The organism is Streptomyces sp. NPDC052301 (genome assembly GCF_044593395.1).
In the GTDB taxonomy this organism is placed as follows: Bacteria; Actinomycetota; Actinomycetes; order Streptomycetales; family Streptomycetaceae; genus Streptomyces.
This window is the reverse complement of sequence record NZ_JBIUBE010000003.1, coordinates 718,977-776,647: the sequence shown is the minus strand read 5'-3', so window position 1 is coordinate 776,647 and position 57,671 is coordinate 718,977. Positions and strand designations below refer to the sequence as shown.

Sequence of the window (57,671 nt, the reverse complement as noted above, 5' to 3'; positions counted from 1 at the left end):
GGTCATCGGCGTCACCGAGGACGCGCTGCCGTTCCCGAAGGCGGTCACACCGCCCGAGGTGGACTCCAAGCAGCACGAGACGGACATGCTGTCGGAGCGCTGCCTGCTGTTCGTCGCCTGCACAAGGGCCCGCGACAGCCTGTACGTCTCCTGGTCGGGCAAGCCCAGTCCGTTTTTGGTGGAGGCAGGAGTGTAGAGCGAGTTCCTCACTGTCTGGTTCTGCCGGCATGGGTCAGGCAGACTCTTCGTCAGAGCTTCGTGTCCCGCACAGGACACGGACACGGAACAAGGCGATCGCCACCCGTGGCGCCTCCGCCGCCGGCGCTGACGTGGCGCACCGTCGCGACCGGAGGGGCAGGGCGGGGCACGCCGGAGGGGCAGGGCGGGGCACGGCGGAGTTCGCGCGGCAAGGGGGCCGATCGTGAGTACTCAGGAAACGCACTTCCAGGGTGCAGAGATCTTGCAGAGCACACGTACTCATGTCCGCTGGACCTTGCAGAAGCTTTCCGCACCGATTTCGTTCTCGTGCCATCAATGCGGCAGGGCAACCAAGGACACCGTGGTCGCCATCAAGACCACGAGTGCGGGCAGGAAACTCGCCCACTGCGCGGACTGCCACCTTCATAGACTCACCAACGTGGCCAGTACGCATGAGCCTCATGCCCCGGTCGTCGGCACTGCCTCGGCTCCTGACGGTGCAGAAGGTGCAGCGACCTCCAGGCTCGACCAGACGGTACTGATCCGGCAACCGGACCCGGGTCAACCCCATGACGTAGTCGAGACGGCCTCCGAACTGCAGTGGACGTTCGTGATCCGCCGACATCACGTGGAGCACGGGCAGTGTCCGCTCCCCTCGCAGGCCGCACGTCGGATCCGGACGGCCAAAGTCGTGCACCTTGACCACGGCCGCGGCTTCCCGACAGTGTTACTGGATTCGCTCCGCAAGAAGGTCACCAAAGAGCACCTCCGAGGGATCCGGTGGCCGCGCGCGGAACTCATGCCCGGCACGCGGATCACGGCCAAACTGGACCGCAGCCGGCTGCGTCTGTCTCTCACCCCACTGGAACGTCCCGTCTTCATCGGGGAGAAGCGGTTCTCTTACGCGTACGACCCCCGGATCATCGCCCGTGAACTCCCGATGAGCCTGGCCCACAGCCCAGCGGGCATCGGTGTCTCGCTCGATGTGCTGGTGCAGGAGACAATCCGCAAACTCGGCTATCTCGACGAGGCGGGCAGCGCGCTTCTGCCGGTGGAGAACCTGATCCGCGGCGTTCGAAGCCGTGGCATGTCCCACCAGTACTCGAGCGACGCGATCCGCGCTTCGGTGAACGGGCTCATCAACCGAAGCCGCCTCACCTGGGAAACAGGAAGCTGTGCGGCCGACGGCGTTCTTCACTTTCCGGCCCGTCCGGGCGAGAGAACGGTCCGCCTCGTCTGCTACACGCCCTTCGTACTGCCCAAGCCGAAGAAGCAGCGGGTCGTACACCCGCCGAGCGCCTCTTCACAGCACGGCGTCGCGGGGCACCTGATGAAGATCGGGCACCTGGGCAAGCAGGCCAGCGTTACGGCCCAGGCCGCGTACGCCGAAGCTCACCGCAGCGCCGGCCTTACCGGGACTCATCAGCTGCCGAAGGGGCACACCTACGTCAAACCTCACAAACGCGGAGGCCTGACGTAGGTAGGCGAATGGAGGGGCCGTTCACTACCGAATGCTCTGCAACAACCGTCCCGTTGCAGTGACGGTCCAGAAGTTCCATCCGTTCCGATTCGGATTGACGTGCGGGTTCAGGGCGTGGACCACGGCGACCGCCGCCCCGCTGGGAGTCTCGTACTCGCCTCGTCCCGGACCGGAGGGGACCCTCACGACGCGCGACAGGGGATCGTAGTAGGCGTCGACGCGCTGGCCTTCGTAGACCGCGTGGATCTCGACACCGCGCTTCGTGCGAAGTTCTTGGACCTCCGCCCCGACGAGCGTGGGTGCGGTCGGGCCCTCCACGATCAGCTGCTCGTCAGCAGGCAGCTCGTCGGTGTCCCGGGGGATGACCTGTGCGTCGTAGCGGGGAAGACCGAGCAACCCGTTGAGGACGTTGGCCAGCAGACTCCGGCGTGCGGCCAGGAAGTCGGGGAAGCGGTCCAGGGACCGCAGCTCCGGATCGCCAGGGATCCACTGTTCGGCCAGGCGCTCCGGCGCGATCCCCGCCATGTAGTCGACGGGCAGCCCGGAGGAGATCATCTTGTTCGTCTGACCGGTGACGAAGGCAAGGTTGGCGAGGCTGTTCCACTCCTCCTTCGCGTATGTCCCCTGGACTCGGGCGCGCGGGAACACGTGATGGAATTCGATCTTGGCGCCGCTGTTCATCGGCTGGTCGCTGATGGCGATGTTGGTCGCCCAGTCCCGCGCCGTGCCCCGCAACGCGGCGATGTAGAGCAGTTTGAAGAAGGGATGCGTGGAGTACTTCTGCTCCAGATCCCTCGGGTGGAGGGCGCTGTCCCGGGACCGGGTGCCGGAGGCCCGGCGAATGAGTTCGGCGAACAGGCCCTCTCCCTCACGCGATTTGATCAGCCTTGCCTCCGCGTCGAGTTTGCCCTCGACCTGCAGCGAGTAGTGACTAAACGCCATCGCCGTGTACACCCAGCGACGCAGTAGCTGAGCCTCCCCCGGACGCAGCTTGCCGTCCCGGTGGTGCAGCAGCAGGGCGGGCACGATGGTGACGTTCGGTGACGAGAGGACCTCGGACCGGGGGATCGCGCACTCGCCCTTCAGGAAGTCGATGGCGAAGCGCAGCGCCCTCTCGGTGGCGTGCCAGGCCTCCTTCAGCGCAGCTTCGTCCATGTCCGCCCCGATGAGCTTGATGTGATGGGCGCCGGTTCCCGCGAGGAGGCTCGTGAGACGCAGGACGGCTTCCCTGTTCAGGGCGAAGTTGCTGTCCTGCAGCTCCTGGTGGAAGGCGTCCATAGTGTCCAGGCCGTCGGACCACCGCGCCGCGATGGCGCTGTAGACGAGGTCACCCTTGGACAGCCTTCGACCGCCCTTGTTCAACCGGGCGAAAAGTTCGGCGACTTCCTCGTAGTCGTCGGACTCGTAGGTGATGACGGCGATCTCCTGCTTGCGGATGTCGTGCACCTTCTGCAAGCGCTGCATCCATGCGCCGAACTGCGGTGCGGAGTAATCGATCCCGGCCGCTTTGAGCACCTCGTGGTACTGCACGTTCTCCTGCAGCAAGGTGGAAACACGGAACAGGAGCGGGTCCTTGCTTTGGATCGCGCTCGGGTTGACGAACTCCTCGGTGCGCACATCGAAGCGCAGGTCGATAAGCCGGCCGTCCGCCTTTGACTCCGGCCGGTACACCCAGGCCAGGGAGGTCAACCGCTGTTGCCCGTCTAGGAGGTAGAGAGGCTGGTGCGCCGACTTGTCGGCCTGGACGACGGCAGCCGTCTTGAAGGGGACGGTCAGATTGGTCTTCCACAACAGCAGGGCACCGACGGGGTAGCCCCGGTAGAGGGAATCGAAGAGATCGCGTACGTCGGGCCTCATCCAGACGAAGTCGCGCTGGATGGAGGGGATGACGACCTTGCCCTGCAGCAGGTCCTCGATTTGAGAAGCGATCTTTTGGTTTGCCAGCCCCATGCTGCCCCCAGCCTGTGTGTGCTCCGCCACACACACGCTATCAACTGCCGAGGAGGGCCAACTGCGGCCGAGCGAAACCACCTTCGCTTGCCAGGGTCGTCGCGTACCCCGCTCGGCCCTGCACGGTTTCCGGCCACGCGTCCGCGCGGCGGAGATGGAGGAGGCTGAACTCGAAGACCGGGTCGAGCAGGTGCGTGAGTTGGCGGACGGCGGTGCCGCGTACGAGGAGATCGGTACCTGTGCGCGGTCATAGTGACTTGCGAGAAAGCCAAGGACCGCTCGATCGCGGCCGGGGTCCCCCCAAGCCGGGTGGTCCACGCGGGAGTCACCCGGCACCGACGACGCAGTCAACGCGGGTACATGCACACACTTTTTAGGGCTCGAGTACCGCTACACCGCCGTCGTCGGCGTCAACGACCGTGCCCTGCCGAATCCTTCGGCCGCCACCCCCGCAGAAGCTCGACCGGCCCCAGCACGAGGCCGCCCTCGCCGCGGAAGCTGCATGCTGTTCGCCGCCTGATGAACCCCTGAGCCCCGGCTGCGGCCACGGACTCCTCACCAGGTGCCCGGTAATCGACACCCTGCCGACGCGAAAGACGGTCCTCGGCCCAGGTTGCCGACCCCGTCATCGGCCCCACGCCGTTCGAAATACCGGTGAGTCACATGACTCGACCGGTAATTCGTGAACGTTTCGGGACGATCTACCGACTCGCTCACGCCCGCGCCGTCTTGGCCGGCGCTCATCCGGACGACGACCCCACGCCCCAACCCGCCGCGCACCCCCTGGCCAACCGCTGGCTGTCCCTGTCTGCCCTGACCACCTTGATAGCGTCGACGACCGAGACCCTGGGCCTGGATACACCGGGGGAAGTGTCTGACGATTCGTTTGCACTGATCGATGAAGCACTGTCGGCTCCCGCCGATCAGGCCGTACAGAACGCCCTGAACAACTTCGTCCGGGGCCTCAACGACCACGGCGAGGCGGAGCTGCTGATCGGTTTTCCTACAGCACCATTCATACTTCCCCTGCACACCACCAACAGAACGGGATTCCTCGACTACGCCTCCCGGAACCCAGCGCACCCAATCCGCATCAGACGCACAGGCGGTTATGGTGGCTCAGAGTGGCTCATCACCCCCAGGGATGGTGACGCGGATTCCTATCGCCTCACGTTCACGCTGCCACAGCACATCGAGGACTGGATCGTCAGCGCTGGTGAGGACGAGTAGCGACGGCGGAGTGCCGCAGTAAAAACAGACTTTCTATCAAACATCACGATATACCGGATGAAACACCCGGCCCTCAACGTATATCAGCTCATGTATGAGCCAACCGAGCTTCGACGCCGCTAACGAGTCAGCACATGCGTGGGACACCGGGGACGAATACGGCTACCAGGACTTCGCCGAGGGTGAAGGAGGCGCTGCGGGAGTTCCTGGCGGCGCGGGTGTGGTATTCACTGGAAAAGCCTCGCGCGTTGTTCGACCGGGCGGCGGTGTGACTAGTGAGCAACCGCACGACGTTGGTCCGCATGGCATCTGCGGTCCGCTGGAGGAGAACGACCGGCTGCACGCCACACTCGACGATGAAGTGCCGCGCGACCTGCGCACCGAGATGGTCCGGCTACTCGAAGGCCCCGAGAACAAGCACGTGTCGGGGCTGGAGCGACTGCGGCTGGACCCGATGCGGGTGTCGGCAGGGTCATGGAACTGGCCCTGGACCGTGCCCTCTAGATTCGAGACCTGCGCGCCGACGCGGTCCGACGGCGGCCGTATCCCGACCGCGTGCATATCCGATAAGGCGAGCGCCGAGGTAGTAACACCGACCGAGTCGGGCTCGTCGAATTACATCGGCGCTGGGATGACCACCACTTCGGCCTCTATGACATCGGGCACTGATGACCGAGGGAGGTAGATCAGAACTCCACGCGGGGTCGTTCGCTGATATCCCGACTGAGCAAGGTTCGAACGTCGACTTCCGGAAGACCGGAACGACTGACGAAATCAACGAATGAGATACCCGTTGTCTCCATGAGTTCTAGTGCGCGCTGCAGGAGCACGGGAGCCTCTGGGTTTCCCAGAGGGCCAGGCTCTACTTTTCTCCACCCTCGCACAGACAAGGCTTTCCACCCCTGCGCGTAAGTGTGTTCACTCATAACACCGAGCGTTTTTGCCCTGACCAAAAGGGCGGCTAGCGAAACATGCCATTTTGCCTTCAAGCGGAGAAATGCGGGCCAGTCGAGCCGATCCGGAAGTTCGGACCTGATGTCGTCGGCTGGCATGAGGAAGGCGGCGGCAAACTCGTGGGCTTGGCTCTCAGTAACCTTGTCGCCAATTTTACCAGCGACGCCATGCAAGACTAGGTGGCCAAGTTCGTGGGCTGCATCGAAGCGGGAACGGTCACGCAGACCCTTATCGGCCCCGAGGGCAACAACAGGCCTGTCGGGGAAGTCCACGCAGAATGCATCAACCTTTTCGATGCTGACACGGAAACGGACAACAACAATTCCGTTCATTTCCAACAGTCGCACAACATCTCGCACTGGACCCCGTGGAACTTCCCAGTGATCACGGACCTGGGCAGCCGCTTGTTCGATATCGACGGACTGAAGAGGCTCCCCTTCGTCGATTGGGACGCGCGGGAGATTGAGGTCGGGCAACGCGACGTGTTTTTCGAGCTCAAGTGCGAGTTCCCGCGCGAGGTGCACGTAGGCGAGCGCTTGTTGGCGATCTCGGGGGGAGGTGGATCGAAGGCTGCGGAAGAACCCGTTGACCTGATCCTGGGCAGGGGGGCGGGCTGGCGCGGCGAAGAACGACGGCGGTACCCGCAGGGCGACCGCAAGCCGGCGAAGCGTCGATGTGGCGGGCTTGGTGTGTCCGTTCTCGAACTGGCTGATCGAAGCTGCGGTGACGGAGCCGACTTCCCGGGCCAGCTGCACCTGGGTGAGTCCACGGAGTTCGCGCGCCATTCGCAGCCTGGCGCGATCGAACAGGGCCGCGATGTCGCCGGGGTCCAGTTGCGGGTCGTTCACGTCGCTCGTCTCCGCGCCAGTCGACGTCCACCGATCAGCGGACGAATCTCGATCTTGAATGCTCCGCTCGCATCTTAGGCACACCTTGGTTACCGGGCGGTCAAATCACCCGGCTCTAGCCGAACACGCCTGAGTGAAGTGTGTCGAGTTACATCTCTGCCGTGTCGTGTACTCTACCTAAAACTCGGAAGATGATGTTCAGATCTGAGGTTACCCACCGTGTGTGGGGGGATGGGGTTGAGGCGATGCGGGTTCAGGAGTGCGTGCTGTCGGAAGAGGTGATCACCGCCGACTCGGCGGAGGCGGCGTTGTGGGACGCCATCGTGGTGCCGGAGGAGATCAAGGAGCGGCTGCGCAACCAGACGGTGTTGTCGCTGCTTGTGCGGCCTGACCTGCCGTTTGCGGTGACGGCGTTGCACGGTTTGTGCACGCTGTACGGACCTCCCGGCACCGGCAAGACGACCCTGGCACGGGGTCTGCCGGCGCAGGTCGCCCGCTACGTCGGCGGAGGCGCGGTCCGGCGGATCGAGATCAACCCGCACGGGTTGATGAGCGCCGAGCACGGGCAGTCGCAGCAGCGGGTCAGCGAGCTGCTCGGCGAGTACGTGCCGGGTCTCGCGTCGGATGGCGTGCCGACCGTGGTGATCCTCGATGAGGTCGAGTCGATGGCGGTCGCCCGCTCCGCGGCGTCGCTGGCCGCCAACCCCGCCGATGTCCACCGTGCCACCGACGCGGTGCTCACCGCCTTGGATCTCAACGCCGCCGAGCACCCGCACCTCTTCTTCGTCGCGACCAGCAACTTCACCACCGCCCTCGACGAGGCGTTCCTCTCCCGCTCCGACGCCGCCATCCTCGTCCCGCTTCCCGGGCCGGAGGCACTGCGGAAGATCCTGGCCTCCACGCTGCTGATGCTGGCCGACAAGTACCCCGCCTTGGGTGAGCTGGCGCGCTCCTCGACGATGGAGCGCATCGCCGAGGCGGCTCACGGGCTGGACGGCCGCCGTACGCGCAAGGTGGTCTTCGAAGCCCTGGCTCAGCGGCTGGACACGGTGCTGGACCCCGGCAGCCTCACCGAAGACGACCTGGCCTCCGCGGTGCGCAACGCCGTCGCGGAGACGGGTGAGCCGGAGGTGTCCCGTGCGGCGCACTAGGCAGGTGGCGGCCTCTCCCATGCGCAGTGCCAGCGGAACCTGGGCGGTGGTCTCGGACCTCGTGGCGGACACCGTGGCGCAGTCCTCCGCACTGTCCCGCGACGAGGCGGTGCAGGCGATGTCGGCCGCCGAGGCAGTCGGGCGGATGCTGATCGCGGCAGGGCACCTGCAGCAGCACCCGATCACCCTGGTCGCCGGCAAGGTGCACTGCGAGATCACGACGGTGTCCGGCACGGCGGCGCTGACGTTGGAGGAGAACCTCAACCCCGTCCCCGGCGCGGCGGGCGCCGACGATTTCACGATCCACCTGCCGTCCCCAGCCCCGCTCCAGGAGCAGGTGAAGGCAGCCGCCGACGGTCACGCCCGGTTGTCCGACGCTGTCCCGCCCGCTCCGGAGACGAAGGCTGCCAACTCCGGTCCGCTGATCGACCGTGAGGCTCTGCGGCGGGCGGTGACTCAGCGATGACCTCCACCTATACCTACAGCTACACCCGGACCCACACCGCCACGCACCTGACCGAAGTCATCCTCGGCACCATCACCGACATCCTCGCCGACCTGGGTATCACCTTGGACCGGCTGCATCGCGACTGGGTGCAGAACGAGAACGCGATCAAGGCGTGGATCGAGGAGGGCTCCCTCGACACGGTCGTCCTCGAGTGCCACCAGCCCTCGGGCGCCGTGGCACCGGTGATCGAGTTCCCGGTGTCCTACACCACTTCCGGCGACGGCAACGCCGAGTTCACCGCCTCTCGTGCCCGAGCCGCCCGCTTCCGGGCCAAGTTCGACCGGGTGCCCGCGGGCACCACTTACCGGCTGTTCTGCACCTTCAACGGGACCCGCACCCCGCAACCGGGTTGGGGCCCCGGCCAGCGGGCGAGCACCGACGGCCTGCGCGGCATCACCTTCGGCACCCTCGGCTCCGCCCCGCACGCCTCGACCGGCATGCGGTATTACCACACCTGAGACCACGAGCAGGAACACACCGCTATGGGATACATCGACGACGCCTTCACCAAGCTCAAGCACAACCTGGAGATCTCCCAGACCGAGCAGAACCTGGCGAAGGCACGGCACGAGGCCATCCGCGATATCGTCCGGTCGGACTGGGACCTCGCCGACGACTTCCTCACCGGCAGCTACCGGCGCGACACCAAGACGAAGAAGCTCAAGGACATCGATATCTTCGTGGTCCTCGACGCCGACGGCTCCCAGGCCGGCTTCCGCGGTCAGGCGCCCATCCAAGTGATCAACGCCCTGGAGACCCTGCTCCGTCAGAAGTGGAGCGCTGCCGCCCGCGACGGCATGGCCGTCGTCATCCCCTACGGCCCCGACGACGAGGTCATGTCGATCGACGTGGTCCCCGCCTTCAAGCGAGACGAGGGCGGCTACTACATCCCCAATCCCTCGGCAGGCGACTGGATCGCGACCAACCCCAAGCGCCACCACGAGCTGAGCATCGCCAAGAACGCCGACTGCGACGGCAAGTACGTGCCCTTCGTCAAGATGGTCAAGGGCATCAACCGCGAACTCCATGAGCCCGTGTCGCCCTCCTTCCTTCTGGAGGTCATGGCCCAGTCGCTGGTGAAACCGCCGATCGGGCGCTACCAGGACGAGATCGTGCTGTTCCTGGCCACCGCCGCCGAACGCATCGGCGACGTGTGGCCTGACCCCGCCGGCCTGGGCGGTGACGTCAACACCGTCATGAACGCGACTCAGAAGCTCGCCGCGGCCAACGCACTCACCCAGGCCCGCGCCATCGCAGAGCAGGCCGTCGATCTGGAGGACGAGGGCCAGGAGCGCGCCGCCTACGACGAGTGGAAGAAGCTGTTCGGGAACAGGATGACCAGGCCATGAACCTCTCCACAGACCCCGCCGGAGTCCACGGGATACCGCCTCGGGCTATCCACGAGCGGCAGCTCGACGACGACATGTTGCTCCTCCAGCGCGCCGCGTCGGCAAGCCACCAACGCGGCCAGTTCCTCGAAGCCGTGCGCGTGACCGCCGCCGTTCTGCTCGCCGCCGCCGGTGTCCTGATCACGCTGATCGGCCACGGCCGGACAATAGTCTCGATCGTCGGGTTCTTCTGGTTCGTCGTCTCCGCGTTCCTGCTCAAGGGCCTCGCCGGGAACACCGCCCGCCAGGGCGCCCTGCTCCAGGAGATGTTCGACGTCGCCCTTTTCCACTTGCCGTGGCGCGCCACCGTTGCAGGCGATCCCATCCCCGAACCCGACGTCCGCCGTCTCGCGCGCAAGCTCCCCCGAGGTGGCCCGAAGGACAAGCGCATCACTGACGGCTGGTACGACCCCACCAGCGACGTCCACCATCCCTACGACGTGTTCATTGCCCAGGAACAGAACCTTGCCTGGGACGCCCGCCTCCGCCGCCGCTACAGCCACCTCATCGCCGCTACCGCGATGCTGTGGGCCGCCATCGGCTTCGTCGCCGGTCTGGTGGTCGCGGACACCACTCTGGGCGACACCCTCCTCAGCTTCTTCGTCCCATCCCTGGCGGCCTATCAGATCGCTTACGAGATCTGGTCCGGCCAACGCAAGGTGGCCGACGAACGCGACCGCCTCACCAAGGTCGTCAACACCGAGCTACACAACGGACGCCCCGGTCCCGTCCCCGACGACGAATGGCACCGCCTTCGAAACGTTGCACGGGACGTGCAGGACGGCGTACTCCGCACCCGCCTGGACACCACCCGAGTACCCGAGTGGTTCTACAACCGCTTCCGCGACGACGACGAACGCGACTTCGGCGGTACCGCAGAAGGCCACCGCGTCCGCCTCGCCCAAAACACACCCCCGCCCACATAGTTCGCTGGGCGGGATGCTCGGGGCCCGCCCTCCCGTAGCGGCTTATAGTCGCCCCGGGCCTACAAGGGTAGAAACGGGCTAGGTTTGCCCTGCCAGGAGATGCGCAGTGCGTCGCGGGCTCGGGTAGTGGCGACGAACAGCTGGTTACGGCTCTTCTTGAGTTCGCGTTCGTACCGCTTGGGGTCGGTCGTCTCGTACTTCTCGACGAGGGCGGTGCGCGGGAGGATGCCGTCGCTCGCGCCGATGACCGCGAGCTTCTGGTACTCAAGTCCTTTGAAGCGGTGCATCGTTCCGATGTGAACGTCGCCGCCACCTTGCGGGCCCTCCTTGGTGAGGGTCGCTGTGGTGATGCCGTGCTTCGTCTCCAGGTCGGCCGCGACGCGGCCGGCCATGTCGCCGTCGGCGACGCAAACGGCCATGGTGCCGCTGGGGTCGCGTACGGTGCCGTCTTCGGTGGGCTGCGTGATGTCCGCGCGCCACTGTTTGAGGGCTTCGGCGAGCTGAGTGATCTCGTCGGTCCAGTCGGCGCAGGCGACGTACTCGGGGGCAGGGCCGTGTAGCAGGGAGTGGTAGCCGTCGAGGGTGTCGGTGCCGTCGTCGAGGTCGTCGTAGGTGCCCCCACGGACGACCTTGGCGGCCTGGTCGAGGATCTCCTGGGTGGTGCGGTAGCTCAGCGTCAGTTTCGAGGAGCGGCCACCGCGGATGTTGATGCCGACGGTGGAAAGGGTGACTTGCCGGTCGTAGATCCGCTGGTGGGTGTCGCTGGCGATGAACAGGTCGTCGGGGCCGGAGGCGACCATGGCGCGCAGCATCTTCCAGTGGGCGGGGCTGAGGTCCTGGGCCTCGTCGACGACGATGTGACGGTAGCGGTGACGCAGGTAACGCACCGCGGAGCTGTTGTCGTCGAGGTGGGCCAGGTCGCCGCCGCCGATGTCGGCCTTGCGCTCGGCCCGCGTCTGGATCTTGCGGGCGCGTTCCATCTCGTACCGCGCCGCGCGCTCGGCGGCCTGGGCCCAGGTCTCCCGGCCCATGCCGTTGAGGCGCAGGGCGAACTGGTCGAGCAGTTTCCAGACGACGGCGCGTTCGGGGCGGTTGAGGGCGCGGCCCATACCGGCGCGACGGGCCTTGAAGTAGTCCTGACGGGTACCGAGGGACTGGCCCAGGACGATCTGCTCCCATTCGTCGAAGAGGAACTCGGCGTCCCAACGCTGCTCGTCGTGTTCGAAGAGGACCTCGCGCAGCACGTCTAGCGCCCGGTCATCGGTGATCAAGCTGCGCTGTGCCCCGGGCGCGGTGTTCTCGTTGAGGACGCTCTGGGCGAGCTGGTCGATGTGCTTGATGTCCACGCGACCGAGCAGCGCCGGGTCCATGAGCGAGGTGAGCCGGGAACGCAGGTCGGCGGTGAGGTTCTTGGTGTACGTGGTCAGCAGGATCGGCTTGCCGTGGCCGGGCGGCAGGGCCGCGGCGAGGCGGGCGACCCGGTGCAGGGCGACGATGGTCTTGCCGGTGCCGGGGCCGCCGCTGACCCGGCCGGGGCCGCTGTAGTTCCGTTCGACGATCTTACGCTGGGTGGGGTGGAGGTAGACCTTCCAGGCTCGGAAGTCGCCCTCGGCCAGGACGTTGCGGATGTCGTCGTCGACCGTGGTGACCGCGGTACGGGTGAGGGCCGCTGCCATGTCGTTCTCGAAGCCCGGTTGGAGCTCGGTGGAGGCAGGCTGGGTGATCTCACGCTCGACCTCGTCGACGGACATGCCGGAGCCAAGGCCGGTGAGGACCTCGGCGGTCAGGCGCGGGGCGCCGGCGATGAGCTGGTCGAATTCCTCGTCGGTCGTGACGGCGAGGGCCGGGCCGATGAGGGCGTCGGCGACACCAAGCCGGCGCAGGTCCTCGGGGGTGCAGCCCACGAGGAGCGGTTCGGCGGGGGCAGCCGGTTGTGGCGTCACGACTGGCGCAGGCGTGGGCTCGGCCGGTGCGGTGTGCTCGTCCTGGGCCGGCGTGAGTTGGAGTCCCGCGCGCTGGAGGACGCTCTGACCGACGACGCCGAGATCGACAAACTCGATCTCGCCGGTGATCCGGTTGATGGCGACGGTGAGTTCTTCGTAGACGTCCTTGCGGTGGCGGACGGCGACGATCAGCCACTGCTGAACGCCATCAGCGCCGACCCCCGCCCGGGCCAGCAGCGCCCGGTACGAACGGTCAATCTTGGCGCGGAAGATCCGGCCGTCGCCCTTAAGAGGCTTGAAGTCGAGGCTGGGGTGATCGGGGTCGAGACGGAACTGGTGGCAGAAGTCGTAGAACTTCGTCTTGACCGACGAGTCCATCTTGTAGAGCTCGTTCTCGGCCTTCTGATAGAGGCTCAGGCGTGCGGTCATCGTGCGGCACTCTGTTCTTCGGAGTCGGGACGGGCGGTGGCGTCGGGGAGCACGCTCAGCAGAGCGTCGAGGTCGGCAAGCCAGTCGTCAGCCGAGCGGATGGTGAACCCGGCGTCACGGTAGGCGCTCCAGGTCTTGTCGCTCTCCTCGTCCTCCTGGTCGTAGGGCTCTGCCATGACGGCGATCCGCGGGGTGCCGTGGTCCCAGACGAAGTCGGCGAGCCAACCGCGTTCGCCGAGCTCGTAGCCGTAAGCGGGGGCCTTCTTGCCGCCGTCGGCCAAGATGTGGGCGAGGCGGGTGAGGGAGGCTTCGGGTTCGTCCTCGTCGAGGTATTCGAGGATCTCCCGGTCCCACAGCAAATCCCGCACCGCTGCTTCGAGAGCAGTCTCGTTAGAGGCCTCCGCGGGCACGGGCTGCGGTACGGGTGCGCCGGTGCCGTACCGCACGACGAGGGATTCGAGTTCACCGAGGCCGCCGAAGGCCTTGAGGACCGAGATGTCAAAGCCTGCTGCGGTGGCTGTGGTGAGTTGAATGCCGTCGCCGCCGTCGTGGGCGAGGAACTGCAGGATGTTGGACCACTGGAGCCAGGCGCGCCAGCGCGCCTTGTGTTCGGGCGTGCCGAGCTGGTCGGGTGCGGTGTCGTCGAGGCAGGCCAGGGCGGACCAGCGGCTGGTGGCCGCATCGACGAGGAAAGCGATGGGAAGACCGGACTGGTCGCAGGTCTGGAACAGGTTGAGCGTGCCGGTGCCCTGGACGGGCGCCGGGTCGATGCCGTCGGTGCGGCCCCAGGCGTCGAGGAGGCCGCTGAGCGTCTGGCGCGTCTGGTCCGGGGTGCCGCTGCCGACAAGGATCTCCTGGCCTGTCCCGAGGAGCCCGCCGACCATAGCTGATGCCCTCTTACCCCAGGCCGCGTCGTCCGGACTGCGCAGATAGGCGAGGAGCATGGTCATCGGGTCGGTGAAGGCGGCGGCTGCGAGGTCGTCGCCGCCACGGTCGGCATAGAGCTGCTTGGCGAGGTCCTGGGCACTGCGCGGGTACGGCGGCCACACCGGCTCGGCCGCCTCCCGCCCCTCGGCGGACTCCGCCGTGTTCGTCTGCCGCTCGAAGGCGTCGAGGTCGTCCCAGGTGAGCTGGAAGACGGCACGCCCTTCGGCCCGGAGCCGGTTGCGCTTGTCGGCGTCGCCGGCAAGCCGATTGTGCCGACGGGTGGCGTGGAAACGGTGTCCGTCGAGGTAGACGGTGATCTTCTGCTTGGAGCCGTCAACGCGTTCGAAGGTGAAGTCGGTACGGGTGTAACCCTCGTTGCGCTGGGCGGTCAGACGCCAGCCGTGAACGGTGCCGACCTCGTCAAGACGCAGATAGGCGCTGTTGTCACCGCTCTCCTCCAGCACGGCGTCGCCGCGCTGTCCGGCCCACCCGCGCAGGGCCCTGAGGAAGCGTGCCTCCAGATCGGACTCGACCTGCCCGTCCAGACCGATCTGATCCGTGTTGCCGACTTTCTTGGTGTGCCAGGCGTCGGTGTCAGTGCCCAGGAGTTCGTCGAGGATCTCCAGGGCGGCCTGGCGGGAGACGCGCTCGATGTACTGCTCGTCGGCGTAGAGGTACAGACAGCGGTGGCAGGCCGGCCCGCCCTCCTCGTTGCAGGGGCACTCCACGAGCAGCCGGCGCGCGCCCTCCAGCACCTGCCGGAAGGCGGCGGGGTCGGTGAGCCGGTCCAGGTAGCCGGTGCCGTGCGGGAGGCGGTCGTACAGGACCAGGAAGTGCCGTTTCTCCGCGGTGTCACGGTCCGGCATGGTCGCGAGGGTGGTGGCGAGGTGCTGCGGGTCGCCGCCGAAAGCGCCGTCCACTCCCAAGCGCAGGGCCGCCTGGAAGGAGTGGACCTTCTCCTCGACGAGGACGGTCGCAGCCGGCAGCAGGATGCGCAGCGCTTCGGTTTCCAGCTCGTGGGCGAGCAGGACCGGTTCCTGGGGTACGCCCTTCTTGCCGCGCCGCAGCGCGCACCAGGGAGTGTGATGCTTGAGTTCGCGCTGGCGGTTGGCGGAGCTGTCGACGGCGTCCCGGTCGTCGTCGAAGACCGGCCGTCCGTCGGCACTAGCGGCTCCGCAGGCCGTGCACACGTGGAAGGGGGCAATCCGCACCGGCTTCCCGGCTAGCTGGTCGTTCTCCTGGGCGCCGATGCTGAGCGGTCCGGTGTTGATACGGCGGATGACGGCACGGCGGGTGTAGTCGACGCCGAAGATCTCTTTGGTGTGCCGCCAGGACTTGCCCTTGGCGAAGTGGTCGGGGTGGATGTCGACCATGTCGACGACGGTGTAGAAGCGGCGGTCGCGGTCGTCGCTCTCGTCGCCGATCCTGGCGTCCTCCCGCTTGTCGCGGGCTGTCACGACGCTGGGCTGGACGATCTGCCACAGGCTGCCGGAGTCGGCGATGCCCGTCTCCCCGCAGCGCGGGCAGGGCGTGATGTCGTTCTCGGCGTTCTCGGTGCGGACGTAGCCGCACGAGGGGCAGAAGCGCCAGTGACGCCAGTCCTGGTCCCGGCCTGTGACGATGTCGATACCGGTGATCCGGTGCTTGTAGCCCTCGGCGTAGAAGGTGTTGCCGGGGGCGAGTTCGGACAGGGCGAAGCCGCGCGGTCGCCCGTATGAGAACGACTTCGACTTGTAGCGGGGCCGGCCTTCCGGTGTGGTGCCCTCGGGCCAGAAGACGGTGGCGTCGAGGGTGGTCGTGGCGTCGATGAGGGCATAGTTGGGCAGCAGGCCGAGGTCGCACAGCACGGTCTGGGCGGGCTGACGCTGGCGCGTGGCGCCCTGCTTGGAGATGGCGCCGAGCTCGGCCTCCAGCTCCGCCTTCGTATCCGCCTGTTCGTCGTCGCCGTCCTTGAGCTCGTCGATCGCGGAACGGATCGTACGGATACGGGTGCGCAGCTTCTGGTTCTCGCGCTCCCACTCCCGCTCGGCCTTCTCGATCGCGCTCCGGATGCCGCGGACCGCGTACTTCTCCAGCTCCGCCTTGGCGGTGTCGCTCACGCCGGTCGGAAACAGATCGAGGAAGCCGGCGACGAGTTCCTCGCCGTGGGCGAGGGCGGCGTCGGTGAAGTCGGCGAGGTAGCCGGAGGGGCCGAAGAGCTCGTCGACCCGGCGCGACAGCGCGGCCAGCGGCCTGCCGTCCTCGCGCAGCAGCCGTCCCCGCGCCGCGAGATCGAGGAGGTGGGCGGTGTACTGACGACGCAGGATTTCGATGGCCGACAGATACGAGCCCGGCGGCACGATCCGTCCGTCGATCATGTCTCGTGGCCGGTCGAGGAAGTACAGGTCGCGGCGCTTGCGGTCGGGAATGGTCAGCAGGAAGGCATTTCCCGTACGGCGTCCGGCCCGACCAGCCTGCTGGGCATAGTTGGCCGTACGGCGCGGCAGGGCGCCCAGGACGACGGCGGACAGGTCACCGATGTCGATGCCCATCTCCAGGGTGGGCGTGCAGGACAGCACGTTGGGGTCGTTGAATCCTTGGCCGTTGCGGAAGGCGTCCTCGACGCGTTCTCGCTTGCCGCGGGAAAGCAGACCGGTGTGCTCGGCGGTGATGACCTGGTAGGTACCCGCTCGCCGGTACAGGCGGCGGTAGTAGTCGTCGCGGTAGTCGCGGTCCCGGTCGTGCCGGTCCACGGTCTCCAGCCACCGATCACCCGCTACCAGCCGCCCCTTCGCGCAGCGATACGCCTGACAGGGCTGCCCGTGATACTGCGCCAACAGCGAGGGATGGACGGTCTGCTCCCAGAAGCACTTCGGGCAGCGCACATACGCCTCGTTAACCTGGGAGTCGGTCAGCAACTGCAGCCGGATGGCACCCGGCTGAAGGCCGTACAGACGGGCGGCCGTGTCGCTCGGGGTGCGCGCAGCGAGCAGCCCGGCGTCGGTTAGCCGGGGCAAAAGCCGCACCCAGAACTCGTCGGCCTGCTCGCGGGTCATGTCGAGGCAGCGCTGGGCCCAGGTCTGGTACCAGGACAGACGTCCGGCGGCGAAGTCGAACTCGCTGCTCGGCTTGGGCCGCGCGAGCAGGAAGCTCGGTGCGGAGACCCCCTTGGGGAAGGCCTTCATGCCGCGCGGGCGCCCTCCCCAGATGAAGTAGCGGCTGGTGCCCGCCTCGTCGAGGAACTTCTCCAGCCACCGGTGCCCAACCGCCCCACGCGTACGCAGCCGCTCCAACAGGCCGCGCAGAAGGGCCAGATAGCGGGCGTCGTCGTGTTCGGTGAGCGTCAACCCGCGGTGGGCGGCCTCCTCATGAGCGACGCGTACGAGCGCCACGGCCGCCTGCTCGTCGGGGATGTCCACCCAGGCGGCTGAGGTACGGGTCAGTTCGAGGGTACGGCCGTTGCGGGAGCGGTGGCCGAACTCCATGACGGCCTCGAACGCGAACCGTTCACCGATCAGGTCCCAGGTCTTCTTGTCCCCGCCCCGTCCTTGGCCGGACAGCAGGCGTGCTACGCCCGTGTCGTCGTGGAGGTCCGGCGGGACGACGGCGGCGAGTGTCTCACGGTCAGTGGTGGCCGCGACGACGTCGGCGACGAGGTCGTTGAGGGCGCTGGGCTGCTGTTCGCTCAGGTGCTTGGTGAACAGGGCCCGCAAGGAGAAGGTGTACGAGCGGGAGGCGACGAAACCGGCCCGGTGCGCGGCGTCCTGCACCGAGTCATTGAACATCAGCGTCTTCGTCTCACGCTGCTTCTTGTCCATCTCCCCGCCGGTGAACAGCTGGGTGACGGAGGCGGCGGCGAGCGCGGCGGCACCCGTACCGACGAAGCGGATCACGTTGTGGGTGCCGCAGGCAGGGCACCAGTCGTCCTTGGCGGCGCGTTCCGCCGTGTCGCCGAGCTGGACGAGGACAAAGGCGGAGTCGGGGCCGGCGGGCGCCGGGGTGCCCTCGTCGTCGTAGTCGCCCTGGGGGTCGGGCAGCCGCAGGCGCTGGGACAGGCCGTCGAGCACCATGAGCACTCCCGCGCCGCCGGTGGTCAGCGACCTCTGCGCCGCCGGGTCCATGGCGGTACGGCCATTGCCCTCACGGGCCTCGTTGTCGGTGGCCGCCACCAGGGTGCGCACCTTGGCCTTCTCAGCGGTGACGGTAGCCCGGCGGATCTTGTGGGCCTCGAAGTTCAGCTCCTCGAAGTCCGACTCGGGGGCAAGGACCGACCATCCCGAACGCCCGCACTCGCGGCAGTACACCGCAGGCAGGAAGACCTTGGTGTCGCGGGAGGTGGTGGTGTCCGGTGTCGTACGCGACCGGCTCTGCACCCCGGCCGTGTCCCACGCGAACTCGGCCTTCGGCCACGGCAGCACGCCACGCAGCATGCGGGTGACGGACCGCGCCCACTGATGCACCTCGACCTGGACAAAGGGGCGGCTGATCGCGGCCGGCGCGTCAGGGTCACGCGCCACGGACAGCAGCGCGACGAAGCGGGCGAGTGCCAGCCCGGCGATTTGGGGCCGTGTCGTGATCGCCTCGTCCCAGCTCTTCGCCCCACTGCGGCGCATCACGTCAAGCACCTCGTAGTAGGTGCGCACCGTGCCGTCGAAGGCGTTCAGAACGGCGTACGTGAGCCGATTGCGCTTGAGCGTGGCGCCGAGGGCGACCGGATCAGTGATCCGGCTTCCGGTGACGGCCTCGGCGAGGTCCGCGAGTTCTTCGGGGCCGGATGCCGGATCCGGCAGGGCAGTGAGGGTCTCGGGGGGCGTCGCCTGACCAGGGAGGAATCTCGCGTCCGGGATCGACTCGTCCTCGCCCAGGATAAACTCGTCGACCGTCAGCCGGTCCTCGCCGACGATCGCGTCCTCGGTGAACTCCGTGCCGAAGACGTTGGTGGCCACGGAGAGGAGTTGCTGTACCCCGTCCTCATCGGTACCGGAGGCAAGGGTCGCGGAGGTGGCGACGGGGGTGATCGAGCCGAGCGGCTTACCGGGCTGGTTGGCATCGACGGCGATGGCGAGGCGACGCAGCAGCATGGCGACGTCCGTGCCCTGCGCGCCGTCGTAGGTGTGGAACTCGTCGACGACCACGTAGCGGATGTCGCTGCCATCCCACAGTGGGGCATCGGCGGCACGCTGCAGGAGCAAGTCGAGCATCTTGTAGTTGGTGATCAGGATGTCCGGCGGGGACAACTGCATGTCCTGGCGGCGGGTGTAGACACGGTCGTAGTGCGTCGCCGCCTTCTCCCCGATGTACAGACCAGCGCGGACACCGCTCAACTCGTCGTAATCGGTGAGCAGATCGTTGATGCGGGCCGCCTGGTCGGTGGCCAGGGCGTTCATTGGGTACAGGAAGACCGCCTTGACCCCGTTGTTCCCAGCCGCGCGCTCGCGGGCACAGTGATCGAGAACGGGGTACAGGAACGACTCGGTCTTGCCGGAGCCGGTGCCTGTCGTGACGAGCGTGGGCTGAGGTGTGTGGCCGTCCTTGGAGGTGAGCCGGGCAAAGGCGCGGGCCTGGTGCGCGTACGGCGTCCAGTCGTCGGTACGGACCCAGTCCAGGTGCTGCTGCCAGCCGTCGTCGGCCGGGGTGAAGGGGGTACGCAGGCGGAGGTACGGGCCGCGGAACATGCCCGTCGTCTCGTCCCCGAGGAAGGCGTTCAGCGCCTTACGGGCGCCCTCGTCCGCGAGGCCGTACGTCGTGGACAGGTACTGGAGCAGGCTCTCCTTGAGTCCCTGTGCTTCGAGAGTCGGCCTCACGGGGTCGGGACCTCCATCTTCTCCGGGTCCCACAGGCCCTGGGCGACGGCCTCGTCAAGGCGTCGCTTGAAGTAGGCATGGGCTTCACGCATTTCGCGTTCTCGGTCGGCCTTGTAGAAGGGGGCGGTGTAGCCGTCGGGGACAGGACTGGCGTCGGGTGCGGCCAGATGCTCCACCAGGGCCTTCCAGTGCTCGGCGGTCTGCCCGGTGCCAAAAACCCACCTGTCCGACGCGAGTTGCCGCCCGTGCGCGTCGAAGTACATCTGCTCCTCGCGGGCGGACAGCACGTCCAGGCGTGCTTGGTACGCCGCGACAAGTGCGTCTGCGGGAAGCCCCATCCACACAGCGACCAGCGCGTCTAGCTCAACGAGCGCGGCGCGGCGTTCGAACTCCGTGCGCAGTGGCGTGCTCCATGACCAGCGGGGTTCCACCGCGTTCAGCGGGGGCAGGCCTGTCCACGGATTTGCCCACTCCTCGCGAAGCCAGGAGAAACGGAACTCCGACTCCCACAGGTCTGCGTAGGCACTCGAGAGACAGTTCAGGCGGGCCGACCTGACGGCCAGGGCTCCCGACAACGGGTGGTTCGGGGAAGGAGCGGGGAGCCGCTGGATGCCGGGTTCGAGGAGGTCCTTGATTCCGAAGGCCCGCAGCATATAGTCCAGTGGAATCGCCGACCAGAAGCCAGCGACTAGCAGCAAATGCCGCCAATTCCGGAAGGCAAGACTGAGGACGCCATATACATGGGTGGGCCCTGGAGGAATGATCCCGGCTTGCAGAACCCTCTCCGTCTTTCCATCGTTCCGGCGCCGGAAGGCCAAGCGGTAGTGGCGGGCGTGTGGCTGCCCCTGCCAGTCCCTCCACACCATAGCCATGGACTCGAACCTGTCCCGATCGCATGACCTGGCCATCTTAGTGGCGGGAATGAAGTCGGCTGGGATTGTGGTCAGGTCGATCCGCGCCCCCTCTGATCTAAGCTCGGGGTCTTCCTTGCAGAAGGGCGTTCCAGGACCGATGTGCGGGCCGTGCAGGATCGCTTCATCCCAGGCATCTGGACGCTGGCTTCGGTAGTTGATGTATCCCGCAGTACGGTCGCGCTCTTCGTCGTAGCCACGGCTCATGCTGATCTCGTCGCGGGAGAGCCGGACGGGATATTTCGCCATCAGAGCGACCGCATTCTGCTCACTCTGCGTCAGCGGATACATCATCTCCGCCTCCGCCGCCGGGAACTCGCCGCCTTGCTGCTCACTCCACAGGGCGAGAGTCTCTGCGTTCACGTTGATGATCCGCGCCCGGTGCGGCCGGGTGTCGTACTGCCCGTCGAACCTTAGACCCGGTTCCGGACCAGATCCGTCGTGCCGCAGGGAATCTGTGAGCACATCGGCCCTGTAGAGGAAGCTTAGGTGCTTGAAGTTGACCTCTTGACGAGGGCCGTAGATGTTGGCTGCAAAGTCCTTCTTGTCTCCAACAGGTCGTGGGAAGGCCCAATTCGCGACATTCACAAAGGCTCCGTGCACCCGCAGCCGGCGATACGCTTCCGCACGGATGCGCCGGTTCTGCTTCCCTTTCAGGTGACCATCGGGGTGTACGAGCCCGATGGCCCCCGTCGCGGCCGCATGGTCCCAGCATTGGCTCATGAAGCGCGGGTGCAGGTGCGCCGGTGTCCCCGCGAGGATCGGGTACACGACCGCACTGGAGTAGAAGCTCGCCAGTGCCGTGTCCGTGGCCGCGTCTCGGAGTACCCGGATGCGCCACTCGGGCACCTGCAGGACACGCTCGCGCAACTCTGCCTCGCGCTCCTTGGTAAGGATTTCCTGCAGCGTCAGGTGGGGTTCGAACTCGGAGAAACTGGCCGTACGGTTGAACTTGATCTCCACCCAGGGCGGGTTCCCGACCTGGAGGTCGAAACCTCCCGCTTCGCTCGCGAATACACCCGTAAAGTCCAGTTCCCAATGCAGGAACCCCTGTTCCTTCGCGATATCCCGCACTACCCGCATCCACGGATATCGCGTCTCCACGGCCTTTCGAGCATCGTCCATGCCCATTTCGCCCTGGATGGCCCCTTCGAGGACCTTCAGCTCCTCCAGGGAGTCAACGGAGGTGGCGAACGTTTCCTCCGGGACCGAACCAGTACCAACCATGGATTCCAGGAAGGCAAGCCAGTCGTCCAGGTCCTTCAGAGCGATGACGGGGCGGCGCTGTGCCGTCCCGCCGCCCTTCTTCGGCGCCGCCGGCTCACGACGCCTTTTGACCCGCTTCTTCTCGACCAGTTCACTCTCGTCCGCGCTCTCTCCGAAGGCCAACTGGTCCCCGTTCAGCGCGAACAGCAGCCCACTCTCGACGTACTGAGGTGCAGGCTCAGGTTCCATCTCGCCCACCTGCGGCACCCCCGACGACAACAGCGCATCGACCGCCACCACCGGTGGCGTCTCGTACTCCGCGTCCGTCCCATCGAGCAGCCCCACCTGATCCAGCGGCCAGAAACACAGCGCACACCACGCGTCCATGACCTGCTTGAGCCGCCAGTACGGAGAACCTTCTGCCTCGAACAAGTCCTGGAAGACCTGCTCCTTGGTCAGCGGCAAGGATTCCCCGTCCGTGTTCCTCTTGTCACGGCGTAGGAACGCGTACTCCTCCGCATCCTCCTCCCGCCCAGTCCCCCACACGTCGATGGTGCGGGCAATCTCGCGCTCACTCAGCTCCATCCGCTTGGCGACGAGTTGCCACAGGAATTCCACCCGCTTGGCTGCCTCCTGCAGCCGGGCGAGCTGGCTCCCCTTGCCGCCCGTCGTCTTCGGTTTGGCGCCTACCGCTTTTCGCCATTCGGTAAGTCGGTCGAGTTCCGGCTTGGCCGACTGCCCGATGAGCTTGCCCGCAGGATTTGCTGGTTTGACCAAGGCGACCGCGCCCCACCCCGGCGTGGGCAGCAGGAACTGGTGCACCGCCCCCTCGGGCAGCGCCTGCTCCGCGCCATCGCCCTCCGTGTCGCGGAACGGCAACTTGACCGGCGTCGTACCGCCGACGGTCCGCTCGTTCTTGATGCGGTCCGCTTCGTACACCCAACGCCGCGCCCCGATCAGCGAGTTGCCGCGCCGCAGGTGCAGTCCAAACCATGGTGCGCGCATACCTGGGTGCATGGTGTTCAGCCATAGCGACACCTCGGCGAGCTCGACACCCGTCGCGTTCAAGTCGATGCCGTACGCGTTGTGCAGCGCGATGTACGCCTTGACCTTCTGCTTCGCGTCCAGCGCCTTCGACGTATCCAGGCTGACGCCGAGCTCCTCCTGCCGCCGCTTGAGGTACTCGTCGGCGACCTGGTTGATCGCCTCGTTGAGGAACGCGCCGGAGCCGAGCGCGGGCTCGCAGATCGTGTACTTCAGGAGGTCGCTCGCCCGCGTCTCGTCCGTGAGCCGGTGCTTGAGAGCCAGTTCGACGGTGACCTTTGTCAACGACTCCGGCGTGTAGTACGAGGCGGACGTCTCACGGTCGCGTCCAGCCAGCCGGTAGACGTACTCGCCCACCGCGTACTTCTTCGGACCGCGAAGGCCGTGCTGTTCGGCGTCCTGGGCGGAGTAGACGACCCAGGTGTGCTGCGGATAGTCGCCCAGCCGGTCCGCGGGAATCAGCCACGAGCCCTTCTCCGGATCGCCGTACTGCTTGCCTCCCCGCTTCTCGCCCGGCCTTGCGACCTCGGCTAGCTCCTTGTCGGCGATGATGCCGGTGTAGGACATCAGGCCCTCGTAGACGGCGCCAAGCTGGTTGATGCCGAGGTTGCGGTAAGAGATGAAGCCGCCCTGTCTGCCCTTCTGGCCGGCCTCCTTCATGGTGAGCAGGCGTAGAACCTGGTGCAACGCCTCGTTGCGCAGCCGCAAGTCCAGCCATCGTGGCTGCTCGTCCTCGTCCTCATCCCAGCGGGGGTCCAGCACACGGCTACCGATGAGTGTGATCGACTTCGGGTCGAACAGCTCGCCGCGCAGCGGCTCGAAGCGTAGGCCGCGCAGTTCGCTGCGTTCCTCGGGGAGCTTGTCGTCATCAGCTTCGGTGCCGTGCGGACGGTGGCCGTAGTTGACCTTGTTGAAGAGGACATCGAGGGATGCGTATAGGTGGAAGCCGCCTCGGCTGTCCTCATCGACCAACTTTCGCTCTCGCGCCACCAGTTCACGCAGCCGGGCGATCGAGTACCCGGTCTGGTACGTCGAGTCGTCGGCGGGCAGGATGCCCAACTCGGGGCGGGCCTCGGCATAGAGGAGGAAGAGGATGCGGTAGAGGTAGCGCAGGGATTCGCGGGTGAGCTGCTTGGCGAACGGGCCCTTCTTGAGGTCCTCGATCTCCCGCGGCTCGACCTCCGCCTCGCGCAGGCGGGCGAGTACCTCGTTCGCGATGATCTCGACCGAGCGCTGGAGTCCCTTGCGCAGCTCGGAGTTGACGCCGACGGCGTTGTCACGGGACGCCTTCAGCAGGTCGTCGATGCGTCGACCCTTGCCGTCGGAGCGGGGCGCCAGCATGTCGTGGGCGAAGAGGGCGGAGAGGAGGGCGAGTTCGCCGGCCTTCGCCGTGTCGTTGCGGGCGAGGGCTGCGTCCAGGTTGGCAGCGAGATAGCGGCCTTCGGCCCAGGAGTTGCGGTCGGCGAGGACGAGTACGCCACCACAGAGCAGCAGGATGAAGCGGGGTCCCTCGCCGCCGGGCTCGTGCAGTTCGCTTTGGAAGAGCCAGCCCGTCAGCTTCTCGCCGACTTCGATGAGGCCGTCGGCGGTCTTGAGGAAGTGGAGGAGCTGCCCGGCCTTCTCGGGGTCGAGGGCGTCGTCCAGTTTGGCGGTCCACCCGCAGTCGACGGCGAGGATGTCGTCGCCGTGCCAAGCGACCTGGAGTTCGTACTCCCTGCCCGCGTTGTGCACAGTGATCGGATCGGGCCGGTCACCGCCGTAACCGAGGGCCTTGAGGACAGCGGTGTGCCAGGTAGTGAGGTGCTCGGCCCACTCTCCCGTGGGGTCGTCGTAGGTGCTGCCGAGTTCTTCCTGCTGGGCGCGGGAGGCCAGGAAGGGGCGCACGGTGGCCAGGTACTCACCGCGGAGCCGGGGGATGAGCTCGCGCGGAGTGGGTTGCGGGTCGTGGGGGTCGGTCTCGCGGCTGGTCCACAGGGTGAACAGGCCCTCGTCGCCCGCCTTGCTCTTCTTGAGGGTGTTCTCCAGCTCCTCGCTGAAGTAGTGGGCGGAGAGGTATTCGCCGCGATTGGCGAAGGAGTCGTAGGTGTAGCTCATCGCGCGGACTCCTCGGCATGTACTGCGGAGAGGGTGGTGGGATGGAGGGGTTCGAGGACCCCAATGACCCTCAGCATCGGGTCTCCGTCGGTCCGCAGACGGCGTACGAGGGCGCGCCGGCGGGCTGCCGTGTCGTACACCTGCTTGCGGCGGCGTTCCTGGTTGCCTACGGCGATCAGGGCGCCCTGTTCCCAAACCTGCACCCGGTCCTCATACGGGGCCAGGTAGGAGTCGACCTGCTTGTCATAGTCGGCGCGACGCTCTCGCAGGTGGGTCTCGGCCGCGTCGACGGCCGCGGGAACGAGTTCCTTGAGTAGGCCAGGGTCGACGGGCTGGGCGCGACCGGGCATGTCGGGGCCTACGCCGCAGGCGGCGAGGAACGCCGAGTCCATGCGCCATACGCGAGGCGTGGACTCGGCGAGGCCGGTGACGGCCATCCACTCCACGACCGTCGGCTTGCCGGCCGCGTTGGAATAGACGCCCTGGAGGAGGTAGACCGGGCCGGTGAGGGCCGCCGGCAAAGCTGCGTCGATCCGTTTGGCCTTGCCGACGTCCGGCTGATAGGCGAGGACGAACGCCTCGTCGTACTTGAGCTTGGCGAGGACCTTGTCCGTCACCCAGTCGAGCACGGGGTGGATGTCTGAGACGTAGGAGACATTGGGCCACTGGGACGTGGGCTCGTCCGTCTTGCCCTGCTTGGCGTTGCGGGCGGCCTCCAGCCGGTCGGCGGCGTACTGCTTGTCGAAGGTGAGACGCAGCGTGCCGTCATACTTGGACGTCGTAAGGATCTTCTCCTGATCCAGGTACGACTTCGGCAGCTCCCGGAAGCGGTACTGCAGGTCGTCGGGCGGCGTGAACTCGATACGGCCGCCCGCCGTCTCGGGCTTCCAGTCGAGGGCCTCGCGCTCGGCCTGCGGGTAGATGAGATCCACGGCGGTGTGGAAGTACGCCTTAGTGTCGGCGAAGACGTGTGGTATATCGGCCTCGGGCACTGCGGCCGTGCCGAGAGTGGTCGGAGCGACCGTCGGGTCGGAGAGTCGGGCGTTGGCGCCGGCGAGGAGCCCCGCCAGGACACCGCCGGACTCCTGCTGGGACTGCTTGATGGAGCGTTCGACGGTGCCGCCCTTGATGAGGTCGCGGGTGAGACGGTCCTCTTCCTTCTTGTGGTCGTAGAGACCGGTGACAGCCTCGGCGCTGCCCTCGCCGGTCTCGATCTCGTGCGCCTGCTCCTCACGGCGCAGCAGACGGGCGCCGACGAGCCGGTCGTCGAGCGTGAGCATCTCCCCGCTCTCCTCGTCGCGCCGCCAGGGCACGTCGGCGGTGAGGACGAGCGCGCGGAACTCAGGGCTGACCGCCTGCCCGTAGCGGTCGATACGTCCGTTGCGCTGCTCGATGCGGATGAGGGACCAGGGCAGGTCGTAGTGGATGAGGTCGTGGCACTGGTGGTGCAGGTTGACGCCCTCGGAGGCGATGTCACCGGTGAACAGCAGCCGCACCGGCTCCTCGCGCCGGCCGAAACGGTCGACGATCTCCCGCTGTTGCTGCTCGTTGGTGGTGTCGCCGTGCATGACCTCGACGACGCCGTCATACGCCTTCCACGGACGCGTCGTGTCGGGCTTGGCTAGGTTCTTCTTCTTGAAGCCGAGCCGGGCCGGGACCTCTTCGGCCAGCCAGTCCAGGGTGTCGACGCGCTCGGAGAAGATCACGACGCGCCGCTCGGCTGCAGGGCCAACCTTGAGGTCTCTGAGGATGCGGACGAGTGCGTCGAGCTTGGCGGAGTCCTGGTCGGTGAAGTCCGCGACCAGCGCCTCCAGTTCCGCGAGGGCCTTGCTCTCGGCGGCGAGAGCGGCGCGCCGTTCCGGGGTGTCGGGCGCGGTCTTGGCCTTGCTCTTCGCCGTGACGCTCTTCGGGTTGTCCAGGTAGGCACGGCGGTTGGCCAGGGATTCCCGCAGGGCAACGTGGGAGGAGAGGAACGCCTTTAGGAAGTTGTAGCCGACCAGGGGATCGGCGCAGACCGACGAACGGTTCGGGTCGCCCGGCGTCCATTCGTTCGCGAGCTTCTCCAGGACGGCGACCTCCTTCGGCGTCGCCGGAGCCGGCTCCGGCAGGGAGTCGCCGCGTTCGGCCCAGGGCTTGTTCTTGAGGCCGTCGCGCACCTCACGGTCGGTCTTGGTGCGCCTGATGTAGAGGTGGTCAAGGTCGGCGACCTTGTAGTTCTTGGGGTCGGCGATCGCCGCCGGGTCGAGCATCCGGATCAGCTCGGCGAAGGATTCGGCGTCGCCGTTGTGGGGAGTGGCGGAGGCCAGGATCAGCGCATCGGTCTGCTCGGCGAGGCGGCGGGCGAGGCGGTTGTTGCGGGTGCCCTTGTTGACGAGGTTGTGCGACTCGTCGATGACCACCGCGTCCCAGGTGATGCTCTCCAGGTGATGGGCGTACGTCGCCGACTTGAGGGTGTCGACGGACACGATGACGCGCTTGAAGTGGGCGAACGGGTTCCGGCCCGCTGGAATCTCCTGCTGGATGCGCTGAATGCCGGTGGAGTCCAGGCGTACCAACGGCAGAGCGAAGCGGGTCCACAGCTCGCGCTGGAACTGCTCCAGCACATGGGCGGGCGTGACCACGAGGATGCGCTCCCCGCGCCCGCGCCGGATCAGCTCCGCGAGTGTGATGCCGATCTCGAGCGTCTTACCCAGCCCCACCACGTCGGCGATCAGCAGCCGGGGCTGCGGGTTGCGCATGGACAGCGCCAGCTCGGCGGGGCGCAGCTGGTGTTCCTGCCGGTCCATGAGAAAAGAGTCGGCGAGCGCGATGCCGTGCTCGGTCTGTGGCAGCGCGGTCTTACGGATGACCGCCTCCAGGTAGAGGCGGGCCTTGGCGTGCCTGGAGGTGTCGTCGGGCTTGAGCCGGGTCTTGCGTGGATCGAGTACGTCGATCTGGTCAAGGCCGGAGTAGAACACCGCGTCCGTGCCCCGGACGAACGAGGACACCCCGCTGACCTCGACCATCAGTCCGTCACGGGACTCGGCAACGGACTTCACGAGCCACTGTTCGTCGCGGATGCGTACCTGGGCGCCGGGAGCGAAGATCGGCTTCGCACCTGCCGGATATGCCGACCGCGCCTCATTGACGTCGCGCGCCTCAGGAACCTCGGGCTGCATCGCCGTGGTCACGTGGTGCTCCTCTGTGGACTGTGTGCTCGTGATGTGCGATGTGCTCGTGCCCGCCCTTTGTACCGTCCGGGACCAGCCACATCGGCGAAAGGTAAGGAAGCGCGGTTCAGCGCTTCGACCAGGCGAGTGCCGGCCCCATCGCGTAGCGCTTACGCAGCTCGTCGGCGACCCGCCGGGAAGCGGGGGGACGGCCCTTTTGCGGCGCGGGCTCAGCCGCGTTTCCGCTCCCGTCGGACTTCTGCACAAGCACTGGCGGGGGCGAGTTCACCATGCCGCTCTCGGCCGGAGTGTACGGACCGAATTCATCGCCGGACGGCGGAACGGGGATGTTCTCCACCGGGGACGCCGACTCTTCGCGCAGCAGCCTCTCAAGTGAGTCGAGCCGGTCCAGCATGGGCGTGTCAGGCTGGGGCAGCACCATCGTGGGATGATCCTTCGGCGTCGTCTCCTGGATCAAAGCGCGCCGTGCCCGGGCCGGACTCGTACCCAGCAGACGCATCAGATCGGCACATTGCCGGGTCACCTCCTCTAGGGAGGGGCGGTTCTCCGCCTTGTGCGCCAGCATGGCCGACACGACGGGGGCCAGTTCATCGGGCAGCCCGGACAGGTCGGGGCCCATGTCGGCGTTGACCACCTGCGCGGCGACCGCCTCCCACCGGGCTCCGTCGTACGGATAGTGCCCGGTCGCTGCGTATAGAAGTACAGTGCCCAGGCCGTACACGTCAGCAGCCTGCGTCACCTCCAGTTCGCCCAGGGCCTGCTCGGGCGGCATGCAGCGAACTGTGCCGATGACCACGCCAGCCTGCGTGAGCGACCCCTTGGACGCCCCGACGAAGGCGCCGAGACCGAAGTCGATGATCACCGGGCCGAAGTCTCCGAGAATGACGTTCTGCGCCTTCAGGTCGCGGTGTACCAGGCCCGCGGCATGCACGGCAGCAAGCCCCTCGGCCAGAAGCGCACCAAGGCTCGCCACGAGTGGCGTGGACAGCGGACCTTGGTCCTTCACGACATCGGAGAGAGGGCGGCCGGGGACGTAGTCCATCGCCAGCCAGGGCTGCTCGGCAAACGGATCCGCCTCAATGAAACGGGCCACACGACCCGTGCCCGAGATCGTTCGTGCGATCGTCGCCTCGCGTTCGAACCGGGCGCGAGTGTGCGGATCTGTACGGTCGGGCCGGATCACCTTCACGGCGACCGGCTCACCCGCGACCGAGTAGGCGAGATATACCTCCCCCATCCCGCCCGCGCCGAGCCGCCGCTCGACGAGGTACGGACCGATACGCGACGGCAGAGGCGCACTGCTCACCGCACACCCCCTGACTCCCGCAACGACAGCACGACCTCGCTTGGCGTCTGCATCTGTTCCACCGTAGAAGATGCAAGGCAGGAGGAGCACGGACACCGACGAATCACCGCTACAGCCTACTGATCGGCATCCCACTGGAGGAAGTGATCACATCGGACTGGGCCGCCCTTACGAGCGTTATATCCGGATTCATGCCGGTATGAATGCGACTCAGTGATCTCAGAGACTGTCAGCCGGCTCCGTCCAGATTCCTCAGCAGGTCCCGCAGACCTGCCTCGGCGCCTGGAATAGCCACGAGCCGGTATCGATTGCTTCTCCTGTAGTGATCGTGAGAAGGGGCGCTGGTGACCGACCTGAAGCTGTTCCGGCCGGATGCCGATAGCCAGAACATCGAGCTGCAGGGCTCGACGGTGGCGCTGGAGGTGGAGCTGCAGCGCCGGAACGCGGCAGGCATGGAGGCCATGCTCGGCAGCCGGTTCCTGGCATCGGAGTACCCGACAGGCGCGGATCACATCCACCGCATTGAGCTCAGAAATGAAACTCGCGTCAATGCAGGACACGAGTGGCCGGTTAAACGGCCGCATGTCAGGATCGGACTGTGCCTGCTTTCCTGGACGCCGCCGAGAGTTCGAGGTGCCCTACCGTGCCGCGTCCCAGGATGCGGCGGGTGGTGTTCGTCGCGTTGCTGAGCTCGGACGGGCTGCTTGCCCTAGTGGCAGACGACCTGCCTGGAGCTGTTCCCCGATGGGTGCTCCCGTCAGGATCGGTCCGATCTGCAGAGCCCTACCGTGAGGCGGCACTGCGTGTACTCCGCGATGCGGTCGTCGCGATGCCGGTGCGCGGGGGCACTGTTGAAGGATGCCGCTGGGCTCAGGTGCCTGTGCCCGTAGGCCGGAGCCGTCGAGAGGCGCACGTGTTCATCTTTCGTCTCGCTGCGGCTGGCGCTCCGCCGGATCATCTGTCCTGGGGACCGACACGCTGGGCGGGGCCTGAGCAGTGGCAGGAGTTGTGCACACGGTGCGATCTGCCAGATGTGGATGTGCTGTTGACGGGATACCTGGAGGGGTGGATCCCGGACGGGCGGATCACGTTGGGGCCTTGAGTCCCGGCACCTCGGCAACCACTGTCACTCTGCCCTGGCGATCGTGGTGGCGGTCTCCTGCAGGGCCGTGGCAACCGCTGGCATGTCCTGTTCACGTAGACGTACGGCGGGTGCGTACACGGAGATCGCGGCGAGCGGTTCCCCGATGCGGTTGCGGATGGCCACGCCTACGCCGTGCAGGTCGTGTGCACTTTCCTCAAGGTCTGCCGCCCATCCCCGGACCCTGACTTCCTCCAACTCCACCTCAAGCAGCGGCCACTCGGTGATGCTTCCTGCCGCCGTGGCAGGGAGCGCGGCCGGAAGCGTCGCGCGTACGTCTGCCGGGTCGCGCAGTGCGAGCAGGGCCTTGCCCGCAGCTGTGACGTGGGCAGGGAGCTCCTGTCCGAGCGGAACGCTGACGCGCAGGACATGCCGGCACTCGACTCCGTCGAGTAGTCGGACGACGGCCGCATCCAGGGAGTACAGGCACACCGTCTCCTGCAGCTTCTCGGAGAGCTCCTCCAGGGGTCTGCGCGCCTGTCGTCGGACGTCCAACTGTGCGATCGCGGCCAGCCCCATGCGTACGAGCTGTGGCCCCGCTGAGTATCCGTGCTGGCCAGGATCGTGACGCAGGAAACCCGTGCGCTGCAGGGTGACCAGGATGCGGTGTGCGGTGGAACGTGAGATACCAAGCTCCCGGGCGGTTTCGGTAACACCGATTTCCCCCCGGTCATACGCCAGGACTAGAACATCCAGGGCCTTCGTCGCCGAACCCAAGGCCTCTGTCGCCGACAGATGCTTGCCATCCACCATGAAGGAACCGTAACGCTCAAACGTTCCCGGAGACCGGGACCTTCGACAGAATCCACACGTCAGAATTCCGTGGTGGCACGTCTCACAGTTCCGGAGCGGCATCGCACGAACCCGACGAGCCAACTTTGCGCCAAGACAGTTCGAGTCCTGCGATAACCCCGACCGGACTTGCCGTGCTTGAGCGCACTGCTGACCGTTTGATAGCGCCTCACAGGAACTGCGTGCGTGCCACAGTGCGCCGTCCCTACACTGGCAGCGACCTTCCTTAGGAGTTCGCTATGGCGGGATACCGGACCAGCACACCTGTGTCAGACGAGGGTGTCTACATCGGCCAGGCCCGGCACGCCGTGAAGGAGCTGATCGCTTCACTGCGCGGCGAGTTGGCGACATTGGAAGCTGTGTACGCGATGATGTGCCAAGGTGTCGAATCCACCGATATCCGCGAAGAGCCGCCGGACACTGGCGAGGACGCGGAAACCGCCCAGCCTTCCCGGGAGGGCCCGTCTGAAGTTTCTGTCGCCGACGAGGATCCTTCGTCCGAAGATGCGCGCCCGGGCATTGGCCCTCGGGCCCTGGGGCCACCGCGTAACGGAAGCATGCGCGATGCGATCCTCACACTCCTGTGCGCCGCTCAAGAGGCAATGTCCATCACCGATATCGCGGCGGCGGTGCGCCCGGGAGCGGACGCGACGGTCCGCTCATCCGTAGGCAAGACCCTCAACCGTATGAAGCAACTTGGTGAGGTGGAAAACGTAGCACCGGGAATGTTCCGGGCTGTGCTGTCATCCCGGGTTGCTTGATCCATCCGAGAACGCCCCCCAACCCCAACAAGCAGGCCTCCCCCGATTAACGGTCGAGGGAGGCCGCCAAAACGCACGAACGGACGCTTCTCCTGACAGGGTTCCGGTCCGTCGCGCACGTTCACCTTAGCGCTCCCACCGGTAGCGCTATAGGGCGTCTGCGTCATTCCGCGCTTGGGCGTGCACGACTGACCTCAAATAGGCAATTGAGGATCAGTCATGAGCACATTGGGTCGCATTCGATCCGGGCCAGAGCGCCAGGCCCAAGGCGCGCTCCAGTCGGCAGACCGTCAGGACATCCGGCCAGGTGGCTCCCGCCAGCAGATCGCCGATGGTCTGTCTGCCGACGTTGCTCTGGGTGGCCAGTCCGCGCAGCGAGAGCTCCGGCCTCTCACGCAAGGCGGCGGCGAGGCGGCGGGCAATCGTCTGGACCACTGCCGCGGCGGGCTCCCCGGCGATCCGAGCATCCGGCCACTCCTCCGGATCGACGGCGTAGCTCCATGGCGGCGCCGTGCGCGCTCGGCCTCCGGTCATAAAGATGCGTTCCTTCAGATCGTGATCGACACTGACACCAGTGGCCGGTTAACCGGCCACCTGTCATGGGCCTTGCGCCTGGAGGTCGCTGTGTCGAATCGCCTGCTGGCCTACGCACCGAAGGCGGAGACGGTGCCGCCCGCCCAGTGGCGCCGCATCGCTCCGGTCGTCCGCTCGCTGGGATTCATGGCCGTCGCAGCGGGACCCTACGGCCCAGACGTGGTCATGACGCCGCTCGCACGGCTGGTCGCCTGGGCCGAGGCCCAGGGCCTCCCGCTCGAACCCTCGGTGATCCTTGACCAGAGCACCGTCGAACGCTTCATCCTCGTCGGCTGCCGCGACATGGCCGCCAACAGCCGCCGAACCTGCAGCAGCCAGCTGCGCCGGGCCTCCGAAGCGCTCTTGTTGGACCAGCTCGGACAGCATCCGCCGATCCGGCTGAAGGCCACCGCCGCCCCAGTGGCCCCCTACCCGCCAGCGGAAATCGCCTACTGGCTGATCTGGGCGCAGAGCCTGCCCACCCCGGCCCAACGGCGCAACGCCTGCCTGCTGTTCTGTCTCGGCGTCGGTTGCGGGCTCGCCGTTGAGGATCTTGTGTACGTTCAGGGGCGGGATATCCTCGCGGGCCCCACCGGCCGGGCACTGGTCAAGGTGCACGGGCGCCGTCCGCGCACTGTCGTATGCCGGTACGCCTACGAGGAACTGCTGCTGGCGGAAGCCGCCCACATCCCGGCAGACGCGTACGCCTTCCGGCCGGACTGGCAGGACCGCACCAGCAAGCACATCGCATCGGACTGGCTGGCCAGGTACCCACGGATCATCGGCCGTTGTGACGGTGCAGTGCTGCAGACCCAGCGGCTGCGTACGACCTGGCTCGTCGAACTGCTGAACGCAGGTATTCCGCTGAAGGTGATCCTCAAAGCATCGGGACTCGGGACCCTGCACAGCCTCTCGCGCTACCTCGTCTTCCTCCACGACGTGCCCGAAGCGGAGGCATCCGATCTGTTGCGGGGGGCGGCATGAGCAGGAAGAACCCAGAGGACAAACCCTGCCGGCGTACCGGCCTCGCCCTACGCCCTGCACCGCAGGCCCCCGGCCGTACCCTCAGCGACCGCGTTGTGAGGCAGGTCTTCGACCTCGTGCGCCACAGCGGAGTACTGGAACGCCTTCCCTCCAACGAGCACCGGCCAGGCCCGAAGGGCTTCCCGTTCCGCACAGTGCTGATCGGCCTGCTCTTGTCGCAGTACATGGGTAAGAGCGCGAACATCAACGACGCATGGGAGACGCTCTTCTTCGCCTTGTCTCCAGGGTCCAAAGCCCTCCTTGACGTCCCCGACGTCGACCTGCACATCCGCGAGGGCGCAACCCGAGAAGAAATCGACCGCATCGCGCACCACCAGTACGCGACGTCGAAGCGCGTCTACCGGTCCTGGTCCTCGATGACCCGGCGCCTCGACCCTGCACCGCACGACCGCCGCAAGCGGCTGTCTCTCAGCGAGGCCAAGGAGATCCGACGGAAGTGGAATGCCCGCGACAACCAAGACACCGTGCGAAACCTGGAGGCCATCGCCCAGGATCTGATTCTCGCTCCGGTGATGGCTTCCTACCGGCGCGGCGACTTCGCTCGGTGGCCTGGCCACATCGCGGTCGACGACACTCCGGTTCCGGTCTGGGGCAAAGAGCCGGACTACCACCAGGACCGGGCCTCGCTTGAGATCACCGCCGGGATGTACGTGAAGGGAGGAACACAGAAGAAGTCGCCCAGCGGCAAAGCTGCGGCCTCCACAAACACTGGCACCCGGCGCGGCACGGCAAACAAGCCAGTGCCGCGCAAGAGCAAGTCGGGCCAGGAGAAGAAAGCCAAGGCGTCGGAGAAGAGAGAGTTCCGCTACGCCATGATGGCCGCGTTCCCGGGCCATGGCCATGGCGACCTCGCCGGCGCCTACCCCGCGGTCTGCCTCGGCATGATCCTTCGCACCCCGGGTACCGAACCCGGCCCGGCCGCCCTGCGCGCCATCCAGCCGGCCTTCGAACGAGGCCTGGTCAAGGAACTGTTCTGCGCTGACCGGGGCATCACCCAGGCCAAGCCTCACAACCTGCACCTGCAGCTGCTCAAACTCGGCCTCAACGCGGTGAAGCACTACAACGACGACAAGGTCGACCGGCAGGGAGAGTTCCGCGGCATGCAGCTGGTCGGCGGCGAGTTCTACTGCCCGCTGATGCCCACCCCGCTCGTAACTGCGGGCGCCACATACATCGACAGCCACACGGACGAAGACCGCGCCCACGCACTCAACCTGATCCAGTCCCGGAAGGACTACCAGGCCAAGATCAAGGAATACGGGCCCGCAGGGGATCAGCGTCGACAGTGCCCCGCCCTCGGGCCGCACGCCACGGTCACCTGCTACCGCCGACCCCAGCCACGCCCGTCCACCGTCGTCGACCTCGACGCCCCCACTGTCCGTACCCCGGCAGCCCTGCCCACCATTCCCAGGCCCAAGAGGGACACCCCTGTCTACGCAGACATCTGCAGAGGGAAGAGCATCACCGTCCCGGGCACCGTCTTGGCCAAGTGGCGGCAGAAATACGCCCTGTTCACCCCTCGGTGGCAGGAAGCCTGGTCCGGACTGCGCAGTCAGAACGAGGGCGCCAACGGCAACCTGAAGAAGTCCGCCCTCGACAGCATCGACAATCCCCAGCTCCGCCTGCCGCACGGGCGCGTCGCACAGACCCTGCTCAATGCCGTCATCATCTTCGTGGCGAACCTCAGAGCCATTCGCCGGTTCCTCCGCGACCAGGGCATCCAGCCCCGCAAAGCCAGCACGCAGAGCGCCACAACCCAACCCGGTGAGCCCTCCGACCCGCCCCTGGCGCGACCGCTTCCGACCGAGCAGGTCGAGCCTCCGCCACGCGAGTGACACACCCTCGCAGCGCTCCGCCCCCTGAAAACCCCACATGCCTGCGCCACGGCTACCAGCCGTCGTGCAGGCATGTCCTGTTTCCGCAGGTGAGAGGCGCAGTACCTGGACCGCCACCGCCTCACCCCCTCATCGAGCCGATCACGAGGCTCAAGGCCCCAGAAACGACGAAATACCGGTGAGTCACATGACTCGACCGGTAATTCGTGAACGCTTCGGGACGATCTCGTGAACGTCCCAAGGAGTGTCCGAGGGGGGACTTGAACCCCCACGCCCGATAAAGGGCACTAGCACCTCAAGCTAGCGCGTCTGCCATTCCGCCACCCGGACCAGGTGTCTGCCGCCTGACGGGGGCTGTTCCCCGCGGCGACATGGACAACAATACCAAGGTTTCGGAGTGCGTTTCACCTGCGTATTCCGTGGCGCGGGCGTCGGCCCGGGGCGCCACGCGGCACCCCGGCCGACGGTCCGTACGAGTGGTGACGCAACGGTCACGGTGTGCGCGGTCAGGGGACGAGCCGGTACTCCGGGAAGTCGCACGGGCAGGCGCCCCCGGCGGGCCCTGGGTGACGGCCGCCCGGCCGCAGCCGGCGTCCTGACCGGTCCCCCGTCTCCCCCCTCTACGATCGGCTCACCGATCACCGGAGGGGGAACGCCGTATGGACACCACGCCGTCGGCCACGGCGGCCGAGGAGCCGGGGCGCCGGGTCACCACCCTGGAGCTCTTCTTCGACCTGGTCTTCGTCTTCACGCTGACCCAGCTGACCGTGCTGCTCGCGCACGACCTGACCTTCGCCACCGCCGGCCGGGTGACGCTGGTCCTCGTCGTGCTGTTCTGGATGTACGGCGCCTACGCCTACCTGACCAACCAGGTGCCGCCCGACCGCCCTTCGCGGCGGCTGCTGCTGATGCTCGGCATGGGCGCGTTCCTGGTGTGCGCGCTGGCGATCCCGCGGGTGTTCCAGGACACCGGCGTGGTCTTCGGACTGGGTTTCCTGGGTGCCGTGGTGGTGCACACGGCGCTGTACACCCGCAGCCACGGCTGGGACTCGCTGTGGTACGGCGTCACCAACGCGCTGGCCGCCCTGGCGGTGACCGCTGCCGGCCTGGTCGACGGGCTTGCGGCGGACGGGCTGTGGCTGCTCGCGATCGTCCTGCAGGTGGTGACGCCGGTCGTGGCCGAGCACGGACCGGGCCGCAGGGACGGGCGGAGCCCGGCGACGCTGCGGACGCAGCTGGGCGCCCTGGACCCGGCCCACTTCGTGGAACGGCACGGGCTGCTGCTGATCATCGCGTTCGGCGAGTCCGTGATCTCCATCGGGGTCGGCATCGGCGATCTGCCGCTCACCCCCGGCCTGTTCGCCGGCGCGTTCCTGGCGCTGGCGCTGGCGGTCGCACTGTGGTGGACGTACTTCGTGCGGGACGAGGAGGCGGCCGAGGCCGCGTTCCGGGCGACACCGCCGCGGGCACGCTGGCGCCTGGCGATGAACGCCTACTACTACGCCTTCCTGCCGATGCTGCTGGGCATCGCCTTCCTCGCGGCGGGCATCAAGACGACCCTCGGTCGTCTCGCCGAACACCCCGGTCCGGGCCCCGCGTTGACGCTGGCGGGCGGGGTGGCGCTGTTCCTGGCTGGGGACGTGGCGTTCCGGTTGGCCCTGGCGCTGCGCCCGGTCCGCCACCGGGCAGTCGCCGCCCTGCTCGCCCTGGCCACGGCCGCACCCGCGCTGCGCCTGCCCGCCTACGGGGAGCTGCTGCTCCTGGTGGCGGTGCTGGTGGGGATGCTGACGGCGGAGGCGCGGGCGTGCGTCACGGCACCGCCGCAGGCCGAACCGTCCCCGACCTGGGCGCCGGGCCTGAAGGATCGGGCCTGAGGGATCGAGCCTGAGGGTTGGGCCGGGGGGTCGGGCCGGGCCTGCGGGGCTGGGCCCCGGGGGCGGGCCTGCGGGGCCGAGCCCCGGGGGCGGGCCTGCGGGGCCGAGCCCCGGGGGCGGGCCTGCGGGGCCGAGCCCGGGGGGTTCGGCCCTGAGGAATCGGGCCTGAGGAATCGGGCCTGCGGGATCGTGCCGGGCCCGCCGCCGTCAGGACGCCTTGCGGTGGTGGTAGGAGTGGCGGGTGTGCTCGGTGTGCTCGCGCATCAGCCGGGTGGCCAGCTGCTCGTCGTGGTCACTGATCGCCTGCACCAGCTCCGCGTGCTCGGTCCAGGAGGTGCCGCCCCGCAGACGTGCCACGGGCGTGTAGTACCAGCGGACCCTGCGGTCCACCTGGGCGGCGAGTTCGGCGAGGACCGCGTTGCCGGCCAGCTCCATGACCTTGGCGTGGAAGGCGGCGTTCAGCGCGACGGCTCGGGTGACGTCGTCGGCGGCCACGGCAAGCCGGCCCTGCTCCACGATGTCGTAGAGCGCGTCGACACCCTCCTGGCCTGTGTGCAGGGCCGCCAGCCGGGCCGCCTCCGCCTCCAGCAGGGTGCGCACCGTGAGCAGCTGGTCGGCCTCCTCCTCGGTCGGCTCGTGCACGAACGCCCCCTGCGCGGGCCGCAGATCGACCCAGCCCTCCGTGTCGAGCCGCTGCAGCGCCTCGCGCACCGGCTGCCGGGAGACGCCGAGGTGCCCGGCGAGTTCGCTCTCGACCAGGTGCTGGCCCGGCTGCAACGCGCGGGTGGTGATGAGTTCGAGGAGCGCCTCGTAGACGCGTTCGCGCAGCGGTCCGGGGCGTTCCAGCTTCGGCACCGCCCCCTGCGGCAGTCCGGTCGACAACATCACGGTCCCCCTCCTGGACAGATGTGGCGCGTGGACGCCGGACACTGCCAGTTTCGATTGTCTAGAGTCTACGGTGCACAGAATCCACGCTGCCGGTCCGCAGGATCCGGCCTGAGGTATGCAGAATGCAGGCTACTGTCCACAAGATCCGGTCAGCCGGATCCGCTGAACAGCCTCAGGGGCACCGTACGACCTGCCCGGCGTACGACAGGTTGCCGCCGAACCCGAAGAGCAGCACCGCATCGCCGCCGGAGAGCGCTCCCTGCTCCAGAAGCTTGGAGAAGGCGAGCGGGATGCTCGCTGCGGAGGTGTTGCCGGATCGGGTGACATCGCGGGCGACCACGGCGTTGACGGCGCCGAGCTTCTGCGCCAGCGGCTCGATGATGCGCAGGTTGGCCTGGTGCAGGACGACCCCGGCGAGTTCCTCGGGGGCCACGCCGGCCTTCTCGCAGGCGCGGCGGGCGATGGCCGGCAGCTGGGTGGTGGCCCAGCGGTAGACGCTCTGCCCCTCCTGCGCGAACCGCGGCGGTGTGCCCTCGATCCGCACGGCGTGCCCCATCTCCGGCACCGACCCCCACAGCACCGGACCGATCCCCGGCTCCTGGCCCGGCGGGCAGGCCTCCACCACGGCGGCCCCGGCGGCGTCGCCGACCAGGACGCAGGTGGAGCGGTCGGTCCAGTCGGTGACGTCGGACATCTTGTCCGCACCGATGACCAGGGCCCGGGTGGCCGCTCCGGCACGGACGGTGTGGTCGGCGGTGGCCAGCGCGTGGGTGAACCCGGCGCAGACCACGTTGACGTCCATGGCGGCCGGCTGCGGGATCCCGAGCCGGGCCGCGACGCGGGCGGCGGTGTTCGGGGAACGGTCGATCGCGGTGGAGGTGGCGACGAGTACCAGGTCGATGTCCGCGGGTGCCAGGCCCGCGGCGGCGAGGGCCTTGGCGGCGGCGTGCGCGGCCAGTTCGTCGACCGGTTCGTCGGGTCCGGCGATGTGCCGGGTCTGGATGCCGACCCGGCTGCGGATCCACTCGTCGCTCGTGTCGACCAGGTCCGCCAGATCCTCGTTGGTGAGCACTCTGGCGGGCTGGTAGTGGCCGATTGCGGCGATGCGCGAGCCGTTCATGTCGGGGTCCCCCTTGTGGCCGTGGGTAGCGGATCCATCAGTCTGATCAGTGACTCGCGGGTACGGCGGCAGGTGAAGCCACAGGAATCGGGTGCCGGGATTGTCGGCTCCGGTCAGCCGGCGGGGGGCGATGCGGTGCGAGCCCATACCGCCGGTCGACCGCATACTGTAGACAATATTTCGTCGACGAGATTCAGCCGACCGTCTTCCGGCCGGTCCGCGCCACCGGCTCCTGCGACCTCTTTCTCCGCCCCCCACGACTCCTCCTCCACCTCCGCGGTACTTCCGCGGTATCCCCCAGACGAACGGAGCTGCAGCGCAGGACGGAGCGCGGCATGCGGGCGGCGGGTACCTGGGACGAGCGGCGGGTACCTGGGACGAGTCGAAGCAGTCGGGGACGACCACGGTGTGCGCGTGCCGCGGAGTGGGCTGCAACCTCACGCTCCATGTGCAGGACAATGAGTTCGTGAAGGTCACCTCGCCGCACGACAGCCCGGTGACCCACGGCACCTCTGCATCAAGGGCCGTTTCGGCTGCCAGCACGTACAGAACCGGGGCTGATCAAGACATGGGACGAGTCACGGAACGCCGCAAGGTCCTGCGCATCCGGGACGGGGCGGTCTCCACCCGGCCGGACACGCTCGTCGCCGAGGAACCTCTCGAGATCCGGCTGAACGGCAAGCCTCTCGCGATCACCATGCGCACACCGGGCGACGACTTCGCGCTGGCGGCGGGTTTCCTGGTGAGCGAGGGCGTCCTGGCCGCCGCACCCGATCTGCAGAACATCGTCTACTGCGCGGGGGCGACGGTGGACGGTTCCAACACCTACAACGTGGTCGACGTGAGGACCGCGCCGGACGTCAGCCTGCCGGACTTCACCTTGGAGCGGAACGTCTACACGTCCTCCTCCTGCGGTCTGTGCGGCAAGGCCAGCCTGGACGCCGTCCGTACGACCACGCGCTGGCCGATCGCCGACACGCCCCCGCTCCGGGTCACGCCCGAACTGCTCGCAAGCCTTCCGGACCGGCTGCGGGCGGCCCAGCGGGTGTTCGACCGGACCGGGGGCCTGCATGCGGCGGCCCTGTTCTCCGAGGACGGGGAGCTGCTGGACATACGGGAGGACGTGGGCCGCCACAACGCGGTGGACAAGCTGGTGGGCAGGGCGCTGCAGAGCGGCGGCCTGCCGCTGTCGCGGACGATCCTGCTCGTCTCCGGCCGGGCCTCGTTCGAGCTGGCGCAGAAGGCGGTGATGGCCGGGATCCCGGTGCTGGCGGCGGTGTCGGCGCCGTCGTCCCTGGCCGTGGACCTGGCGGCGGAGACCGGTCTGACCCTGGTGGGTTTCCTGCGGGGCGGTTCGATGAACGTGTACGCGGGCGAGGACCGCATCGCCCTGCGGGAGTCGGCCGCCCAGGGCTGACCGGCGCGCCGCGGCGCGGCGGCGGGGTCCGGGACGGCGGCCCGGCCGGCGGGCAAGCGCCCCCTGCGCCGCGAGGCCCGCCTCAGCCGGCGAACCGTACCTCCTTCGCCGCCACCACCGCCCCCAGCCGCGGGAAGTCCAGCCGGACGGACGCCTCGTGCTCGGCCGCAGTGAGCGCGGCCATGGCGTCCTCGGCGAAGACGAGGTCGTAGCCGAGGTCGGCGGCGGCGCGGGCGGTGGACTCCACACCGAGGTTGGTGGCGATGCCGCCGAACACCAGGGTGGTGACGCCGCGTTCGCGCAGCCGCTCGTCCAGGCCGGTGCCGTGGAAGCCGCCGAGGGTGCGCTTGACGACCTCGAGGTCCCCGCCGTGGAGGAGGCCCGGCACCAGTCCGCTGCCGGGTGGTTGTTCGGGGACCGAGGGCCGCTCGACCCGCACGAGCACGACCGGCGCCCCGGCGGCACGGAAGGCGGACGCCAACTCTTCGGCACGGGAGAGGACTTCGGTGCCGTTGCGGGGTTCCAGTGGCAGCGCGACGACGCGTTCCATCAGGTCGACGAGGATCAGGGCGGTGCGCTGCGGGTCGAGCACGGGAGCTGCGGTCATGACGGAACGTTAGCCGCCGTCAGCCGTCCGTGCCGGAAATCCGGATCAACAGGCCCATGAACTGATCGCGTTCGACGGCCGTGAGCGGGGCGAGCAGTTCGTCGTTGGCCGCGCGGGCCGCCTTCTCGCAGCGGGTGAGGAGGCGGGTGCCGTCGTCGGTGAGGGAGACCGCGTTCTTGCGCCGGTCCCGGGGGTCGGGGGCGCGGACGACGAGGCCGGCGGCCTGCAGGTCGTTGAGGATGCCGACCACGTCCTTGGGGTCGAGGCTCACGCTGCGGCCGAGGTCGGCCTGGGCGACCGGGGCGAGGTCGCGGACGGCGGAGAGGACCACGTGGTGCCACATCTTCAGCCCCTCGGCGGCGAGGGCCTCGGCCACCAGGGCGCGGCCTCGTGCGGCGGCCCGGCCGAGGAGCCAGCTGGGCAGGGTGCGGATCGCGGGCAGGGGTGCTTCGGCCATGCCGTCAGCCTAACCAAGAATCGTTGGACTTGCCCACGACCTTCTCCTATCGTTGGGGCTCCCAACGAATTCGTCGGGGATCCCTATGACTGATGCCGGGGTGTGGTCCCGGCCTGGAGGTTGCGATGCGTCGCGTCCGGTACGAGTCCACCGGTGGTCCACTGTTCGTGGAGGAAGCGCCGGTCCCCGAGCCCGGTCCGGGCGAACTGCTGGTGCGCTGCGCCGCGATCGGGGTCACTCTGCCCGTCGTCCGCAAGGTCACCGAGGCCGCCGAGCCGATCGCGCTGGGCGGCGAACTCGCAGGCGAGGTCGTCGCGGTGGGTGAGGGGGTGAACCGGTTCCGGGCCGGCGACCTGGTGACCGGGATGTGCTTCGGGCACGGGTACGCCGACTTCGCCGTACTGCACGAGGCCATGACCTCCCCCGTGCCGGACGGCGCCGATGCCGTCGACGCGGTCGCGCTGGTGCGCAGCGGGCTGGTCGCGTACGGCGCCCTGGAGGCGGCCAGGCTCGCGCCGGGCGAGTCGGCGCTCGTCACGGCGGCGGCGAGCGGTGTCGGGCATCTCGCGGTGCAGCTGGCCCGGGCGCGGGGTGCGGGGCGGGTGGTGGGGGCGGTGTCGGACCCGGCGAAGGCGGACTTCGTCCGTTCCCTGGGCGCGGTCGACTGCATACAGTACGGCGACGACAGCTGGGGAGATCCCGTCGACTGTGTACTGGATGCCGTCGGCGGTGATCTGCTCACCCCCGCCGTCTCCGCCCTCGCCCCGCACGGCCGGCTCGTCGCCTACAGCTCGGGCGGCGGCACGATCCAGGCGTACGACCTGCTGGTGGGCGCCAAGTCGGTGATCGGTTTCCAGATGGCGCTGATCGCCCGCGGCCGGCCGGAGCTCTACGAGCAGTGGCGGCAGGAACTGTGGCAGCTGTTCGCCGAGGGCGCCGTGAAGCCCGCCGTGCACGGGGAGTTCGCACTGGAGGACGCGGCGCGGGCGCACACGGTGATCGAAAGGCGGGCCAACCTCGGCAAGGTCGTCCTGCGCCCGTAAGTGTCTGCACGGTCCTTGTGGGGCGCCGATGGTCCAACTACCGTCGATGAGGCGCACGTTGGACGTGGGATGTCCGGATGTCCAGATGTCCGGCCGACGAAGGGCAGGTCATTACCGTGCCGTCAGGTCTTCGCGCCCGTCTCAGATCCGCACTCACCGCCGCGGCCCTCCTCGGGGCCGCACTGATCACCCCATTCGCCCCCGCCCATCCGGCACACGCCCAACCGGCGGCGGACTCCACCGAGTTCGAGCAGCAGGTCCTCTTCAAGGCCGCCCAGGACCCCGGCTACGCCTGCTTCCGTATACCGGCCGTCGTACGCACCACCGACGGCACACTGCTGGCGTTCGCCGAGGGCCGGGTCCTCAACTGCGGGGACGCCGCCGACATCGACATCGTGCTCAAGCGCTCCACCGACGGCGGCCGCACCTGGGGCCCGTTGCAGGTGGTCAACGAGGGCGACGGCGACACCCACGGCAACCCGGCACCGGTCGTGGACCGCGCCACCGGCCGGATCTGGCTGGCCGAGACGTACAACACGGGCCGCACCGACAGCGCCAGTTGCTCGGTCCCCTGCGACCGCACCCCGCATCTGCAGTACAGCGACGACGACGGTACGACCTGGTCCGAGCCGCGCGACCTGAGCCCGGAGATCCTGCCCGCCGACTGGAACTCCTGGTACGCGACCGGTCCGGTGCACGGGATCCAGCTCACCCGTGGCCGGTACGCGGGGCGGCTGGTCTTCGGCGTCAACACCGAGACATGGGACGGCAGCCGGATCACCGCCAACCACGCGGCGCTCATCGTCAGCGACGACCACGGCGGTCACTGGCGGATCGGCGCCACCGACACCTGGCCCATCGCCGCCGACGGCACCTTCCGGCAGAAGCCCTCCGAACTCACCCTCGCCGAGCGGACCGACGGCTCGGTGCTGGTGAGCGGCCGGGAGCAGGACGGCACCGATCTCGGTCACCGCACCCAGGCCGTCAGCCGTGACGGCGGGAGCAGTTTCACCGCGCCCTTCCACGACCTGCCCGACCTGTACGCGCCGATGGTGCAGGGTTCGCTGCTGCGTCTCGGCGACCGCCTGCTGCTGGCCTGCCCGGGCGACCCCGACCGGCGGCGCACGATGATGATCCGGTCCTCCTACGACGGGGGCCGCACCTGGGGCAGCGTGGACCGGGGCACGATCGTCACCACGGACTGGTCCGGCTACTCCGACCTGGTCCGCGTCGACTGGGACACGGTCGGCCTGATGTACGAGGGCGGCGCGGTGGACGCCCGCGACGAGATCCGGTTCGCCCGCTTCACCGAGGACTGGCTCGCCCCGCGCCGCGGCCCCGATCCGGTCACCGCGGACCTGGCCCCGCACGCCCGTCCGGCCGCGGTGCTGGGCGGCGCGCGGCAGACGGACGGCGTCTTCGGCGGGGCGCTGGAGTTCGACGGCACGGACGACGCCGTACGCCTGCCGTACCGCGGCGAGCTGCCCCTCGGGACGAAGGACTTCACGGCGTCCCTCTGGTTCCGGTACAGCGCCACCACCGGGGAGCAGCCGTTGCTGTGGATGGGCGGCATCGGCACCAGCCAGCCGCAGGTGTGGGTGCGTGCCGAGCCGGCGAACAAACGGATACAGGGGCTGATCACCGTACGCAACGGGGCGGCGGTCCCGCAGACCGCATACGTTCGTACGGATACTGCATACAACGACGGCCAGTGGCATCACCTGGTGCTGCGCCGCGGCGACGGCCGGCTGTCGTTGTCCGTCGACGGTATGCAGTCGTCCGTCGCCGACATACAGGGTTCCGTCAGCCGCAACTCCCCCTTCGGTGTCCACATCGGTCAGCGCATGGACAGCCGGGCCTTCTTCACCGGCGCCCTCGACGAGGTGCATGTGTGGGACCGGGCGCTGAGCGACGCGGAGGTGGCGGACCCGAAGGCGCTGCGGTCACCGCAGGACACGGTTCTGTGGCTGCCCCTGGACCGGGTGCGCGGCTGACTCCCCGGGGCTGCCCGCCATCTCCTCGAGATCGTGGGAGCGGCGCTTGGCGATGACCGCGCACACCATGAGCTGCATCTGGTGGAAGAGCATCAGCGGCAGCACGGCGAGGGAGGCGTGGGCGCCGAACAGGACGCTCGCCATGGGCAGCCCGGAGGCGAGGGACTTCTTCGACCCGGCGAACTGGATGGCGATCCGGTCCTCCCGGCCGAAGCCGAGCGCCCTGCCTCCGTACCAGGTCAGCAGAAGCATCACGGCGAGCAGGACAGCCTCGACGGCGAGCAGCCCGGCGAGCCGTACGGGGCTGACCCGGTGCCAGATGCCCTGGTTCATGCCCTCGCTGAAGGCGGTGTAGACGACCAGCAGGATCGAGCCGCGGTCGACCAGACCGAGGACCTTCTTGTGCCGGGCGACGAAGCCGCCGATCCAGCGCCGCAGCACCTGCCCGGCGAGGAAGGGCACGAGCAATTGGAGCACGATCTTCACCAGGGAGTCTGCGGAGAATCCGCCCCCGCTGCCGCCCAGCAGTCCGGCCGCGAGCAGCGGGGTGACGACGATGCCGACCAGGGAGGAGAAGGAGCCCGCGCAGATCGCTGCAGGCACGTTTCCGCGGGCGATCGAGGTGAACGCGATGGACGACTGGATCGTGGACGGCACCAGCGTCAGGAACAGCAGGCCCTGGTAGAGCGGCTGGGTCAGCAGCACCGGCACCAGCCCGCGCGCGGCCAGCCCGAACACCGGGAACAGGACGAAGGTGCAGGCCAGCACGGTGACGTGGAGCCGCCAGTGGCGCAGGCCCTCCAGCGCCTCCCGGGTGGAGAGGCGGGCGCCGTAGAGGAAGAAGAGGAAGGCGATCGCGGCCGTGGAGGCACCCGAGGCGACATCGGCGGCGGTGCCCTGGGCCGGGAGCAGCGCTGCGAGGCCCACCGTCCCGAGCAGCAGGACGATGTACGGGTCGATCGGCATCCAACTCGGCCAGCGCAGGCGTTTCACGATGCTCCGTTTGCTGTGCGTGTGTCTGTGCGTGCGGGTCTGCAGGTCTGCGGGGTCAGGTCCTGTGGGGTCTCCCGCAAGAGCCTTGCTCACCGGCCCCGCAGGGCCCCTCTCCATCGTCCCCCTCCGCCCCCCGATCGGGAATCCCGCACACCACTCTGACTGCTATCACATCTCGCGATAACTGGCACTAGGCTGACAGCCGTGTACGACCCGACACAGTTGCGCACCTTCCTCGCGGTGGCCCAGACGCTCAGTTTCACGCAGGCGGCCCGGCGGCTCGGGCTGCGCCAGTCCACGGTGAGCCAGCATGTGCGCCGTCTGGAGGACACGGCCGGCCGGCAGCTGTTCTCGCGGGACACCCACTCGGTGGAGCTGACCGAGGACGGCGAGGCGATGCTGGGCTTCGCCCGCCGGATCCTGGAGGTGCACGAGCAGGCGTCGGCGTTCTTCACCGGTACGCGCGTGCGCGGACGGCTGCGGTTCGGCGCCTCGGAGGACTTCGTCCTCACCCGGCTGCCCGAGATCCTGGAGGGCTTCCGCTACGACCATCCGGAGGTCGATCTGGAGCTTACGGTGGAGCTGTCCGGCACCCTGCACGAGCAGCTGGCCGCCGGGAAGCTCGACCTGGTGCTGGCCAAGCGGCGCCCGGAGGATCCGCGGGGCGCGCTGGTCTGGCGCGACGACCTGGTGTGGATCGGCGCGGAGCGGCTGCGCCTGGACGCCGACCGGCCCGTGCCGCTGATCGTGTATCCGCCGCCCGGTATCACCCGGGCGCGCGCGCTGGAGGCGCTGGAGAGCGAGGGCCGTGACTGGCGGATCGTGTGCACGAGCGGCAGCCTCAACGGGCTGATCGCGGCGGCCCGCGCGGGTCTCGGCGTGATGGCCCACGCGCGCCGGCTGATTCCGCCCGGCCTGTTCCGGCTCCCGGACCGTTCCGGCCTGCCCGAACTGGGCAAGGTCGACTTCGTCCTCGTCCACGGCCGCCGCCGCGGCGCGGCCGAGGGAGCCGCGAACGCGCTGGCGGCGGCGATCCTGGCGGGCGGGGAGCGGCTGCAGCGACGCGGCGGCTGAAGGGCGACCAGGACAAGGCCGTCGGCGGGGCACCGGACGGTCAGCCGTTCGATCGGGGGCAGGAACCGCCCCGGTCTCCCCCGCTTCCCCGGCCCCGCGCCGCGGACCGCGTTCGCCACGGGCGCGAACGCGGCACGGGCGTCAGGACCAGGGCGGCCGCGACCGTCCCGACCAGGCCCGCGAGGACCGGCGTGGCACCGGCGTGGCACCGGCGTGGCACCGGCCGGGTCGCGCCGGACAAGGCGCTCCGGCCGATCGAGAAGGAGGCGGTGCCGGCTCCGGCCGCACGGTCCGCCGTCGCCGCGCGGGCCCGAGGACAGGACCCCGGAGAAGCGCTGCGGGCAGGCTTTCCGATGCGTGATCGAGGGGTCCCGGGCGGTAATCGGCCCGTACAGATTCGGTGGAGATTACGGCCCCGAAACTTACTGACCCGTCAGTATTGTGTCCGGCCCTTCCCCATGTGCGGGCATTTTCCGGTCACGGCCCGTGGGAAACGTGAGGTTTGCTCGGTTTCCTACCCCCTCCCGCCCGGTGACGGCGTGGGGTAGCTTTCACCGCGCTGTGCCGAGCATCACGGGCGTGACCATGCAGCGAGGATCCGGGAGCGAGGTTTTGCGCGAGTTCACCAACCCGCCGTTGGCGTCGGGGCCGCCGGTGGGCGGTCTGGCCGACTCCGTCTTCGAGCATGCCCGGACGGACCCCACGCACATCGCCCTCGGCCGCAAGGACACCTCCGGGCAGTGGCGGGACGTGACCGCCGCCGAGTTCCGCGACGAGGTCCTGGCCCTCGCCAAGGGCCTGCTCGCCCAGGGCGTCCGCTTCGGCGACCGCGTCGCGATCATGTCCCGCACCCGCTACGAGTGGACGCTCTTCGACTTCGCACTGTGGACGATCGGCGCCCAGGTGGTGCCCGTCTACCCCACGTCCTCGGCGGAACAGTGCTTCTGGATGCTGTACGACGCCGAGGTGACGGCCGCCGTCGTGGAGCACGAGGACCATGCGATGACCATCGCCACGGTCATCGACCGCCTGCCGCAGCTGCGCCGGCTGTGGCAGCTGGACGCGGGCTGTGTGCAGGAGCTGTACGACGCCGGGGCGCACCTGGACGACGAGGTGGTGCACCGGCACCGGCAGGCCGTCACGCCGGACTCGGTCGCCACGATCATCTACACCTCGGGCACCACGGGCCGCCCGAAGGGCTGTGTCCTCTCGCACGCGAACTTCATGTACGAGGCGGACACGATGATCCAGCGGTGGCAGCCGGTGTTCCACACCAAGAAGGACGACGAGGCGTCCACGCTGCTGTTCCTGCCGCTGGCCCATGTCTTCGGGCGGATGGTGGAGGTCGCCGCGATCCGCGGCCGGGTGCGCTTCGGGCACCAGCCCCAGCTGCACGCCGCCGCCCTGCTGCCCGACCTGGCCGCGTTCAGGCCGACGTTCATCCTGGCGGTGCCGTACATCTTCGAGAAGGTGTTCAACGCCGCGCGCCGGAAGGCGGAGAAGGAGGGCAGGTCGGGGCCGTTCGAGAAGGCGGTCGACATCGCGGTGAAGTACGCGGAGGCCGTGGAGGCGAAGGCCTGGGGCATCGGGCCGGGCCCGTCGGCGGGACTGCGCATGCAGCACCAGCTCTTCGACAAGCTCGTGTATGCGAAAGTCCGCGCCGCGATGGGCGGTCGTATACGGAATGCGATGTCCGGCGGTTCGGGGATGGACCGCCGGCTGGGGCTGTTCTTCGCGGGCGCGGGCGTGCAGATCTACGAGGGGTACGGCCTGACCGAGTCGACGGCCGCGGCGACCGCCAACCCGCCCGAGCGCACTCGCTACGGCACCGTCGGCCAGGCCATCCCGGGCGTCACCGTGCACATCGCGGACGACGGGGAGATCTGGCTGCACGGCGGCAACGTCTTCCAGGGCTATCTCAACAACCCGAAGGCCACCGACGAGACCCTGCACGACGGCTGGCTGGCCACGGGCGACCTCGGAGCGCTGGACGCGGACGGCTATCTGACCATCACCGGCCGCAAGAAGGAGATCCTGGTGACCTCCGGCGGCAAGAGCGTCTCCCCCGGCGTGCTGGAGGAGCGGGTGCGTGAGCATCCCCTGGTCAACCAGTGCATCGTCGTCGGCAACGACCGCCCCTACATCGCCGCGCTCGTCACCCTCGACCTGGAGGCCGTCGAGCACTGGCTGCAGATGCGCGGCAAGCCGAGGATGACCCCGGTCCAGCTGGTGCGCGACCCGGACCTGGAGACGGAGGTGCGGCGCGCGGTGGTGGCCGCCAACACCCTCGTCTCCCAGGCCGAGTCGATCCGCACCTTCCGCATCCTCGCGCAGCCCTTCACCGAGGAACACGGGCTGCTGACCCCGTCGTTGAAGCTGAAACGCAAGGCGATCGAGAAGGCGTACGACAACGAGGTCGAGGCCCTCTACCGGAGCTGAGGCGCGACCGACTCACCGGTCGGTCGGTTCGGATCGCGCGATCAGGAATGCACGGCTGCGCGTGATCGTTGACGATGGGAGTACCACCTGTCCACAACCGAAGGATCAAGAAGCTCGTGAGCAGCAAGGTCCCCCCGATCATCCTCAACAACGGCGTCGAGATGCCCCAGCTGGGCTACGGCGTCTGGCAGGTACCGGACGACGAGGCCGAGCAGGCCGTCGCCACGGCGCTGGAGGCCGGGTACCGCAGCATCGACACAGCGGCGATCTACGGCAACGAAGAGGGCACCGGCAAGGCGATCGCGGCCTCCGGCCTGCCCCGCGAGGACATCTTCGTCACCACCAAGCTCTGGAACAGCGACCAGGGGTACGACGCCACGCTGCGTGCCTTCGAGGCGTCCCTCCAGAAGCTGCGGCTCGACTACGTCGACCTGTATCTGATCCACTGGCCGCTGCCCTCCCGGGACCGGTACGTGGACACCTACAAGGCGTTCGAGAAGCTGTACGCCGACGGCCGCGTCCGTGCCATCGGGGTCTCCAACTTCCTCCCCGAGCACCTGCAGCGGCTGATCTCCGAGACCTCCGTCATCCCGGCGGTCAACCAGATCGAGCTGCACCCGCACCTGCAGCAGCACGCCGCACGCGAACTGCACGCCGAGCAGGGCATCGCGACCGAGGCCTGGTCGCCGCTCGGCCAGGGCAAGGGCCTGCTGGAGGTCCCGGCGATCGTCGCCATCGCGCAGAAGCACGGCCGCACCCCGGCCCAGGTCGTGCTGCGCTGGCACCTCCAGCTCGGCAACGTCGTGATCCCGAAGTCCGTGACGCCGTCCCGGATCGAGGAGAACATCGCGGTGTTCGACTTCCGCCTGGACGACGAGGACCTCGCCGCGATCAGCGCGCTCAACGAGGACCGGCGCCTGGGTCCCGACCCGGCCACCTTCGACATGGCCTGACACCCGTCAGGCCCGGGCCGGCTCCCGGCCCGCACCCGCCCCGCGGCCGTCCCTCCCGCCCGAGCGGCGGGGGCGGGAGGCCGTACGGCGTGCGGCCGGGCCGGGAGCCGTTCGGCCCCCGAAGGGGCGGAACCCCTCGGCCGGCACCCGCCCCCGGTGGGAGGCGGAACCCCTCGGCCGGCACCCGCTCCCGGTGGGAGGCGGAAACCCTCCGCCGGCACCCGCCCCCGGTGGGAGGCGGAAACCCTCCGCCGGTCCGTCGGCCCAGGCGGCAGACCGTCGGTCGCCGACGGACGGGACCCGGGGGCCGTGGACCGGAGCCCCCGCCGGTGAGCCGTGCGCCGGAGCCGAGACGAGGCGCCGTGCACCGGAGCCGCGGCAAGGCGCCGTGCACCGGAGCCGCGGCAAGGCGCCGTGCACCGGAGCCGCGGCAAGGCGCCGTGCGCCGGGCCCGCGGCGAGGGGCCGTCAGTCGGCACGTACATCGGCGTGCAGGACCTCGAACTCCTCCAGGCCGATCACCGTCACGTGCGCCTTGGCCGCGCCCTCGCGCCGGACCGTCGCCTGAGCCGCCCGGGACGCGGCGAGCGAGCGGCGGTCGGTGAACAGGACACCGGTCATGCCGCGGCCGCGCTCACGGTCCAGGAACAGGGCCGTCCCGGCGAAACCGGGCAGCATCTCCAGCCGGGGCAGCACACCGGCGTGGAAGGTCTCGGCAGCCAGGTCCGTGTCCGCCGGTGCGAACTCGATCCTGGTGACCCGCAGCCCGCCGCCGGTGACGGGGCGGTGCCCGGGGTGGAAGACGGCGACCTCGTAGTTCTCGACCGCCGTGGTTCCCGCGAAGGGCTGCAGCAGTGCCGGCCGCCGTTCGCGCATCACCTCGTCGCTGTTGTGCCGTGCCTCCTCCGACTCCCACCAGCTCACCGTGAGGAGCTTGCCGAGCTCGCGGTCGACGAACACGCCCGCGCCCCGGTAGCCGGGCCGTTCCTCGAGCAGATCGTGCCCTTCGGTGTTCAGGGCCCGGACGGCCGTACTCAGGTGCGCCGGATCACCGGTCGCGTACACCGCACGTACGAACATGCGCCTCGCCTCCGGATATCCGCAATATCCGCTTCGTACAGTCTTGCCGCGGACGCAAATCACCGCAATCCGCACGGGTTTCGGAAGTTCACCACCGGAGGGTTGACGGGGACATGCAAACGACGCCACCTTGTACGGCACCCGGTAAGGAAAGTTTCCTAACAGAAGGGTCCCCCACAGTGCGTCTTCGAACACTGACCCTCGCCGCGGCCTCCGGGGCCGCCCTGCTCGGCGCCGGACTCCTGCCCGTGCACGCCTCCGCCGCGCCGTCCCCCAGGTCCGCCCAGGAGGGCACGGTCAGCGCGGCCGACCTGCTCGCCAAGGTGACGTCCTGTTCGCAGATCTCCAACGGCAAGTACAAGACCGACGACGAGACCTCGGCCACGGTCCCGGTGTGCGGCAAGAACGGCGCGGTCTTCTGGAAGGCCGACATGGACATCGACTGCGACGGCCAGCGCACCACCAACTGCAACGAGGACCGCGACCCCTGGTACCAGGACGACACCGCCTTCCACCAGTCCGACGGCAAGCCGCTGAAGGCCGAGTCGCTCCCCTACGTCGTCGTGCCCAGCTCCAGCAGCATCTGGAACTACTCGGGCGCCGGCATCAAGGGCGGCGGTGTGGTAGCCGTCATCTACAACAACAAGGTGGAGTACGCCGTCGTCGGCGACACCGGCCCCACGAAGATCATCGGCGAGGCGTCGTACGCCACCGCCAAGGCGCTCGGCATCGACCCCGATCCGGCCACCGGCGGCGCCGACTCGGGCGTGACCTACATCCTGTTCAAGAACTCCAAGGTCTCCCCCATCGAGAGCCACAGCGCGGCGGTCTCCCTCGGGAACCAGCTGGCCCAGCAGTTCCTGCAGAACAACTGAATGGAAAAGTGCGTCAGTTGGGCTGACCGAGCGGGCGTACCACCACGGTGTTGACGTCGACCCCGGCCGGCTGCCGGATCGCCCAGACGACCGAGTCGGCGATCTGATCGGCGGTCAGGAGGTGTCCCGGGGGAAGGCTGCCGTTGCCGTCCCAGAACGGGGTCTCCACCCGGCCGGGGGCGACCAGGGTCACTCCGATCCCGGAGTCGGTGACCTGGCGCCGGGTGTTCTCGGCGAGACCGGTGACCGCCCACTTGGTGGCACCGTAGAGGTTCCCAGGGGTGTTCACGAACCCGGCGACGCTGCCGATGAGGACGATCCGGCCGCGGGTCGCCTTCAGCGCCTCGACGGCGGCCCGGATGAGCAGGGCAGGGCCGAGGACGTTGGTGAGCACCATCTCGGTCCAGCCCGACGGGTCGCCGTCGGCGACGGAGTCGTGCGTGGCGAAGCCGGCGTTGGCGACGACCGTATCCAGTCGACCGTATGCCTTGAGCGTGCGGTCGACTGCATCCTGTACATCGTCGAATGCCGACGCGTGACCGGCGACCGTCTGCAGCCCGTCCGGACGGCCGAGCCCGTCGGCGAAGTCCCGCAGGCGCTGTTCGGTGCGGCCGGTGACGGTGACCCGGTACCCGGCGTCGAGCAACCGCCGCGCTACGGCGGCCCCGATACCGGTGGCGCCGCCGGTGATGAGTGCGACCGGAGAGTCGTTCACGATTTCCCCCAGTGTGTCGATGGCCCCCGGAGTCCATCACCTGGAGCGCTCTCGAAGTCAAGTGCCGTCGCAGGTACGGCGGTACGGCATCGACGGCGGACAGCGGTGCCGCTCGGCGGGACCGGCACCGCCGTCCGCGCGGGAGCGGACGGCGGCGGACCGCTCCGGAGCCGAGGCCCGGGCGCGGCCCTCCCGGCCCTGCGCGGGTCACACCGGCCGTACCGCCCGGTGCACCGTGTGGGCCGCCAGGACGAAGACGTCCGCGCGCTGGTGGAGGCTGCGGGGGTCGGTGGGGTCGAGGAGCCGGTCGAGGGTGGCGCAGTCCTCGGCGTCCAGGGCGTCGGCGTGGACGTCGCGGGCTCGGGTCAGGGCGTCGACGACGAAGGCGCGGGCCGGGTCCGGGAGGGGGGCGGGCACGTCGAGCAGGAAGCTGCGGCTGCCGGTGTGCTTCAGACCCGCCGCGGCCAGCAGGGCCGGCCAGTCCTCGGTCTCGGCGACGGCTCCCGGCAGTTCGGCGCGCATCCGGGCGAACCGCTCCTCCTGGGCCGCGTCGAGGCGGGCCTGCAGGCCGGGGCGGCCGAAACCGACGTCGCGAGGCAGATAGCGGGACGGCAGGCCGCCCTCCAGGACCGCCAGGGTGCCACCGGGGGCGAGCCGGCCGCCGAACGCGGCGAGGGCGGCCTTCTGGTCGCCGAGGTGGTGCAGGCTGCGGCTGGCCCACAGCAGGTCCGCCGGGTGGTCCAACTCGTCCAGTGCCTCGGGGAGTTCTCCGGCGAGGGTGTCGAGGCGGGCGGCGACGCCCTGACGGGCGGCCCGGGCGCGGGCGCGTTCGAGCAGCGGCTCGGAGCCGTCGACGGCGACCACCCGGGCGCCGGGGAACGTCTCCGCGAGCAGGCAGGAGATCACCCCGGGCCCGCTGCCCGCGTCGACGACCAGTCCGGGCTCGGTGACCTCCGTGCCCAGCCAGGCCAGCGCCCGCGCGTACGCCGGGGTGAACAGCTCCGCCTCCGCCTCCAGCATCGTCGCCATGGCGGCCCAGTCGAAGTCGTCACCGTGACGGTGGCCGTGCTGGTGGCCGTGGGGGCGGCCGTGCCCGTGCTGCGGGTCGGGGGTGTGGTGGTCGGATGCCATCGCGTCAGCCTCTCGCTCGATCTGCGGTCAGCTTGCGGCGACGCGCGCGCAGCCGGCCAATCCTGTTGCCGGTCCCGCAAAAAAACCGGGTGTGCCACACCTGCGGTGCCGCGACGATGGCGCCTGGGCGGGGGCGAGGAGCTGGTGGACCGTTTCCTCGACGACGGTTTCCTGGTGCACGCCGCCCAGCCGCGCCGGGGCATGCGGCCCCGCTTCATGGCGCGGCCGCCGTCGTACCCGGCGGTGCCGTACGAGCGGGAGCGGGCCGGACGGGGGCGATCGCACATGCGGTCCAAGCCCTTGCCCTCGTCGTCGGCGAGGGCGGAGCCGGCACCGTCCGACTCCCCCGGAGGCTTGACCCACACGTAGGCCTCGACACCGGCCGCCGGGGCCGCGGCCGGCCGCGACGAGCTTGTCGCGCGGTGCCTGATCGAGGCCCACCTCGTGGGCGGCGCCGCGCCCGTGTTCATATCGGTCTACGTCGTGCCGTGTTCCTGGCCGGTCGCCGGTCTGCGGAACGCGCGGATCCCGAACACGGGGTCCGGGCGGGGGCGGTCCTGGTCCGGGAGGCGGGAGAGGCGTGCGGCGAACTCCTCCGTGCGGGGCTCGCCCGGTGGCAGCTGGGTGAACCAGCCGCGCCGCAGGTCGGCGATGGTGGTGCGGGGGCTGCGGCCCTGGTCGACGCCCCGGAAGGAGGTGTGGCCGGCGGGCCGGAGCCCGTGCCGGACGGCGTGCGCGGTGACCGTGCCGGCGGCGTCCGGGGCGGGGCGGCGGGGACGGGCGGCGAGGACGGCGTCGATGTCGCTGCCGGCGTCGTGCGCGGCGGCCTTGTCGACGGTGGTGACGTACACCCCGCCGGGCCGCAGGACACGGGCGCACTCGGCGACGATCGCGCGGACGTCCTCGGGATCGTCCAGCAGGTGCAGCAGCCAGATGCTGGTGACCGCGTCGAAGGTGCCGTCGGCGAACGGCAGGCGGCGGCTGTCGGCGCGGACGATCGCACCCGGCAGGCGGGCCCCCGCCATGCGGACCATGGCGGGGGTGAGGTCCGCTCCCGTCACCCGCAGCCCGGGGCGGTTGGCGGCGAGCCGCCGGGTGACGATGCCGGTGCCGCAGGCGACGTCGAGGAGACGGCCCGGACGCTGCGGGATCAGGCCGAGGACCGCCTCGCTGGCCGCTGCGGCCCGGGCTTCACCGCCCCTCGAGGCGTCGTAGGCGTCGGCTTCCTTGTCGTAGTCGAGCACGCCTCTCAGTGTGCGCCGTGACCTGGGGCGATGTCCTCCACCCTGCGGGCGAGGGAGAAGTCGTTCTCGGTGACGACGCCGCCCGCGCTGTGCGTGTTCACGCTGAGCGAGACGGTGTTGTAGCCGAGGGTGAGGTCGGAGTGGTGGTTCAGCTCGTCCTGGATGCCGGCGATGTGCACGACCAGCGCCGCCGCCGCGAAGTGCGAGCCGAGCCGGTAGGAGCGGGTGAGCCGGTCTCCGTCCACCGACCAGCCGGGCAGTTCGGCCAGCCGGTCCTCGATCTCCTTCTGCGACAGCGGTTCGACGGCCATGGCCGGTCTCCCTTCAGGAGGGCGGAAAGGTCGGTTCGTCCGGGGGCGGATCGTCGGACACAGGCTCTCAGGTCGTCGGATACAGGTTCAGCCTGCCACGTCACGCGCGTGCGTACTCCGCCGCGAGGTCGTCGGCGAGGGCGGCGATCCGGGCCCGGCCCTCCACGCGTGCCACCCAGGGGTGCGGCAGGCCGACGTCACCGTGCACCGCGCCGAGCAGATTGCCGCAGATCGAGCCGGTGGAGTCGCTGTCGCCCGAGTGGTTGACGGACAGCAGCAGCGCCTGCTCGACGCGCGGCTCGGCGAGCGCGCCGTAGACGCCGATGGCGAGAGCCTCCTCGGCGACCCAGCCGGCGCCGAGGGACTCGGCCTTCTCGGCGGTCGGCGCGCCCTCGGCCGCCAGGTCCAGCGCCTCGCGCAGGGCGGCGGTGGTCTCCTCGTGGCCGGGATGCCGCTCCAGCAGCCGCAGGGTGCGCAGGACCGCGCCCTCCAGGGAGTCCCCGGCGACCAGGTGCGCCACGATCGCGGCGAACGCGCCGGCCGCGTAGTAGCCGGTGGGGTGGCCGTGGGTGATCTGGGCGCCGCGGGCGGCCATGGCGAAGGCCGTCCCGGCGGGGTGGACCAGGCCGAAGGGGGCCGAGCGCATGACGGCGCCGCAGCCCTTGGAGTCGGGGTTGACCTCGCCGGGCCTGCCGTCGAGCGGGAGTGCGGGGTCCGGGTGGTACATCCGGGCGGCGCCGGACAGGCAGGCGTTGCCGGGGGCGCGGCGGGCGTACAGCCAGGGCTCGGTGACCAGCCCGCCGGGCGCGGCGGGTCCGGGCTGCGGCGGGACGGGATGCTGGGGAACCGGATGCTGCGAGCCCGGATGCTGCGGGCCCGGATGCTGCGGGACCGATTGCTGCGCGGGCGGTTGCTGCGGACCCGGCCTCGACTGGGTCTCCAGCCAGCGCTCGTACGCCTGGCGCAGCAGCAGGGACCAGCCGTCCGCGGTGCCCTGCTCACGTTCGCGTTCGCGTGCCAGGATCAGGGCCTCGGCGGTGAACAGGGTCATCTGTGTGTCGTCACTGACCAGGCCGACCGCGCCGTGGGCGCCGGGCACGAGACCGGTCACCCCGCGCGCGCCGTGGGAGGCGCGGATCCGGTCCAGGGAGGAGAACTCCACGGGATAGCCCAGGGCGTCCCCGAGCGCGCCGCCGAGCAGGCAGCCGCGGACCCTGGCCCGGTACGCCACCGTGGCCTCCCAAGCGGGCTTCCTCCATGGCTCGTTCATGCGCGACTCCTCGACTACGGTCTTCCGTATGACCATTGTCGCCTCCGGCCCCTCCGTGTCCGCCACCGCCTCCGGTGCCGCCACCGCGTCCGACAAGGGCGTCGGCCCGCTGCTGCGCGGCTGGCGGGAGCGGCGCCGGATCTCCCAGCTGGAGCTGGCGCTGCGTGCCGACTCCTCCGCCCGGCACATCAGTTTCATCGAGACCGGCCGGTCCCGGCCGAGCGAGGAGATGCTGCTGCGCCTCGCCGAGCACCTGGAGGTGCCGGTGCGGGAGCGCAACGCCCTGCTGCTGGCGGCCGGTTACGCCCCGTACTATCCGGAGACCCCGCTGGACGACCCGGCGCTGGACGCGCTGCGCGACGGCATGGAACGCCTCATCCGGGGCTACGAGCCCTACCCGGCGCTGGTGGTCGACGCCACGTACACGGTGGTCGCCGCGAACCGGGGCATCGCCATGCTGCTGGAGGGGGTGCCGCAACAGCTGATGGAACCGGCCCCGAACGCGATGCGGCTGACCCTGCACCCGGAGGGGCTGGCGCCGCGCATCCGGAACCTGCGGGAGTGGCGCGGTCATCTGCTGGAGCAGATGCAGCGG

At 68.8% G+C, this 57,671-nt stretch carries 41 protein-coding genes, 1 tRNA gene and 3 pseudogenes (2 of these 45 cut by a window edge); 23 read left to right on the top strand and 22 right to left on the bottom strand.

All coding sequences use genetic code 11. The features are described from left to right. Positions 1 to 196, top strand: a pseudogene (locus ACIHEJ_RS10720) (3'-5' exonuclease) (its annotated part extends 20 nt beyond the left edge of the window); the annotation flags it as partial. Between the two features lie 225 nt (positions 197 to 421). Continuing rightward, on the top strand, positions 422 to 1,678 hold the full coding sequence (locus ACIHEJ_RS10715; RefSeq protein WP_400133952.1) for a hypothetical protein: 1,257 nt from the start codon (positions 422 to 424) through the stop codon (positions 1,676 to 1,678). Positions 1,679 to 1,702: 24 nt separating this feature from the next. Here ACIHEJ_RS10715 and ACIHEJ_RS10710 read toward each other — a convergent pair whose 3' ends face one another. After that, positions 1,703 to 3,658, bottom strand: coding sequence for a DUF262 domain-containing protein (locus tag ACIHEJ_RS10710; protein ID WP_400133950.1), 1,956 nt, complete (start codon positions 3,656 to 3,658; stop codon positions 1,703 to 1,705). Positions 3,659 to 4,291: 633 nt separating this feature from the next. On the opposite strand from ACIHEJ_RS10710, the gene ACIHEJ_RS10705 reads away from it, so the two are divergent. Together ACIHEJ_RS10705 and ACIHEJ_RS10700 are read left to right on the top strand one after the other, a co-directional pair. Then, positions 4,292 to 4,858, top strand: coding sequence for a hypothetical protein (locus tag ACIHEJ_RS10705; RefSeq protein WP_400133949.1), 567 nt, complete (start codon positions 4,292 to 4,294; stop codon positions 4,856 to 4,858). A 94-nt stretch (positions 4,859 to 4,952) separates the two neighbouring features. Continuing rightward, positions 4,953 to 5,543 carry a hypothetical protein gene (locus tag ACIHEJ_RS10700; protein ID WP_400133947.1) on the top strand — a complete coding sequence of 197 codons (591 nt, stop codon included), beginning with the start codon at positions 4,953 to 4,955 and terminating at the stop codon, positions 5,541 to 5,543. A gap of 1 nt (position 5,544) precedes the next feature. Here ACIHEJ_RS10700 and ACIHEJ_RS10695 read toward each other — a convergent pair whose 3' ends face one another. After that, positions 5,545 to 6,660, bottom strand: coding sequence for a helix-turn-helix domain-containing protein (locus tag ACIHEJ_RS10695; RefSeq protein WP_400133945.1), 1,116 nt, complete (start codon positions 6,658 to 6,660; stop codon positions 5,545 to 5,547). A 245-nt stretch (positions 6,661 to 6,905) separates the two neighbouring features. Here ACIHEJ_RS10695 and ACIHEJ_RS10690 point away from each other — a divergent pair, with 245 nt between their 5' ends. The 5 genes from ACIHEJ_RS10690 to ACIHEJ_RS10670 are packed head-to-tail and all read left to right on the top strand — an operon-like array spanning position 6,906 to position 10,633. Beyond that, positions 6,906 to 7,811 carry an AAA family ATPase gene (locus ACIHEJ_RS10690; RefSeq protein WP_400133943.1) on the top strand — a complete coding sequence of 302 codons (906 nt, stop codon included), beginning with the start codon at positions 6,906 to 6,908 and terminating at the stop codon, positions 7,809 to 7,811. Between the two features lie 19 nt (positions 7,812 to 7,830). Beyond that, positions 7,831 to 8,277, top strand: a complete 447-nt coding sequence (locus ACIHEJ_RS10685; protein WP_400133942.1) for a hypothetical protein — start codon at positions 7,831 to 7,833, stop codon at positions 8,275 to 8,277. Further along, positions 8,274 to 8,777: a hypothetical protein gene (locus tag ACIHEJ_RS10680; protein WP_400133940.1), complete on the top strand. Its 504-nt coding sequence runs from the start codon at positions 8,274 to 8,276 to the stop codon at positions 8,775 to 8,777. Before ACIHEJ_RS10685 ends, ACIHEJ_RS10680 begins: the two co-directional genes overlap by 4 nt. 24 nt (positions 8,778 to 8,801) lie before the next feature. Continuing rightward, on the top strand, positions 8,802 to 9,668 hold the full coding sequence (locus ACIHEJ_RS10675; protein WP_400133939.1) for a CBASS oligonucleotide cyclase: 867 nt from the start codon (positions 8,802 to 8,804) through the stop codon (positions 9,666 to 9,668). Further along, positions 9,665 to 10,633: an S-4TM family putative pore-forming effector gene (locus ACIHEJ_RS10670; protein WP_400133938.1), complete on the top strand. Its 969-nt coding sequence runs from the start codon at positions 9,665 to 9,667 to the stop codon at positions 10,631 to 10,633. The genes ACIHEJ_RS10675 and ACIHEJ_RS10670 overlap by 4 nt, the downstream gene beginning before the upstream one ends. Before the next feature lie 59 nt (positions 10,634 to 10,692). Here ACIHEJ_RS10670 and ACIHEJ_RS10665 read toward each other — a convergent pair whose 3' ends face one another. The 5 genes from ACIHEJ_RS10665 to ACIHEJ_RS10645 form a co-directional block, all read right to left on the bottom strand. Then, positions 10,693 to 13,005: a UvrD-helicase domain-containing protein gene (locus ACIHEJ_RS10665; RefSeq protein ID WP_400133936.1), complete on the bottom strand. Its 2,313-nt coding sequence runs from the start codon at positions 13,003 to 13,005 to the stop codon at positions 10,693 to 10,695. Continuing rightward, positions 13,002 to 19,715 carry a DEAD/DEAH box helicase gene (locus ACIHEJ_RS10660; protein ID WP_400133934.1) on the bottom strand — a complete coding sequence of 2,238 codons (6,714 nt, stop codon included), beginning with the start codon at positions 19,713 to 19,715 and terminating at the stop codon, positions 13,002 to 13,004. Before ACIHEJ_RS10660 ends, ACIHEJ_RS10665 begins: the two co-directional genes overlap by 4 nt. Then, positions 19,712 to 24,970 carry a hypothetical protein gene (locus ACIHEJ_RS10655; protein WP_400133932.1) on the bottom strand — a complete coding sequence of 1,753 codons (5,259 nt, stop codon included), beginning with the start codon at positions 24,968 to 24,970 and terminating at the stop codon, positions 19,712 to 19,714. The genes ACIHEJ_RS10660 and ACIHEJ_RS10655 overlap by 4 nt, the downstream gene beginning before the upstream one ends. Next, positions 24,967 to 28,140 carry a DEAD/DEAH box helicase gene (locus ACIHEJ_RS10650; RefSeq protein WP_400133930.1) on the bottom strand — a complete coding sequence of 1,058 codons (3,174 nt, stop codon included), beginning with the start codon at positions 28,138 to 28,140 and terminating at the stop codon, positions 24,967 to 24,969. Before ACIHEJ_RS10650 ends, ACIHEJ_RS10655 begins: the two co-directional genes overlap by 4 nt. 106 nt (positions 28,141 to 28,246) lie before the next feature. Then, the gene (locus ACIHEJ_RS10645; RefSeq protein WP_400133928.1) at positions 28,247 to 29,446 is read right to left on the bottom strand and encodes a serine/threonine-protein kinase; all 1,200 of its coding nucleotides are present in this window, start codon (positions 29,444 to 29,446) and stop codon (positions 28,247 to 28,249) included. A gap of 344 nt (positions 29,447 to 29,790) precedes the next feature. Between ACIHEJ_RS10645 and ACIHEJ_RS10640 the strand changes: the two genes are divergently transcribed. Then, a complete protein-coding gene (locus tag ACIHEJ_RS10640) occupies positions 29,791 to 30,135 on the top strand; it encodes a hypothetical protein (RefSeq protein ID WP_400133926.1) in 345 nt (114 codons plus the stop codon). A 437-nt stretch (positions 30,136 to 30,572) separates the two neighbouring features. On the opposite strand, the gene ACIHEJ_RS10635 is transcribed toward ACIHEJ_RS10640, so the two are convergent. Beyond that, entirely contained in the window at positions 30,573 to 31,340 is a 768-nt protein-coding gene (locus tag ACIHEJ_RS10635; RefSeq protein WP_400133925.1) for an IclR family transcriptional regulator, read from the bottom strand. Positions 31,341 to 31,618: 278 nt separating this feature from the next. On the opposite strand from ACIHEJ_RS10635, the gene ACIHEJ_RS10630 reads away from it, so the two are divergent. Then, a complete protein-coding gene (locus tag ACIHEJ_RS10630) occupies positions 31,619 to 32,140 on the top strand; it encodes a hypothetical protein (protein WP_400133923.1) in 522 nt (173 codons plus the stop codon). A gap of 213 nt (positions 32,141 to 32,353) precedes the next feature. On the opposite strand, the gene ACIHEJ_RS10625 is transcribed toward ACIHEJ_RS10630, so the two are convergent. After that, entirely contained in the window at positions 32,354 to 32,674 is a 321-nt protein-coding gene (locus ACIHEJ_RS10625) for a helix-turn-helix domain-containing protein (RefSeq protein ID WP_400133922.1), read from the bottom strand. Positions 32,675 to 32,695: 21 nt separating this feature from the next. Between ACIHEJ_RS10625 and ACIHEJ_RS10620 the strand changes: the two genes are divergently transcribed. Both ACIHEJ_RS10620 and ACIHEJ_RS10615 read left to right on the top strand, forming a co-directional pair. Then, positions 32,696 to 33,697, top strand: coding sequence for a hypothetical protein (locus tag ACIHEJ_RS10620; protein WP_400133920.1), 1,002 nt, complete (start codon positions 32,696 to 32,698; stop codon positions 33,695 to 33,697). Next, positions 33,694 to 35,592 carry a hypothetical protein gene (locus ACIHEJ_RS10615; RefSeq protein WP_400133919.1) on the top strand — a complete coding sequence of 633 codons (1,899 nt, stop codon included), beginning with the start codon at positions 33,694 to 33,696 and terminating at the stop codon, positions 35,590 to 35,592. Before ACIHEJ_RS10620 ends, ACIHEJ_RS10615 begins: the two co-directional genes overlap by 4 nt. 245 nt (positions 35,593 to 35,837) lie before the next feature. On the opposite strand, the gene ACIHEJ_RS10610 is transcribed toward ACIHEJ_RS10615, so the two are convergent. Beyond that, positions 35,838 to 35,922: transfer RNA gene (locus ACIHEJ_RS10610), tRNA-Leu, on the bottom strand. Between the two features lie 329 nt (positions 35,923 to 36,251). Between ACIHEJ_RS10610 and ACIHEJ_RS10605 the strand changes: the two genes are divergently transcribed. Then, a complete protein-coding gene (locus ACIHEJ_RS10605) occupies positions 36,252 to 37,466 on the top strand; it encodes a low temperature requirement protein A (RefSeq protein ID WP_400133917.1) in 1,215 nt (404 codons plus the stop codon). A gap of 207 nt (positions 37,467 to 37,673) precedes the next feature. On the opposite strand, the gene ACIHEJ_RS10600 is transcribed toward ACIHEJ_RS10605, so the two are convergent. Both ACIHEJ_RS10600 and ACIHEJ_RS10595 read right to left on the bottom strand, forming a co-directional pair. After that, complete coding sequence (locus ACIHEJ_RS10600) at positions 37,674 to 38,351, bottom strand: GntR family transcriptional regulator (RefSeq protein ID WP_400133915.1); 678 nt, start codon at positions 38,349 to 38,351, stop codon at positions 37,674 to 37,676. 175 nt (positions 38,352 to 38,526) lie between these two features. After that, positions 38,527 to 39,474 (bottom strand): beta-ketoacyl-ACP synthase III, encoded by a 948-nt coding sequence (locus tag ACIHEJ_RS10595; RefSeq protein ID WP_400133912.1) that lies wholly within the window; start codon positions 39,472 to 39,474, stop codon positions 38,527 to 38,529. Between the two features lie 406 nt (positions 39,475 to 39,880). Here ACIHEJ_RS10595 and ACIHEJ_RS10590 point away from each other — a divergent pair. Continuing rightward, positions 39,881 to 39,931: pseudogene (locus ACIHEJ_RS10590) on the top strand (hypothetical protein); the annotation flags it as partial. Between the two features lie 111 nt (positions 39,932 to 40,042). Continuing rightward, complete coding sequence (fdhD, locus tag ACIHEJ_RS10585; protein WP_400134036.1) at positions 40,043 to 40,891, top strand: formate dehydrogenase accessory sulfurtransferase FdhD; 849 nt, start codon at positions 40,043 to 40,045, stop codon at positions 40,889 to 40,891. An 82-nt stretch (positions 40,892 to 40,973) separates the two neighbouring features. Here the strand turns inward: fdhD and ACIHEJ_RS10580 are convergent, their stop codons facing one another. Continuing rightward, positions 40,974 to 41,498, bottom strand: a complete 525-nt coding sequence (locus ACIHEJ_RS10580; RefSeq protein ID WP_400133910.1) for an isochorismatase family protein — start codon at positions 41,496 to 41,498, stop codon at positions 40,974 to 40,976. A 19-nt stretch (positions 41,499 to 41,517) separates the two neighbouring features. Continuing rightward, the gene (locus ACIHEJ_RS10575; RefSeq protein WP_400133908.1) at positions 41,518 to 41,955 is read right to left on the bottom strand and encodes a MarR family winged helix-turn-helix transcriptional regulator; all 438 of its coding nucleotides are present in this window, start codon (positions 41,953 to 41,955) and stop codon (positions 41,518 to 41,520) included. 125 nt (positions 41,956 to 42,080) lie between these two features. Here ACIHEJ_RS10575 and ACIHEJ_RS10570 point away from each other — a divergent pair, with 125 nt between their 5' ends. Both ACIHEJ_RS10570 and ACIHEJ_RS10565 read left to right on the top strand, forming a co-directional pair. Then, positions 42,081 to 42,998, top strand: coding sequence for a zinc-binding alcohol dehydrogenase family protein (locus ACIHEJ_RS10570; protein ID WP_400133906.1), 918 nt, complete (start codon positions 42,081 to 42,083; stop codon positions 42,996 to 42,998). Between the two features lie 116 nt (positions 42,999 to 43,114). Next, on the top strand, positions 43,115 to 44,992 hold the full coding sequence (locus ACIHEJ_RS10565; RefSeq protein ID WP_400133904.1) for an exo-alpha-sialidase: 1,878 nt from the start codon (positions 43,115 to 43,117) through the stop codon (positions 44,990 to 44,992). On the opposite strand, the gene ACIHEJ_RS10560 is transcribed toward ACIHEJ_RS10565, so the two are convergent. Beyond that, entirely contained in the window at positions 44,942 to 45,958 is a 1,017-nt protein-coding gene (locus tag ACIHEJ_RS10560) for a bile acid:sodium symporter family protein (RefSeq protein ID WP_400134035.1), read from the bottom strand. The genes ACIHEJ_RS10565 and ACIHEJ_RS10560 overlap by 51 nt on opposite strands. A gap of 231 nt (positions 45,959 to 46,189) precedes the next feature. Between ACIHEJ_RS10560 and ACIHEJ_RS10555 the strand changes: the two genes are divergently transcribed. The 3 genes from ACIHEJ_RS10555 to ACIHEJ_RS10545 all read left to right on the top strand — a co-directional run bounded on the left by ACIHEJ_RS10555 (position 46,190) and on the right by ACIHEJ_RS10545 (position 50,451). Continuing rightward, complete coding sequence (locus ACIHEJ_RS10555; protein WP_400133902.1) at positions 46,190 to 47,059, top strand: LysR substrate-binding domain-containing protein; 870 nt, start codon at positions 46,190 to 46,192, stop codon at positions 47,057 to 47,059. 612 nt (positions 47,060 to 47,671) lie between these two features. Beyond that, positions 47,672 to 49,498, top strand: a complete 1,827-nt coding sequence (locus ACIHEJ_RS10550) for an AMP-dependent synthetase/ligase (RefSeq protein ID WP_400134033.1) — start codon at positions 47,672 to 47,674, stop codon at positions 49,496 to 49,498. 116 nt (positions 49,499 to 49,614) lie between these two features. Continuing rightward, positions 49,615 to 50,451, top strand: a complete 837-nt coding sequence (locus ACIHEJ_RS10545; protein WP_400133900.1) for an aldo/keto reductase — start codon at positions 49,615 to 49,617, stop codon at positions 50,449 to 50,451. Between the two features lie 467 nt (positions 50,452 to 50,918). Here the strand turns inward: ACIHEJ_RS10545 and ACIHEJ_RS10540 are convergent, their stop codons facing one another. Beyond that, on the bottom strand, positions 50,919 to 51,530 hold the full coding sequence (locus ACIHEJ_RS10540; protein ID WP_400133898.1) for a hypothetical protein: 612 nt from the start codon (positions 51,528 to 51,530) through the stop codon (positions 50,919 to 50,921). A 179-nt stretch (positions 51,531 to 51,709) separates the two neighbouring features. Between ACIHEJ_RS10540 and ACIHEJ_RS10535 the strand changes: the two genes are divergently transcribed. Then, positions 51,710 to 52,405: a glycoside hydrolase family 75 protein gene (locus ACIHEJ_RS10535; RefSeq protein ID WP_400133896.1), complete on the top strand. Its 696-nt coding sequence runs from the start codon at positions 51,710 to 51,712 to the stop codon at positions 52,403 to 52,405. Between the two features lie 13 nt (positions 52,406 to 52,418). On the opposite strand, the gene ACIHEJ_RS10530 is transcribed toward ACIHEJ_RS10535, so the two are convergent. The 6 genes and pseudogenes from ACIHEJ_RS10530 to ACIHEJ_RS10505 form a co-directional block, all read right to left on the bottom strand. After that, positions 52,419 to 53,120, bottom strand: coding sequence for an SDR family oxidoreductase (locus ACIHEJ_RS10530; protein WP_400133894.1), 702 nt, complete (start codon positions 53,118 to 53,120; stop codon positions 52,419 to 52,421). Between the two features lie 207 nt (positions 53,121 to 53,327). Continuing rightward, positions 53,328 to 54,251, bottom strand: coding sequence for a class I SAM-dependent methyltransferase (locus tag ACIHEJ_RS10525; RefSeq protein ID WP_400133892.1), 924 nt, complete (start codon positions 54,249 to 54,251; stop codon positions 53,328 to 53,330). Positions 54,252 to 54,529: 278 nt separating this feature from the next. Further along, positions 54,530 to 54,655: pseudogene (locus tag ACIHEJ_RS10520) on the bottom strand (glycoside hydrolase family 6 protein); the annotation flags it as partial. A 72-nt stretch (positions 54,656 to 54,727) separates the two neighbouring features. Then, positions 54,728 to 55,495 (bottom strand): class I SAM-dependent methyltransferase, encoded by a 768-nt coding sequence (locus ACIHEJ_RS10515; RefSeq protein ID WP_400133890.1) that lies wholly within the window; start codon positions 55,493 to 55,495, stop codon positions 54,728 to 54,730. A gap of 5 nt (positions 55,496 to 55,500) precedes the next feature. Next, the gene (locus tag ACIHEJ_RS10510) at positions 55,501 to 55,806 is read right to left on the bottom strand and encodes a 4a-hydroxytetrahydrobiopterin dehydratase (protein ID WP_400133888.1); all 306 of its coding nucleotides are present in this window, start codon (positions 55,804 to 55,806) and stop codon (positions 55,501 to 55,503) included. Positions 55,807 to 55,906: 100 nt separating this feature from the next. Continuing rightward, on the bottom strand, positions 55,907 to 57,076 hold the full coding sequence (locus ACIHEJ_RS10505; protein WP_400133886.1) for an ADP-ribosylglycohydrolase family protein: 1,170 nt from the start codon (positions 57,074 to 57,076) through the stop codon (positions 55,907 to 55,909). 28 nt (positions 57,077 to 57,104) lie between these two features. Here ACIHEJ_RS10505 and ACIHEJ_RS10500 point away from each other — a divergent pair, with 28 nt between their 5' ends. After that, positions 57,105 to 57,671, top strand: partial view of a helix-turn-helix domain-containing protein gene (locus tag ACIHEJ_RS10500; protein ID WP_400133884.1) — the 5' portion only. 279 nt of this gene lie beyond the right edge of the window; only the first 567 of its 846 coding nucleotides appear in the window; it begins with the start codon at positions 57,105 to 57,107; its stop codon lies beyond the right edge, outside the window.

What these genes read in the sequence shown, in the direction of transcription:
- ACIHEJ_RS10705 (WP_400133949.1), top strand. Translation starts at nt 4,292, where the DNA reads ATGACTCGACCGGTAATTCGTGAACGTTTCGGGACGATCTACCGACTC.
- ACIHEJ_RS10700 (WP_400133947.1), top strand. Translation starts at nt 4,953, where the DNA reads ATGAGCCAACCGAGCTTCGACGCCGCTAACGAGTCAGCACATGCGTGG.
- ACIHEJ_RS10690 (WP_400133943.1), top strand. Translation starts at nt 6,906, where the DNA reads ATGCGGGTTCAGGAGTGCGTGCTGTCGGAAGAGGTGATCACCGCCGAC.
- ACIHEJ_RS10685 (WP_400133942.1), top strand. Translation starts at nt 7,831, where the DNA reads ATGCGCAGTGCCAGCGGAACCTGGGCGGTGGTCTCGGACCTCGTGGCG.
- ACIHEJ_RS10680 (WP_400133940.1), top strand. Translation starts at nt 8,274, where the DNA reads ATGACCTCCACCTATACCTACAGCTACACCCGGACCCACACCGCCACG.
- ACIHEJ_RS10675 (WP_400133939.1), top strand. Translation starts at nt 8,802, where the DNA reads ATGGGATACATCGACGACGCCTTCACCAAGCTCAAGCACAACCTGGAG.
- ACIHEJ_RS10670 (WP_400133938.1), top strand. Translation starts at nt 9,665, where the DNA reads ATGAACCTCTCCACAGACCCCGCCGGAGTCCACGGGATACCGCCTCGG.
- ACIHEJ_RS10665 (WP_400133936.1), bottom strand. Translation starts at nt 13,005, where the DNA reads ATGACCGCACGCCTGAGCCTCTATCAGAAGGCCGAGAACGAGCTCTAC.
- ACIHEJ_RS10655 (WP_400133932.1), bottom strand. Translation starts at nt 24,970, where the DNA reads ATGAGCTACACCTACGACTCCTTCGCCAATCGCGGCGAATACCTCTCC.
- ACIHEJ_RS10635 (WP_400133925.1), bottom strand. Translation starts at nt 31,340, where the DNA reads ATGGTGGATGGCAAGCATCTGTCGGCGACAGAGGCCTTGGGTTCGGCG.
- ACIHEJ_RS10630 (WP_400133923.1), top strand. Translation starts at nt 31,619, where the DNA reads ATGGCGGGATACCGGACCAGCACACCTGTGTCAGACGAGGGTGTCTAC.
- ACIHEJ_RS10625 (WP_400133922.1), bottom strand. Translation starts at nt 32,674, where the DNA reads ATGACCGGAGGCCGAGCGCGCACGGCGCCGCCATGGAGCTACGCCGTC.
- ACIHEJ_RS10615 (WP_400133919.1), top strand. Translation starts at nt 33,694, where the DNA reads ATGAGCAGGAAGAACCCAGAGGACAAACCCTGCCGGCGTACCGGCCTC.
- ACIHEJ_RS10605 (WP_400133917.1), top strand. Translation starts at nt 36,252, where the DNA reads ATGGACACCACGCCGTCGGCCACGGCGGCCGAGGAGCCGGGGCGCCGG.
- ACIHEJ_RS10600 (WP_400133915.1), bottom strand. Translation starts at nt 38,351, where the DNA reads ATGTTGTCGACCGGACTGCCGCAGGGGGCGGTGCCGAAGCTGGAACGC.
- ACIHEJ_RS10595 (WP_400133912.1), bottom strand. Translation starts at nt 39,474, where the DNA reads ATGAACGGCTCGCGCATCGCCGCAATCGGCCACTACCAGCCCGCCAGA.
- fdhD (WP_400134036.1), top strand. Translation starts at nt 40,043, where the DNA reads ATGGGACGAGTCACGGAACGCCGCAAGGTCCTGCGCATCCGGGACGGG.
- ACIHEJ_RS10580 (WP_400133910.1), bottom strand. Translation starts at nt 41,498, where the DNA reads ATGACCGCAGCTCCCGTGCTCGACCCGCAGCGCACCGCCCTGATCCTC.
- ACIHEJ_RS10575 (WP_400133908.1), bottom strand. Translation starts at nt 41,955, where the DNA reads ATGGCCGAAGCACCCCTGCCCGCGATCCGCACCCTGCCCAGCTGGCTC.
- ACIHEJ_RS10570 (WP_400133906.1), top strand. Translation starts at nt 42,081, where the DNA reads ATGCGTCGCGTCCGGTACGAGTCCACCGGTGGTCCACTGTTCGTGGAG.
- ACIHEJ_RS10560 (WP_400134035.1), bottom strand. Translation starts at nt 45,958, where the DNA reads ATGCCGATCGACCCGTACATCGTCCTGCTGCTCGGGACGGTGGGCCTC.
- ACIHEJ_RS10540 (WP_400133898.1), bottom strand. Translation starts at nt 51,530, where the DNA reads ATGTTCGTACGTGCGGTGTACGCGACCGGTGATCCGGCGCACCTGAGT.
- ACIHEJ_RS10525 (WP_400133892.1), bottom strand. Translation starts at nt 54,251, where the DNA reads ATGGCATCCGACCACCACACCCCCGACCCGCAGCACGGGCACGGCCGC.
- ACIHEJ_RS10510 (WP_400133888.1), bottom strand. Translation starts at nt 55,806, where the DNA reads ATGGCCGTCGAACCGCTGTCGCAGAAGGAGATCGAGGACCGGCTGGCC.
- ACIHEJ_RS10505 (WP_400133886.1), bottom strand. Translation starts at nt 57,076, where the DNA reads ATGAACGAGCCATGGAGGAAGCCCGCTTGGGAGGCCACGGTGGCGTAC.